This window comes from Haloarcula pellucida, from assembly GCF_014647235.1.
Taxonomy (GTDB): domain Archaea; phylum Halobacteriota; class Halobacteria; order Halobacteriales; family Haloarculaceae; genus Haloarcula; species Haloarcula pellucida.
Genome location: NZ_BMOU01000004.1, coordinates 1 through 55,671, shown reverse-complemented (window position 1 = coordinate 55,671; position 55,671 = coordinate 1). Strand labels below are relative to the sequence as shown.

59 protein-coding genes, 1 tRNA gene, 1 rRNA gene and 1 other RNA gene (1 of these 62 only partly in view) are annotated in these 55,671 nt (G+C 63.1%); 38 read left to right on the top strand and 24 right to left on the bottom strand.

Features of this window, described 5'->3' with window-relative positions; all coding sequences use genetic code 11:
* The 3 genes in view from IEY28_RS12315 to IEY28_RS12305 are tightly spaced (at most 50 nt apart) and all read left to right on the top strand, a layout consistent with a single transcriptional unit that may run on beyond the window.
* Positions 1–104, top strand: the 3' end of a protein-coding gene (locus IEY28_RS12315) for a ribonuclease P protein component 4 (protein WP_188997931.1). 184 nt of this gene lie to the left of the window's left edge; the window shows 104 of its 288 coding nt (coding positions 185–288); its start codon lies off the left edge, out of view; its stop codon occupies positions 102–104.
* Positions 105–154: 50 nt separating this feature from the next.
* The gene (locus IEY28_RS12310) at positions 155–403 is read left to right on the top strand and encodes a YhbY family RNA-binding protein (protein ID WP_188997926.1); all 249 of its coding nucleotides are present in this window, start codon (positions 155–157) and stop codon (positions 401–403) included.
* The gene (locus IEY28_RS12305; RefSeq protein ID WP_188997924.1) at positions 403–1,287 is read left to right on the top strand and encodes a mechanosensitive ion channel family protein; all 885 of its coding nucleotides are present in this window, start codon (positions 403–405) and stop codon (positions 1,285–1,287) included. Before IEY28_RS12310 ends, IEY28_RS12305 begins: the two co-directional genes overlap by 1 nt.
* Positions 1,288–1,443: 156 nt before the next feature.
* On the opposite strand, the gene ffs is transcribed toward IEY28_RS12305, so the two are convergent.
* Positions 1,444–1,760: signal recognition particle sRNA (gene ffs, locus IEY28_RS12300), an RNA gene on the bottom strand.
* 63 nt (positions 1,761–1,823) lie between these two features.
* Positions 1,824–2,237, bottom strand: coding sequence for a DUF7548 family protein (locus tag IEY28_RS12295; protein ID WP_188997921.1), 414 nt, complete (start codon positions 2,235–2,237; stop codon positions 1,824–1,826).
* Positions 2,238–2,315: 78 nt separating this feature from the next.
* Between IEY28_RS12295 and IEY28_RS12290 the strand changes: the two genes are divergently transcribed.
* A complete protein-coding gene (locus IEY28_RS12290; RefSeq protein ID WP_166971078.1) occupies positions 2,316–2,597 on the top strand; it encodes a DUF5798 family protein in 282 nt (93 codons plus the stop codon).
* 9 nt (positions 2,598–2,606) lie between these two features.
* On the opposite strand, the gene IEY28_RS12285 is transcribed toward IEY28_RS12290, so the two are convergent.
* On the bottom strand, positions 2,607–3,248 hold the full coding sequence (locus tag IEY28_RS12285; RefSeq protein ID WP_188997919.1) for an RAD55 family ATPase: 642 nt from the start codon (positions 3,246–3,248) through the stop codon (positions 2,607–2,609).
* Positions 3,249–3,445: 197 nt separating this feature from the next.
* Between IEY28_RS12285 and IEY28_RS12280 the strand changes: the two genes are divergently transcribed.
* The 9 genes from IEY28_RS12280 (at position 3,446) to IEY28_RS12240 (ending at position 9,090) form a co-directional block, all read left to right on the top strand.
* A tRNA-Arg gene (locus tag IEY28_RS12280) sits at positions 3,446–3,520 on the top strand.
* A 591-nt stretch (positions 3,521–4,111) separates the two neighbouring features.
* Complete coding sequence (locus IEY28_RS12275) at positions 4,112–4,390, top strand: DUF7692 domain-containing protein (protein ID WP_188997917.1); 279 nt, start codon at positions 4,112–4,114, stop codon at positions 4,388–4,390.
* A gap of 296 nt (positions 4,391–4,686) precedes the next feature.
* The gene (locus tag IEY28_RS12270; RefSeq protein WP_188997915.1) at positions 4,687–5,169 is read left to right on the top strand and encodes a hypothetical protein; all 483 of its coding nucleotides are present in this window, start codon (positions 4,687–4,689) and stop codon (positions 5,167–5,169) included.
* A gap of 133 nt (positions 5,170–5,302) precedes the next feature.
* Positions 5,303–5,929 (top strand): hypothetical protein, encoded by a 627-nt coding sequence (locus tag IEY28_RS12265; RefSeq protein ID WP_188997913.1) that lies wholly within the window; start codon positions 5,303–5,305, stop codon positions 5,927–5,929.
* A gap of 50 nt (positions 5,930–5,979) precedes the next feature.
* A complete protein-coding gene (locus IEY28_RS12260) occupies positions 5,980–7,221 on the top strand; it encodes a hypothetical protein (RefSeq protein ID WP_188997911.1) in 1,242 nt (413 codons plus the stop codon).
* A 42-nt stretch (positions 7,222–7,263) separates the two neighbouring features.
* Entirely contained in the window at positions 7,264–7,620 is a 357-nt protein-coding gene (locus tag IEY28_RS12255; protein WP_188997909.1) for a hypothetical protein, read from the top strand.
* Between the two features lie 150 nt (positions 7,621–7,770).
* Positions 7,771–8,082, top strand: coding sequence for a hypothetical protein (locus IEY28_RS12250; RefSeq protein WP_188997907.1), 312 nt, complete (start codon positions 7,771–7,773; stop codon positions 8,080–8,082).
* Positions 8,082–8,720, top strand: coding sequence for a DUF4238 domain-containing protein (locus IEY28_RS12245; RefSeq protein WP_188997905.1), 639 nt, complete (start codon positions 8,082–8,084; stop codon positions 8,718–8,720). Before IEY28_RS12250 ends, IEY28_RS12245 begins: the two co-directional genes overlap by 1 nt.
* Before the next feature lie 58 nt (positions 8,721–8,778).
* On the top strand, positions 8,779–9,090 hold the full coding sequence (locus tag IEY28_RS12240) for a hypothetical protein (RefSeq protein WP_188997903.1): 312 nt from the start codon (positions 8,779–8,781) through the stop codon (positions 9,088–9,090).
* Positions 9,091–9,103: 13 nt separating this feature from the next.
* Here IEY28_RS12240 and IEY28_RS12235 read toward each other — a convergent pair whose 3' ends face one another.
* Positions 9,104–9,694 carry a hypothetical protein gene (locus tag IEY28_RS12235; protein ID WP_188997900.1) on the bottom strand — a complete coding sequence of 197 codons (591 nt, stop codon included), beginning with the start codon at positions 9,692–9,694 and terminating at the stop codon, positions 9,104–9,106.
* A gap of 408 nt (positions 9,695–10,102) precedes the next feature.
* Between IEY28_RS12235 and IEY28_RS12230 the strand changes: the two genes are divergently transcribed.
* Positions 10,103–11,278, top strand: a complete 1,176-nt coding sequence (locus IEY28_RS12230; protein WP_188997898.1) for a hypothetical protein — start codon at positions 10,103–10,105, stop codon at positions 11,276–11,278.
* Between the two features lie 1,705 nt (positions 11,279–12,983).
* The gene (locus IEY28_RS12225) at positions 12,984–13,502 is read left to right on the top strand and encodes a hypothetical protein (protein ID WP_188997896.1); all 519 of its coding nucleotides are present in this window, start codon (positions 12,984–12,986) and stop codon (positions 13,500–13,502) included.
* Positions 13,503–13,615: 113 nt separating this feature from the next.
* Here IEY28_RS12225 and katG read toward each other — a convergent pair whose 3' ends face one another.
* A complete protein-coding gene (gene katG / locus IEY28_RS12220; protein ID WP_188997894.1) occupies positions 13,616–15,754 on the bottom strand; it encodes a catalase/peroxidase HPI in 2,139 nt (712 codons plus the stop codon).
* Between the two features lie 508 nt (positions 15,755–16,262).
* Here katG and IEY28_RS12215 point away from each other — a divergent pair.
* Together IEY28_RS12215 and IEY28_RS12210 are read left to right on the top strand one after the other, a co-directional pair.
* On the top strand, positions 16,263–16,967 hold the full coding sequence (locus IEY28_RS12215) for a profilin-fold protein (RefSeq protein ID WP_188999151.1): 705 nt from the start codon (positions 16,263–16,265) through the stop codon (positions 16,965–16,967).
* 90 nt (positions 16,968–17,057) lie between these two features.
* Positions 17,058–17,660 (top strand): class I SAM-dependent methyltransferase, encoded by a 603-nt coding sequence (locus tag IEY28_RS12210; protein WP_188997892.1) that lies wholly within the window; start codon positions 17,058–17,060, stop codon positions 17,658–17,660.
* Between the two features lie 36 nt (positions 17,661–17,696).
* Here the strand turns inward: IEY28_RS12210 and IEY28_RS20780 are convergent, their stop codons facing one another.
* Positions 17,697–17,825 (bottom strand): hypothetical protein, encoded by a 129-nt coding sequence (locus IEY28_RS20780; RefSeq protein WP_268239445.1) that lies wholly within the window; start codon positions 17,823–17,825, stop codon positions 17,697–17,699.
* Positions 17,818–19,341, bottom strand: coding sequence for an aldehyde dehydrogenase family protein (locus IEY28_RS12205; RefSeq protein ID WP_188997890.1), 1,524 nt, complete (start codon positions 19,339–19,341; stop codon positions 17,818–17,820). The genes IEY28_RS20780 and IEY28_RS12205 overlap by 8 nt, the downstream gene beginning before the upstream one ends.
* 162 nt (positions 19,342–19,503) lie before the next feature.
* Between IEY28_RS12205 and IEY28_RS12200 the strand changes: the two genes are divergently transcribed.
* Complete coding sequence (locus IEY28_RS12200; protein ID WP_188997888.1) at positions 19,504–20,223, top strand: helix-turn-helix domain-containing protein; 720 nt, start codon at positions 19,504–19,506, stop codon at positions 20,221–20,223.
* Here the strand turns inward: IEY28_RS12200 and IEY28_RS12195 are convergent, their stop codons facing one another.
* Positions 20,224–21,051 (bottom strand): proline dehydrogenase family protein, encoded by an 828-nt coding sequence (locus tag IEY28_RS12195; protein ID WP_188997886.1) that lies wholly within the window; start codon positions 21,049–21,051, stop codon positions 20,224–20,226. It lies immediately after the preceding gene.
* A 172-nt stretch (positions 21,052–21,223) separates the two neighbouring features.
* Between IEY28_RS12195 and IEY28_RS12190 the strand changes: the two genes are divergently transcribed.
* The 8 genes from IEY28_RS12190 (at position 21,224) to IEY28_RS12155 (ending at position 29,829) form a co-directional block, all read left to right on the top strand.
* Positions 21,224–22,552 (top strand): ABC transporter substrate-binding protein, encoded by a 1,329-nt coding sequence (locus IEY28_RS12190; protein ID WP_188997884.1) that lies wholly within the window; start codon positions 21,224–21,226, stop codon positions 22,550–22,552.
* 8 nt (positions 22,553–22,560) lie between these two features.
* On the top strand, positions 22,561–23,520 hold the full coding sequence (locus IEY28_RS12185; protein WP_188997882.1) for a branched-chain amino acid ABC transporter permease: 960 nt from the start codon (positions 22,561–22,563) through the stop codon (positions 23,518–23,520).
* A gap of 1 nt (position 23,521) precedes the next feature.
* Positions 23,522–24,700 (top strand): branched-chain amino acid ABC transporter permease, encoded by a 1,179-nt coding sequence (locus IEY28_RS12180; RefSeq protein ID WP_188997879.1) that lies wholly within the window; start codon positions 23,522–23,524, stop codon positions 24,698–24,700.
* Positions 24,693–25,523 carry an ABC transporter ATP-binding protein gene (locus IEY28_RS12175; RefSeq protein ID WP_188997877.1) on the top strand — a complete coding sequence of 277 codons (831 nt, stop codon included), beginning with the start codon at positions 24,693–24,695 and terminating at the stop codon, positions 25,521–25,523. Before IEY28_RS12180 ends, IEY28_RS12175 begins: the two co-directional genes overlap by 8 nt.
* Positions 25,520–26,233 (top strand): ABC transporter ATP-binding protein, encoded by a 714-nt coding sequence (locus IEY28_RS12170; RefSeq protein WP_188997874.1) that lies wholly within the window; start codon positions 25,520–25,522, stop codon positions 26,231–26,233. The genes IEY28_RS12175 and IEY28_RS12170 overlap by 4 nt, the downstream gene beginning before the upstream one ends.
* 549 nt (positions 26,234–26,782) lie before the next feature.
* Entirely contained in the window at positions 26,783–27,991 is a 1,209-nt protein-coding gene (locus tag IEY28_RS12165) for an orc1/cdc6 family replication initiation protein (RefSeq protein ID WP_188997871.1), read from the top strand.
* Positions 27,992–28,410: 419 nt separating this feature from the next.
* Positions 28,411–29,304, top strand: a complete 894-nt coding sequence (locus tag IEY28_RS12160) for a universal stress protein (RefSeq protein WP_188997869.1) — start codon at positions 28,411–28,413, stop codon at positions 29,302–29,304.
* Between the two features lie 75 nt (positions 29,305–29,379).
* Positions 29,380–29,829, top strand: a complete 450-nt coding sequence (locus IEY28_RS12155) for a pyridoxamine 5'-phosphate oxidase family protein (protein ID WP_166971041.1) — start codon at positions 29,380–29,382, stop codon at positions 29,827–29,829.
* Here the strand turns inward: IEY28_RS12155 and IEY28_RS12150 are convergent.
* Both IEY28_RS12150 and IEY28_RS12145 read right to left on the bottom strand, forming a co-directional pair.
* Entirely contained in the window at positions 29,826–30,407 is a 582-nt protein-coding gene (locus IEY28_RS12150) for a VIT1/CCC1 transporter family protein (protein WP_188997866.1), read from the bottom strand. The genes IEY28_RS12155 and IEY28_RS12150 overlap by 4 nt on opposite strands.
* A gap of 5 nt (positions 30,408–30,412) precedes the next feature.
* The gene (locus IEY28_RS12145; protein WP_166971037.1) at positions 30,413–30,703 is read right to left on the bottom strand and encodes a DUF211 domain-containing protein; all 291 of its coding nucleotides are present in this window, start codon (positions 30,701–30,703) and stop codon (positions 30,413–30,415) included.
* 86 nt (positions 30,704–30,789) lie between these two features.
* Between IEY28_RS12145 and IEY28_RS12140 the strand changes: the two genes are divergently transcribed.
* Both IEY28_RS12140 and IEY28_RS12135 read left to right on the top strand, forming a co-directional pair.
* Positions 30,790–33,363, top strand: coding sequence for a calcium-translocating P-type ATPase, PMCA-type (locus IEY28_RS12140; RefSeq protein ID WP_188997864.1), 2,574 nt, complete (start codon positions 30,790–30,792; stop codon positions 33,361–33,363).
* A 99-nt stretch (positions 33,364–33,462) separates the two neighbouring features.
* Entirely contained in the window at positions 33,463–34,332 is an 870-nt protein-coding gene (locus IEY28_RS12135) for a universal stress protein (RefSeq protein ID WP_188997861.1), read from the top strand.
* Positions 34,333–34,347: 15 nt separating this feature from the next.
* Here IEY28_RS12135 and IEY28_RS12130 read toward each other — a convergent pair whose 3' ends face one another.
* Positions 34,348–34,902, bottom strand: a complete 555-nt coding sequence (locus IEY28_RS12130; protein WP_188997858.1) for a VIT1/CCC1 transporter family protein — start codon at positions 34,900–34,902, stop codon at positions 34,348–34,350.
* A 119-nt stretch (positions 34,903–35,021) separates the two neighbouring features.
* Here IEY28_RS12130 and IEY28_RS12125 point away from each other — a divergent pair, with 119 nt between their 5' ends.
* On the top strand, positions 35,022–36,068 hold the full coding sequence (locus IEY28_RS12125; RefSeq protein WP_188997854.1) for a DHH family phosphoesterase: 1,047 nt from the start codon (positions 35,022–35,024) through the stop codon (positions 36,066–36,068).
* Between the two features lie 5 nt (positions 36,069–36,073).
* On the opposite strand, the gene IEY28_RS12120 is transcribed toward IEY28_RS12125, so the two are convergent.
* Positions 36,074–37,996 carry a beta-CASP ribonuclease aCPSF1 gene (locus IEY28_RS12120; protein WP_188997851.1) on the bottom strand — a complete coding sequence of 641 codons (1,923 nt, stop codon included), beginning with the start codon at positions 37,994–37,996 and terminating at the stop codon, positions 36,074–36,076.
* Between the two features lie 210 nt (positions 37,997–38,206).
* Here IEY28_RS12120 and IEY28_RS12115 point away from each other — a divergent pair, with 210 nt between their 5' ends.
* A complete protein-coding gene (locus IEY28_RS12115) occupies positions 38,207–38,380 on the top strand; it encodes a DUF5786 family protein (RefSeq protein ID WP_166971025.1) in 174 nt (57 codons plus the stop codon).
* Between the two features lie 78 nt (positions 38,381–38,458).
* Here IEY28_RS12115 and IEY28_RS12110 read toward each other — a convergent pair whose 3' ends face one another.
* The 6 genes from IEY28_RS12110 to IEY28_RS12085 form a co-directional block, all read right to left on the bottom strand.
* Positions 38,459–38,797 (bottom strand): glutaredoxin family protein, encoded by a 339-nt coding sequence (locus IEY28_RS12110; RefSeq protein WP_188997848.1) that lies wholly within the window; start codon positions 38,795–38,797, stop codon positions 38,459–38,461.
* 48 nt (positions 38,798–38,845) lie between these two features.
* Positions 38,846–39,079, bottom strand: coding sequence for a BolA/IbaG family iron-sulfur metabolism protein (locus IEY28_RS12105; protein WP_188997846.1), 234 nt, complete (start codon positions 39,077–39,079; stop codon positions 38,846–38,848).
* A gap of 80 nt (positions 39,080–39,159) precedes the next feature.
* Positions 39,160–41,343: an outer membrane protein assembly factor BamB family protein gene (locus IEY28_RS12100; RefSeq protein ID WP_188997843.1), complete on the bottom strand. Its 2,184-nt coding sequence runs from the start codon at positions 41,341–41,343 to the stop codon at positions 39,160–39,162.
* Positions 41,344–41,884: 541 nt separating this feature from the next.
* Positions 41,885–42,196, bottom strand: coding sequence for a HalOD1 output domain-containing protein (locus IEY28_RS12095; RefSeq protein ID WP_188997841.1), 312 nt, complete (start codon positions 42,194–42,196; stop codon positions 41,885–41,887).
* Positions 42,197–42,330: 134 nt separating this feature from the next.
* Positions 42,331–42,741, bottom strand: coding sequence for a CoA-binding protein (locus IEY28_RS12090; RefSeq protein WP_188997838.1), 411 nt, complete (start codon positions 42,739–42,741; stop codon positions 42,331–42,333).
* A gap of 60 nt (positions 42,742–42,801) precedes the next feature.
* Entirely contained in the window at positions 42,802–43,617 is an 816-nt protein-coding gene (locus IEY28_RS12085; RefSeq protein WP_188997835.1) for a TrmB family transcriptional regulator, read from the bottom strand.
* A 667-nt stretch (positions 43,618–44,284) separates the two neighbouring features.
* On the opposite strand from IEY28_RS12085, the gene IEY28_RS12080 reads away from it, so the two are divergent.
* Positions 44,285–44,572: a HalOD1 output domain-containing protein gene (locus IEY28_RS12080; protein ID WP_188997832.1), complete on the top strand. Its 288-nt coding sequence runs from the start codon at positions 44,285–44,287 to the stop codon at positions 44,570–44,572.
* Between the two features lie 9 nt (positions 44,573–44,581).
* Here the strand turns inward: IEY28_RS12080 and IEY28_RS12075 are convergent, their stop codons facing one another.
* A complete protein-coding gene (locus IEY28_RS12075) occupies positions 44,582–44,917 on the bottom strand; it encodes a DUF7344 domain-containing protein (RefSeq protein ID WP_188997830.1) in 336 nt (111 codons plus the stop codon).
* A gap of 227 nt (positions 44,918–45,144) precedes the next feature.
* A complete protein-coding gene (locus tag IEY28_RS12070; protein WP_188997827.1) occupies positions 45,145–46,008 on the bottom strand; it encodes an SDR family oxidoreductase in 864 nt (287 codons plus the stop codon).
* Between the two features lie 154 nt (positions 46,009–46,162).
* On the opposite strand from IEY28_RS12070, the gene IEY28_RS12065 reads away from it, so the two are divergent.
* Positions 46,163–46,348: a DUF7331 family protein gene (locus IEY28_RS12065; RefSeq protein WP_188997824.1), complete on the top strand. Its 186-nt coding sequence runs from the start codon at positions 46,163–46,165 to the stop codon at positions 46,346–46,348.
* A gap of 54 nt (positions 46,349–46,402) precedes the next feature.
* Here IEY28_RS12065 and IEY28_RS12060 read toward each other — a convergent pair whose 3' ends face one another.
* A complete protein-coding gene (locus IEY28_RS12060) occupies positions 46,403–46,777 on the bottom strand; it encodes a winged helix-turn-helix transcriptional regulator (protein ID WP_188997822.1) in 375 nt (124 codons plus the stop codon).
* Between the two features lie 377 nt (positions 46,778–47,154).
* On the opposite strand from IEY28_RS12060, the gene IEY28_RS12055 reads away from it, so the two are divergent.
* Positions 47,155–48,573, top strand: a complete 1,419-nt coding sequence (locus tag IEY28_RS12055) for an FAD-dependent oxidoreductase (RefSeq protein WP_188997820.1) — start codon at positions 47,155–47,157, stop codon at positions 48,571–48,573.
* A 3-nt stretch (positions 48,574–48,576) separates the two neighbouring features.
* Here the strand turns inward: IEY28_RS12055 and IEY28_RS12050 are convergent, their stop codons facing one another.
* From IEY28_RS12050 to IEY28_RS12040, 3 genes are all read right to left on the bottom strand, one after another.
* Positions 48,577–49,833, bottom strand: coding sequence for an MFS transporter (locus tag IEY28_RS12050; protein ID WP_220639385.1), 1,257 nt, complete (start codon positions 49,831–49,833; stop codon positions 48,577–48,579).
* A gap of 213 nt (positions 49,834–50,046) precedes the next feature.
* Positions 50,047–51,267 carry an iron-containing alcohol dehydrogenase family protein gene (locus IEY28_RS12045; protein WP_188997817.1) on the bottom strand — a complete coding sequence of 407 codons (1,221 nt, stop codon included), beginning with the start codon at positions 51,265–51,267 and terminating at the stop codon, positions 50,047–50,049.
* Between the two features lie 6 nt (positions 51,268–51,273).
* Positions 51,274–52,308 carry a ring-cleaving dioxygenase gene (locus IEY28_RS12040; RefSeq protein ID WP_188997815.1) on the bottom strand — a complete coding sequence of 345 codons (1,035 nt, stop codon included), beginning with the start codon at positions 52,306–52,308 and terminating at the stop codon, positions 51,274–51,276.
* 124 nt (positions 52,309–52,432) lie between these two features.
* Between IEY28_RS12040 and IEY28_RS12035 the strand changes: the two genes are divergently transcribed.
* The 5 genes from IEY28_RS12035 to IEY28_RS12015 form a co-directional block, all read left to right on the top strand.
* A complete protein-coding gene (locus tag IEY28_RS12035; protein ID WP_188997814.1) occupies positions 52,433–52,621 on the top strand; it encodes a hypothetical protein in 189 nt (62 codons plus the stop codon).
* Entirely contained in the window at positions 52,618–53,460 is an 843-nt protein-coding gene (locus IEY28_RS12030) for a beta-keto acid cleavage family enzyme (RefSeq protein WP_188997811.1), read from the top strand. The genes IEY28_RS12035 and IEY28_RS12030 overlap by 4 nt, the downstream gene beginning before the upstream one ends.
* Before the next feature lie 853 nt (positions 53,461–54,313).
* Positions 54,314–54,550 (top strand): UPF0058 family protein, encoded by a 237-nt coding sequence (locus tag IEY28_RS12025; protein WP_166970989.1) that lies wholly within the window; start codon positions 54,314–54,316, stop codon positions 54,548–54,550.
* A gap of 153 nt (positions 54,551–54,703) precedes the next feature.
* Positions 54,704–55,000 (top strand): translation initiation factor eIF-1A, encoded by a 297-nt coding sequence (locus IEY28_RS12020; protein ID WP_166970987.1) that lies wholly within the window; start codon positions 54,704–54,706, stop codon positions 54,998–55,000.
* A gap of 598 nt (positions 55,001–55,598) precedes the next feature.
* Positions 55,599–55,671: ribosomal RNA gene (locus IEY28_RS12015) — 16S ribosomal RNA — on the top strand; the annotation flags it as partial.

Here is a 55,671-nt window from a genome sequence, read left to right as displayed (position 1 = left end):
ATACGTTCCTCGTCCCGGGCCGAAACGCTCGCGTCCGTACCCGGTCGGGTCACGTCGTCGTGACCTGTGAGTGTGGGTCACACGCTCGCTATCCGTACGACTGACGGTTTTAGGACTGCTGGTTTTAAACGTATCGAGCCCTTTGTGCGCCCATATGTCTGATACCTCTCGAGAGCAGCGAATCCACGAACTCGACGCGACACTTCGCGTCGGGAAGAACGGTATCGAACCGGTCGTCGACGAACTGAACACCCAGCTAGAGGACCGCCAGTTCGTGAAGGTGAAGTTCCTCCGGTCGGCCCGCGGGGGCACCACCACCGAGGAACTCGCCGACGAGATGGCCGAACAGGTGAACGCGTCCGTCCCGCAGGTACGGGGCCATACGGCGGTGTTCGAGCGGTGATGCAGGTCGAACCCATCTCCAACTTCTTCCAGAATCTCGGACTGGGTTCCGGTCTCGCAGGGACAATCGCGCAGGCTCTCGTCTTCGTCCTCGTCGCTATCCTCGTCTACGTACTCGGGAAGGCTATCGTGGTCCCCATCGTCGACCGGTCGCTGAAGTCCCGTGACCTCGACGAACACGCCCGGAACCCCATAAAGAAACTCACGAGCATCGTCATCGTCTTCGTCGCCATCTCGATGGCGTTCGGGTTGGCCCAGTACGGGAACTTCCTGCAGTCGCTCGCGACCATCGCGGCCGCCGCGACGCTGGCAATCGGACTCGCGATGCAGGACGTGCTGTCGAACTTCGTCGCCGGCATCTTCATCTTCACCGACAAGCCGTTCCGCATCGGCGACTGGATCGAGTGGGACGACAACGCCGGCGTCGTCGAGGACATCAGCCTCCGCGTCACCCGCGTTCGCACGTTCGACAACGAGTTGCTGACGGTTCCGAACTCGCAACTCACCGACGGCGTCATCAAGAACCCCGTCGCGAAGGACCAACTCCGTCTGAAGTTCGTCTTCGGCATCGGCTACGACGACGACATCGACGCGGCGACCGACATCATCCTCGAAGAGGCAGAGGACCACGAGGGCATCCTCGAAGACCCCGGCCCGTCGGTCCGACTGGTCGAACTCGGCGACTCTTCTGTGGGTCTGCAGTCCCGCATCTGGATCGACAACCCCAGTCGCTCGGACTTCGTGAAGACCCGCGGTGAGTACGTACAGGCGGTCAAGGAACGGTTCGACGAGGAAGGCATCGACATCCCCTACCCGAACCGCACCATCGGCGGCGGCCTCGAACTCGCCGGGATGGACAGCGTCGTCGAACCGGCCGACGACTGACCGACTCTCGATTTTCCGTTTCGTCGCCGCCGTCGAGCGACGCCCGTACCGATCCCTCGACGCCGGCAGAGCCGCGACTACGGCCGAACCGCTCGTCGTTACGTCCCGCTGTAGCGGCGTCTCGCGGACGTAAGACTCCGGGAGTAGATACCGAATGAATGGACGGACAGCCGAGATTGCCCGGCGTTCGGGCGTGGGTAATCCCGTTTGCCTCCTCCACCCCGCGACCCCACGAGCGACGGGTGTTCGATGGTCCGCTGCTCACTTCCGTGCCTGACGGGCTGCCATCGACTAACCACGTGGGCGCATCCCTGCAGATGCGACCACGTGGACCGCCGTCCCCGTGGGACGAGGCTTCTACGTTGGCTCACGGGGTCCACGTCCGTCTGACCGGACGCCCCCGGGGTTCGGTCCCCGCTCATGACCACAGTGCGGGCGAGGAGGGGGGCCAAGCCCCCCGACCTAGTCCACTTCGATGGTCCGCCGCCGCCCCATAAGGGCCTTTCGGAACACCCGGGGACTGTGTGGCGATTCGGTCAGAAGAGTCCCAGCGCGCGAGCGAACCACGCCGACCCGACCGGCACTGGCACGCTTGCGAGGACGACGGCCCACCGGTGGTGTTCGATGAGCGTCGACTCCGACAGCCCCAACACGAGGCTGACGGGCACCGTCGCCGCCCAGAGGAGGCTCAGACCGACGATGAACAGGCCCAGAACGAGCGTCGCGCCGGCGGCGATGCTGGGGTCGGTCCGCCCCTCTCGGCCCGCCGCGAGGACGATGATGACGACGAGCGAGAGGACGGCGGGGATGACCGGTGAGATACCACCGGAGCCGTAGTAGGCGCCGACGGCGCTTGTCGTCTCGACGATGACGTACGGCACCGCGAGCGCGACCAGATAGAGGACGCAACCGGCGATACCGACGGTCGGTGCGGTCCGTAGGTCGTTCATATCGGCGCTCGGGTCGGCGGCGTCTTAACACCGACGTTCGAGCGAAACGACGAAATGGCCGCTCGAACTATCGACCGTATGGGATTTGGCTCGACGGCGAAGAAGATACAGAAAGTGGCCGACGTCGCCGACAAACTCTACACGAAAGTCAACGAACTAAAGACGCAGGTCCAGGAGCTCCGCGAGACGGTCGAGGACACGAACGGCCGGGTCGACGACGTAGAGCGCCAGGTGGCCGAACAGCGAGCGCTGCTGGAAGCCATCGCGGACGAACAGGGCGTCGACGTCGATGCGGTCCTCACCGACGACGTCGAGAGAGCGCCAGCAGACGCGGCGGAGACGGCACACGGCGAGGAGTGAAAGGGGCCGTCACAGGTCGACGGTCTGGTCGTCGAGGTTCGGAAGCCGAATCGTCGCCGTTCCGTCCTCGGTCAGTTCTATCGTCCCGTCGACCAACTGCGTGAGAGAGTTCATCGTCTCGTCGTCGTGGGCCGTCGACGTGACGGTGTAGAAGCCGACTGCGCCGGCGTTGTCGACGCGCGAGGTGAACATGTGCATGAAGCGGAACACGCCCTGAAGATTCGAGTAGACCAGCAGCGGCGACAGGGAGTCCACCAGCACGCGGGTTCGTTCGATGCCGTCTTCGGTGTAATACGACTGGACGAACTCGGAGAACTTGATACCGATACTGCTCATGTCCTTCGGTGATGACGTGTACTTCGTGTACTGGTCGTCGGTGACCGACTGGCCGAAGGTCTCCGAGACGGCGTCGACGACGCCGAGCGGCGGTGCGTCCTCGTCCCCGCCGGCAAACAGTGTCCGATAGTCAGAGCGCACCCTGTCGGCAGTGTCTCGTGTCGTCACGACGATAGCCCCCTCGCTCCGTCGCGACCCGGCCGCGAGCGCTTGCATCCCGAAGCGACGTTTCCCACAGAGTGGTGGCCCGGTTACGAGGACGTTCGTGCCGGGGTCGAGAGCGAAATCGAGGCGGTCGTGTCCGATATCGTACATCAGTATTCACTGGTCGGCTGTAGTGAGCGAGCACACCAGAGCGATATTCCCACACGTACTCGAACAGACATATAATCTTTGTCTTGTCTCTCAGACGAGAGGTGGTCGGCGTCGACTGATAGCGCGTGGGTATCTCTCACGAGCACGATACAGAACCGGATGGTTTAAACCGGAACACCGAATTACGTATTCACGTAGGGCGCTTAGCTCAGCCTGGACAGAGTGCTTGGCTTCGGACCAAACCGTCGGGGGTTCAAATCCCTCAGCGCCCGTTCCCTTATCGAACGGTTAGAATCCGACAGACGGCAGTGGGTCGTTTATATACTAGCTACCATTGACGCGCTGCATTTCGTTCGCTGAGCGAACGATTCTGAATGACAACCTTTCCGTCTGGCGGTTTTCAAAATCCAAAGACCGGATTAGCGTGATTCAGCAATCCCCCGATATTCTGCAAGAGAAGACGATCGCGTGAGAAGCGCAGACACTAAGTCCATAATGGTAGGACTTTCTAATCTCACGAAGCGCGTCATTGTCTATTTGATGATTTTGAGTGGGTATTCTGTACAACCGATGAACGTATCGACGGATATTCGTCTAAATAACACATTGTATTTGGTTGGGGCGGATTCGATTACAGCCCGACAACAGAGAACTATTTGCGACCTCGGGCGGTTGTGCGTCGACGTGAGCGCTCGAACCAAGATGAACACGAACCCCGCCATCGATGTGCTCATATTCAGCTGGTGGTCGTGGTTCGCGGGTGGTTTTCTCCCAGATGGGTGAGTGGTTCCCCGGTGTTTCGAGTGTTCTGGAGGGTTCCAGATGGGCGAAAAACTAGGATTGTCGGGGTCGTGTTCACGAGCATGGCCGAGGAGATTCCAGGGTCGATTCGGATTCAGACAGGTGACGGGAACGAATATCGGTATTACGCTGTTGAGGAGGCCAGTGAGTTTTACGGCTGCAACCGGTCGGATGCGGTGGCCTACGCGTGTGACAACGTGCCTGCGCTGGTCAAGGCGATCGAAGACGTGCTGACTCGTGGGGATCTGACCGCTGACCAGAAGCGGGAAATCGCTGAGGAATTCTCAGTTCGAGGCGTAGAGTTCGATGTCAAGGAGAGTGTGCAGATTGAGAAAGAGTGATACCTATCGGTTGGTATCGATCACGAACCCAGACACACATTCGACGGCGTCAGTGGAATGTATTAATTGCCTATCTTTTCATCGTACAGTCCAAAGCACTACCTTTCTGTGACCACCCGCAACTGGTTTCAATCCCAGTCTGGGAACCCTGCCGCGGTCGTGATGGAGGAGATACCTAAACAGTACAGAGACCGGCCTGACTGTGCGACCTGGGAAAACGGGAGACAGATAATACACCAAGTCCCTGATCCACGGAACAAGGCTGTAACAGTTTTGTTGTCTAAGACTGGATGCCGATGTACCTCGGTATCTCCAGTAACACATCTTCGATTCAGACACACACCGTGGATCAGATCATCAATCCTTCAGACGATACGGAGTACAGAGTCTGGAAGGCTGTAGTCCACACTGGAACCCACGATCCGACAACCGCCTCTAACTCTGACGGACAGTACGACGAAGGAGTCCGGAAGATCTACCTCGAGTTCTCGGGTGCAGGACAGTCCAGTGCCAACGGCGAAGTCGTATTCAACGCAAGTAACGGAATCGACAAGCTGGAATCAGACGACAAGGCAGAAGTCAACCTTGACAGCCTTGTAGCAACATCCGACCAGCCTCTCACAGCTGAGGTCGAGGTAGTAACCTTCGCTACAGGGACGGAACTGCTGCAGCTGACGGAGACGAGCAGCTTTCCGACGGTGAGAGCCCTGTTGACTCCTGCTCTTCGACGACAGTGGAGCAGGAACCAGCAAGGTTCAGGTCACAGTCTAACCGCCTAACTTAGGAGATACACTCCCCGGCATATGGCTCTGGCAGAGGGCCTCGGAACACGGACTCTGCCACCACATTTCCCCTCTCAAACTAACTTCTAACCAAAAAGCACCTATCTTGCCAAATGAATTTCTCAGTAAAATGGAGTCATCAGATGTCGTCGACGACTCATTCCGTAATCTGTTCGATAAGGTGGCCGCGATAATCCACGAGCAGGAGGATTTTGAGAAGGCTCACAAGACACTGAATAAGCATTTCCGGTATCTCGAGAAGGGAAACAGTCGGGCGGTCTACGAAGTCCCGTCAAAGGTAGCGGAGGGAGATCGGCGTCTGGTAGTGAAGTTTGCTCTTCCTGTGGTCGGAAGATCTGGAAAGGAGGGTGCTCTGTATCCGGTTGAGTATACTGAGGGTTGGATGTCGAACTGGCACGAGATCGTTCTCTCCGATTTCGAGCCTTTGGAGGATTTGCTTGTCCCGGTAATCGACCACCACGAAGATGCCTTGTGGACCGTTATGCCCTACGCTGAAACGCTACCACAGTCCTCGGAAGTGACTCAGCATCTCACGCCTTTGGCCGAACAAATCGAGGACTCAAGTGTCGTGTTCGTGAGCCACGGCCAGACTACTGGCCAACCGGAGATCTACCAGATCAAGGCGTGGGGCAATTATCAGGGCGAGTACCGGCTCAGGGACTACGGAGGGATTGTGGTCTCTGATGAGGAGTTCCTTGGGCAGCTGCCGTACCCGCTGTCTGAGCCAGATATCTGAGTTCTCAGCGAGGGCTTGATAGCCCCGTATTCCTAACCGGTTTAGTAAGAATGGCGGAGGATGAGGAAGAAGTTGAGGAACTTGATTTTGACGAGTTCATGGAAGCAATTGAGGAGCAGCGAAGAGAACGTCGAGAGCAGGTCTCCTACGAGTGGGTAGAGACGGTTCGTGAAGCCGGTGAGCTATATCGAGAATCGGAGGATACCGAGGCCGTTGCGGAGGATCTTGGCCGTTCAGAGGAACGTACCAGGGAGGCGGTTACAGTCTACCGGTTGATATTCGAGGAGCCGCCAGAGGAAGTTGCTATGAAAGCATCTATGCCTGGACGAGCGTTCTTCTCTCTCGACCAGGAAGTGGAAGAGGCGGTGGACGAGGAGGAACCGGTCGAGGACTTGCTACGGGAGTACGTCGGTGCAATCTACCTGGAGTACAACGTTGGCGAGGAACCAGTTGGAGATCCACCAGAGGAGACGACACCGCCGCCAGCAGTGGATTTCTCGGAGATTGGCGAGCAGATTGCTGAGAGCTTCACGTTCCCCACGGCGACGATCTTGGCTGCCGCCAGGATCAGTGAGCTCCAGACGAATATTCTGGAGCCTTTCGCAGCAAGCCAGGCGAGCATCCTGGCTAATATTACGGAACCCATCGCTGCTCAGCAGGCAAATATGCTGGCAAACGCTGTGGAGCCGGTGATCGCCCATCAGGAGCGAAGGGTTTCGTCAATGATAGCTGCCAGTCTCCCAGATCTGACGAAGCAGCTCCAGTTACAGCAGTCCGTGGTGAACTCCGCAATCTCTGGTGAATTGTCGAACGCGGTGGCCGATATCCAGTTCCCGGAGCCACTTCTCGCTGACCTCGCATCTATTCAGCCAGCCATCAATGCGGCCGCTGCTGCTGGAGCAGGTTCAACTCCGCCGGCTACTGGAAGGACGGTTGCTGATGAGCCCTCAACGACCACGGTGGAGGCTGAACCCTTGGAGGCGACGGCTTCTACTGTACCGCCTACAGGCCCTGCTAATGCGACTTTAGACGCGACTCTTCCGGATTCGGATGCGTTTTCGGCGGAGTTTGTCTTCGATATCCCGTCGATGATGGTGCAGGCGATGTTGAGTACAGGGCAGGCGCGGACTTGGTTCACCAACCTGGACGAGGATCACCAGATTACGGTGGTCAGGTTTTTGCTGGCGGCTGTCGCAGTCTACATTACCAAAAATCCGTTCTATGCCTCTATCGCTATTTTGCCAGAACGTTCTGTGCGTCGGGCGATTGTCGACGACGAAAGGGAGGACTGACACCCTCCGATTTTAAAAGTAGAAGTTTGTCATACTGTTTATATGGTGCGGACGAAGGTGGTTGTAAGAAGTGGTCTGAATCTACCCGTGGCCGTGATTGCCTCAAAGGTGATTGCTGTCCCGGTGACGTCGCTGGCATTCCTCTTCTACCATAATTTCCGATATGGGGCGGCGGAGACCATCGAGGTCGGTATCTTGATGCTGAGGTTGATTACGAATACGGCGACAGCAGTGACGCACTCAATTATTCCGGCGTACAGTATTCACGGCTCTGGAAACCTGTTTCATAAGGCGTCTACCTCCGGTATCTGGGCGAATGATATTGCGGTCGCAGTAGCGAGGATCAGAGGAGCCACCAGCATATTCGCCGCTATACTGCTCTTCATCCTTGATGGGTGAATGGATTGAGCCGTCCTCGAAGTGTTTTTGACTCGGTGCTGGCATCTTTCGCCTAATTGGAACCATATGGTGAACGAGCACTACGTGCAGCAGTCCTATCTACGGTTATTTGCTCCACCGGGTGAGGGTGTGGTCTCCAGGTATTCCTTGGTGGAGAAGCACGGTGGAGGTGATTACTACGACGCGAAGGAGAGGTATTCGGTGAAGAACGCTGCTTCCACGGAGGGCTATGCTGATGAGTTGTTGGAAGGCGGTGTGACTTCTAAGGCGGAGAAGGCGATGGTCAACACGTTCCGGAAACTGGATGACAACGAGATTTTGTCGAGGGAGGATATCGCCAATATCTCTCAGTTCATCTCTTTTCAGCGGGACCGGTCGCCATCAGCGAAGGTGCATCATCGGATGTTGGAGGAGTTGTTCAGGGCGGTGGGCTACGACGTTGAGGACTACTGGGATCGGTGATGCATCAGGGTGGTAACGAGCGGTACACTGGTTTCCAGCATCTGGGTTGGAAGATTGTAGAGAATCAGACCCAGCTACCGTTCTTTACCTCCGACGTACCAGTATTCATCTATCAGGATGAGTTCCCAGAAGACGATGAGAACAGTGAGGGATTTCAGTTCGATGGCAAGCAGATTTTCTGCCCGATTACACCGGACAAGCTCCTGGTTCTGCTCGACCCCGCTACGTTCAAGGTTGAGCCTCAGTACCCGGATACGGAGATTGACACGGTCGAAGTAGATGATCGGAGAGAAGTCTGGAAATACAACCTGGTTCAGGGATTGAGCGCGTTCCAAGAGGTCTTCGGACCGGTCGGACAAGGTGAGAAGTTGCAGCGGATGATTGAGCTGATGTCCCGGCATTTTTCGGACGAGGACTACATTCGAGGCAACCGGTGGAGCACTGGCAGGATTCAAAGGGCGCAGAGGCAGGGTATCTGGGAGTCGCACCAGCGTCCACGCCGGGATACAATACCGGAAGAGGACAAGCGGATCATCACCTCCTATAAGAAAGCCGGTGATGCTCGGTGGCTGTACACCCACAAGATTTCGCTCATCGACGAGTTAAGGCGTGACAATCCTATCTCAGATTATTGGTAGTACGCGACTCTTACGGTTGGCAGAGGATTTTTGATATGAGAAGGAGAAGGTCAGTATAATGAACCCGAGCCAGGGCGATGTCGTGGATGCATTCAGGACGATTGTTCTCGGCCCGTTCATGGCGTTTGCTATTGGGATTCTGTTCCTGATGGTGGCGAGGATCTACGGGCTCCTGAAACCGGCGGGGATGAGTGGGCCTTTCGCAGAGGCCTACCAATTTCTCGGAGCGTCTCTATCCATCAGCTACGGATTGTTCCAGCTCGCCTCAAGCATTGGAACCCTGGTCGCTTTCGCAGTGATTGGGTTTTTCTTCTACAACCTGTTCACTGGCTCCGGGGGTACGGGCCGTGGCGGTCTCGGCGGTCGTTGAAAATACTGGTTCGCTACTCCAGGCGGTCTCGGTACATGTAGACCAGGATTCCTGCTACAAGGGTGAGGAAGGCAACTGAGATGGAAAAAATGGTGTCGGCCTCAATGGTCGCCAGTAGTTGGAAGGAGAAACCGCAGAGAAGAATTAACAAGCCGTAAAGTCGGAGTTGGGCGGTCTGTGGTCGTTCCCTTGCGGATATTGCGTCGAACACACCTTCAACGTCGTAGAAGTCGGTTTCATCCGAGGCTCCGCTTTCCTGGTATCTGGCTTCGACGTACCGATTACCCCAGCTGAAATCTGGGTGTTGGAAGGCCTCCTCTGACTGTGTTCCGCTGAGCGAGTTTACGACGATCTCCACGTATTCTTCGCCACCATTATTTGTACCGAACTCGGCGACAGGATCGATTTCATTCAGTATCGCTTGTAGTGCTTCGAAGCCAGTGTCCCCCTGTCGAGTTCCGATCAAGGCCATTCGGTCGCGGGCTTCTTTGAGTGCTCCGGCAGGGAGTTGTGAGAATAGTGTTCGTGCGTCTGGTATGGCGATTAGACTGGCTCCGAGAATATCCAGTCCAAGTCCTATTGCTGTGACGGCGGGTTGAGGCATAGGAGAGTCCACGGATTGGCCGACTGATATAGGTACATCAAGTCGATTTCTGGTTCTCCTGTCAGTATCGATTCGACCAGTCTACGATCTGCTAGCCGAGATGGACGTGACTCGGTTGATGATCTTCTTGGTGTATTCGATGGGTTCGAAGTCTTCGTACTATTCCTCGGTCAAGACTCGCTCTTCAGGCGTTCCGGAGGAACCGCCGGAGCCACCAGTCTTCCAGTAGAAGATCTTCTTCCCGGTGAGATTGACAACGATATTATCGAACGATTACAGGAATCGAGTTTTGGAGATGTTGAACGAGATACGGTCGCACAAGCCATTTCACTAATTCTGGAAGGTAACTGTACGACTGAAGCGCAAAAGAACCTGAACCCTGATGAAGTCGAAGCGAACTGGACGGATTTGAAGGACGCGTTCCTTCACGCGGTAGACTATATTCGCCGCCGTTACAATATCCAGCGGGTTGAATTCCTTCCGTACGAGTCCCTCATCTCGATTCTCGGGTACTATATTCACGAGTCGGAGTCCGAGACTGTCGTTGCTGATCATCAAGAGCAAATTGATCGCTACTTTTGGCGGGTTGTATTTAGTGACCACTGGGCGACGCGACGCCAAGGAACAATTGGGAACGATTTAGAGATTATTGACGACATTATCGCGGGCCGGGACCCTTCGCTTGATTTCCCGATTACAATTACGCCGGACAAGCTGAAGGAAGCGAACATCAAGCGGTCGAATTCAGCGGTTCGGAACGCGTTCCTGTGTATTCTCGCTAACAATGAGCCACTGAACCCGAAGGATGGGACGGCGATTGAACTCCACGAGAATCATTACGCCGACTTCAAGCTGGAGAAACATCACATCTTCCCGAACCGCTTCCTGCTGTCCCACGATTACAATAAATCTGAGCGAAAGAGCGTGATTGACATCACCTTCCTCCCGCGCTCCGTCAACAACCAGATTAGCGATAAAGCACCATCCAACTACTTCCGGGACTGGCAGGACCGTGATGATTTTGAGGAAATTATGTACTCTCACTTCATTCCGTACGGACCAGACTCCGCGATCTGGGATGATGACTACGACTTGTTCTTAGACCAGCGTGCGTCCTTGATTATGGAGAAAGTACAAGAGCTAGTTGGAGAAACTTCGCTACTTGAGTATGAAGAGAAGAGTGCGGAGCAACGGATAGAGGACACAGAAGAGTTAGCACGGGATATTATCCACAAGCGGCTTCGTGAGAGTAACGGAGACGAATACTGGGAGATCTTACCGAGTGGTGTTGTGTCATCTGTTAAAGAGCAGTTGGATGGCGAGTTTGACGAATACGATGCGCGGGAGCGATTAGAGTTTGTGGAGCTAGCTGACTGCGCAGATATTATCAACATCCACTGGTCGGAGTTCAATGATGTGTTCCCCGATGATGACGATGTTGAGCATCACTTGAAGAATTTGGAAGTGTATCGTGATGCGTTTGGTGATGAAGACATGGATAGGTACACGCGGCTAGATGGTGACCTTGCTATTCAGTGGATTAACAGTTGTATTGAATCAACGGTTGAAGAGACTGAAGTGTAGGAACTATCTACATCCAGACCGCCTCACGCAAGACTTGCGATGTGTATTCAGCACGAGCCAGAGAGATAGTCTGAGCGCTGACAGATACCAGTATCCAATCCCTCGAATTCGGATGTCTCACGTCCAACAAGGGAATTCGTTCACCAGTCGAGCGAGCGCCCTCAGCGCCCGTGATTTTGCGAGGAACGGACGTGACGAGCAAAGAGCGGTCGCTGCGGATTTGCATCAGGGAGGAGCTTGCTCCGACCGTGGTTCAAATCCCTCAGCGCCCGTACAACGAACCGACGAGCGTAGCGAGTCGGTGACGTGAACCGGCACTACGGATTTGAACCCTGCCAGTCGCGCGCAGCAAAGCGAGCACGTCTGACTCCGGTTCAAATCCCTCAGCGCCCGTCTTGTTACATCACGCGTCGGATAGACCGTACAGCGGCCGGATTGGCCCGATTCCAACCACTCCGTTCAGACTGAGTTGAACACGCGACGTCGCGCGAGTCGATGCCGTTACGGCTTCAGCTAGAGCCGACGGAAGAACGGGAGTAAGTATTGACTCCCAATATCGTTCTGGAAGTCGAGTCATCGCCTAGAAAGCCTATTACGACCGATGGTCGATATCCACCATGTTTCAACTATCCAACTGGATTCGTTTGACTTCGTTGGCGGTGTTGCTACTTCTGGTAGCTGCTGTGATTGGATTCGGGTTTTCGATAGCCGGTGTTGAACCAGATGTCGCCACCCCGAACGCTGATAATGGGTCGACCAGTGAAGCACCCCCCACAGAACGAGAGACGCCGCACCCGGAGACGGGCACGCAGAACGATCAGATATTCTGTGACGACCCCGGAAGTGGCTTCGAGTGTGAACCCGGCATGCCCCTTCGGAACGGTTCGACGTACACCGCGCCAGACTCCAACGAGACCCAGGAGCGCAACGAGACGGACGACGCATAGCGGCGTGAGTGGAGTAAACCATTGTAGAAGTTGAACCCACTCAGAGGCGGCGGAACGACGGAGACAGCTAGGTAATCAGGTAACTATGGGAGAGACCATACCATTTTTTAGAAGAGTGGTTGGTTTCGAGCTATTCAAATCGAGAAGACTGCTTAACCGAGTGTGCGAACAGAGCGAGGGTACAGAAAACACTTACAATCTATTGTCAAATCCAACATAATGGACCATTCTCGTCGAGAGGCTATCTACGGTCTGTCAAGTGCGATGCTCGCCCTCGCAGGGTGTTCTGTTCCCGGAGCAAAATCAGCTTCACCAACCGAGACAACCGAACAGGAAACAGCGGTAGATGTGAGAGTTATCAATAACACCTCGACAGAACAATCAATCAGTATCACGGTGTCAGCAGACTCTTCGGTGATTGTACAAGAGACAGTGATAGTCCAGTCTGGCGAAGCCACGGTAGTCGAAGCGGGTATCCGCCAACAGGGGACATACGAACTGAGCGTTGAGGGCAACGGTATGAGTGATACCGGGTCGGTGACACTCGGAGAATATCATATCGAATACGGTCGAAACTTTCGTGTCGAAGTCCGCCCTGATAGTATTTCTATTGGTGTATATGAGTAAGACAGCCACTATTTCATCTGTATCGACCGTTCAGGAATGTGCTTATTGCGGGGGTGAGACTTCCCAATTATCGCAAGAATATCTTCGGTAAGTGCCTGTGAATAAAAACAGCTGAAATAGAATATTGAAATATGACTGGACGAGACTCCGCTTTTTTATCAGTTTACCTTGGCACCTTGATTCTCCTATCAGGCTGTATTGCTGGACCGATTAGTGGTCAGGGGAGTTCTGTTCCAATCGCTGTTAACAACTCTGTGAATACAACTCAGAGCTACACGTTTGAAGTCTCGGTAGTCGAATACCCAGCAAATATCAGCGTGCAACGAAGTGATGGACTTGATTCTACTGGACGTATTAGTCCTGGGTTAGCCGTATCGGAACCAGGGGATGACCGGTACTATACTGCAGTTGAATTTCCTAATTCATCTCGACTCCACAGCCGTTACACGCTTTCTCCGGGTGAAGGGAAGCAAACTGAAATTGAAGGGTTCTCAGCAGACAGCGCAGTTATTGTCGTTATTTATCGGTCGGAAAGTGAGATTGTTTCGTATGTGACCGCCAATTGTGATGGTGATTTAGCCTTTCTCGAAGTTACAATGTTCCACTATGGGGCGGGCGCGAGCTACGATTGCACAGGTGGCTGGGGCTAAAAGACGGAAGTGGGGGGGTTCTGTTACACACTTCAACTGTAGTGAGCGACGCAAGGTGTCTCAAGAAAGTCGGAGCGGCGACGGCCACCGGCCCGAAAAGCTCGAAGCTCAGTTCACTCGAGGTCGAAGCGGTCGAGAGTCATCACTTTGTGCCACGCATCCACGAAGTCGCGCACGAACTTCTCCTCTGCGTCGTCAGCTCCATACACTTCCGCAATGGCTCGAAGCCGGGCGTGTGACCCGAAGATGAGGTCTGCGCGGGTCCCTGTCCACTCGAGTTCGCCCGTGTCGCGGTCCCGCAGTTCGTACAGGTTCTCGGAGTCGTCAGCCGGTTCCCACTCCAAGTCCATGTCGAGCAGGGTCACGAAGAAGTCGTTGGTCAACGTCTCCGGCTGCTCGGTGAAGACGCCGTGGTCGGACTCGCCGTAGGTCGCGTCGAGCGCTCGCATGCCGCCGACCAGTACCGTCATCTCGGCCGGCGTCAGGTCCAGCAGGCTGGCTTTGTCCACGAGTATCTCCTCGGCCGGTCGGTCGGCCTCGTCCGAGCGGTAGTTACGGAACCCGTCCGCGTCCGGTTTGAGCGCCTCGAAGGACTCGACGTCGGTCTGTTCCTGCGAGGCGTCCGTTCGGCCCGGTTCGAACGGGACGTCCACGTCGTAGCCCGCGTCCGCCGCCGCCTGTTCGACGGCCGCGTTGCCGCCCAGAACGATGAGGTCGGCGAGCGAGACGTTGGTCCCGTCGGACCGCGAACTGTTGAACTCCTCTCGAATCTCTTCGAGCGTCTCCAGCACGGTCGCCAGTTGCTCGGGGTCGTTCGCCTCCCAGTTCTTCTGGGGTTCGAGGCGGATGCGGGCCCCGTTCGCGCCGCCGCGCTTGTCGCTGTCGCGGTACGTCGACGCCGATGCCCACGCCGTCTCGACCAGTTCGGAGACGGACAGGTCCGAATCGAGGATCTCCGCTTTGAGGTCGGCGATCTCGTCTTCGCCAATCAGGCCGTAGTCGGCGTCGGGGATGGGGTCCTGCCACAGCATCTCCTCGTCGGGGACCTCGGGACCGAGGAACCGTTCGGGCGGGCCCATGTCGCGGTGGGTCAGTTTGTACCAGGCCTTCGCGAAGTTGATGCCGAACGCCATCGGGTTGTCCTGGAAGCGCTCGATGATTTCCCGGTAGTCCGGGTCCTTCTTCAGGGCGATGTCCGTCGTGAGCATCATCGGCGTCTGCGTCTCGTCTGGGTCGTGGGCGTCCGGAACTGTGCCCTCCAACTCCTCGCTCTTCGGCGTCCACTGCCACGCGCCGCCGGGACCCTTCTCGGGTTCCCACTCGTAGTCGAGCAGGTTGTCGATGTACTCGAGGTCCCAGTCGATGGGCGATTGGGTCCACGGACCCTCGATGCCGCTGGTGATGGTGTCGGCACCCTTGCCCGACTCGTAGTCGTTCGCCCAGCCGAAGCCCTGCTCCTCTATGGGGGCCGCTTCGGGCTCGGGACCGAGGTTCTCGGGGTCGTCGGCGCCGTGGACTTTCCCGAACGTGTGGCCGCCGGCGATGAGCGCGGCCGTCTCTTCGTCGTTCATAGCCATGCGGCTGAACGTCTGGCGGATGTTCTTCGCCGACGCCTCGGGGTCGGGCTGGCCGTCGGGCCCCTCGGGGTTCACGTAGATGAGCCCCATCACGGAGGCGCCGAGTCCATCCTCGATGTCGCCCGGTTCGTCGAACCGCTCGTTCGTCTCCATCTCCGCTTCCGGGCCCCAGTCGACGGCCTCGTCGGGCGCGAAAGCGTCCTCGCGGCCGCCGGCGAAGCCGAGGGTCTTGCCGCCCATCGACTCGATGGCGACGTTTCCGGCCAGAATCAGCAGGTCGGCCCACGAGAGGTTGCGGCCGTACTTCTGCTTGACCGGTTGGAGCAGTCGGCGCGCCTTGTCGAGGTTCGCGTTGTCGGGCCAACTGTTGAGCGGCGCGAAGCGTTGTCGTCCGCCGGCCGCGCCGCCGCGCCCGTCGCTCGTGCGGTACGTCCCGGCGCTGTGCCACGCCATCCGGATGAAGAGCGGCCCGTAGTGGCCATAGTCGGCCGGCCACCAGTCTTGCGAGGTGGTCATCACCGCTTCGATGTCCGCCTTCACGGCTTCGAGGTCTAGTTGCTCGAACGCCTCGGCGTAGTCGAACTCCTCGTCCATCGGTTCGACCTGCTGGGCGTTCTGGTCGAGAATCTCTAGGCTCAACTGATTCGGCCACCAGTCTTGATTGGACCCGTTCACGCTCGGCCGCTTCTCGTGTTTGCGTGTTAAAGTTGTCTATTCGGGAACGATATCTTTGCTGTAGCTAAGTAACCTTCTGGGTTTGTGAAATTCCGTTAGTGCTTGACTCAGGCCGTGTATCCAGTACCATCGGCGGAATTTGGTCTCGACTGACGAGTTCGAGAGGTCCAATCGGACACAAACTGGCAGGCGATTGCAGCGCACACCGAGCGGACGATCTCGCCACGGCACCTGTGCGGTTCGCACTCACCGATCACAGTCGGGCGACCCCGCTCGCCTCACGTAGACGACCCGTTCGCTCGGCGAGCGCCTGCGCGTAGCGCGCCTCGGTTCGACGGTGGGGGCACACGGCCAGTCGCCCTCGACTCACGGCGCTCTCCGGGGCGAACAGTCGGAACATCTCGGCTGCGACGCCGACGGTGACGCCCGCGTCGGGCCCAGCGGCGGGACCGACCGGGCCGGTTATTGCCCTCTGGGTACTGGCACAGGTGTGACAGACTGGCCACCGATCGACCCCGCCGACGCGACGGCGGTCGCCGAACGACGTGACGAACTGGTCGCTGCGGTGCGGGACCACGCGGGCCAAATCGCCTACCAGTTAGCCCGACTGCAGGGCGGCGACTACGGACAGGCCACCGTCGAGACGGACGGCGGCGAGTGGACGGTCAAGTACGAGGGCGGCGACTTGGAGTACCTCCGGTACGACCCCGTCCGCGGGTCGGAGGTGTACGTCATCTCGACGAAACAACCCCCGGAGCCGGACGCACTGGCCGACGCGTTGCTGGACTATCAGGCCTTCGTCGAGGGGTTCGGCGACTACGTCGACTCGCTGGACGGCGTCTTAGACGACGTCTCGACGGACTTCCCCGAGGTGGCGACCACCGACGGCGTCGTCGGCGAACGGGATCGCGTCCTCGGTCGTATCCGCGAGGTGTGTGACCGCATCGCGGGCGAACTCCAGCGCTACGAGGGCGGCGACTACGGGACGTACGCGACCCGCGTCGACGGCACCCGCTGGGAGCTAAAGTGGGAGGGCGCACGGGCGTCGTACCTCCGGGTGGGCGGCACCGGCGGCCTCTACCTCCTCTCTCAGTACGAACCGCCGTCGGCGGCCGACATCAGAGAGTACGCCCCGCGGTTCCGCGGGTTCGTCGAGGCGTACAACGACCACGTCGCGGAACTGGAGTCGGACCTCGCGACCGTCGAGTTGTGAGTGGCGGAGAGTCGCCCGCCCGCGGGAACGGCCCCAGCCTCCGTGGCGAGGTGTCGGTAGACCTATACGCGCAGGCCACCCCGTTCCAACGTGGATTCTAACGACGTCCGAAGCGAGTGGGCAGAGCGGTCCGGCGAGTACTCGCCGACGTATTACGCCCACTACGGCCCGGACGAGACGAGCGAGTTGGTGCAGTCGATTCTGGAAACCGAAGTCGGACGAGAGGCGAGCGTTCTGGAGGTGGGGTGTGGCGTGGGCCGCCACCTCGCCGCGCTGGCCGACGCGGGCTTTTCGGACCTGACCGGTGTCGACGTCAACCCGGCGGCGCTGGACGTCCTCGCGGAGACGTACCCCGAACTGGCCGAGACGGGGTCGTTCCACGCCGAAGCCATCGAGGAGTACGCCACGGACGTCGCGGACGACGCCTTCGACGCCGTCTACTCCGTCGAGACGCTCCAGCACATCCATCCCGACGTGGAGTGGGTGTTCGACGACATCGCGCGTATCGCGGGGGACCTGCTAGTGACCGTCGAGAACGAGAGCGGCGAGTACGGCGAGGTCAACTACGTCGACGACGACATCCCGCTCTATTACCGGGACTGGCACCGCGTGTTCACCGACCGCGGGTTCGTCGAAGCCACGTCGTCCGAACGGAAGCGCGACACTGTCAGAGTGTTCCGGCCGTCGGAGTAATCCGGCGCAAAGACGGCCGGAGTCGCCCGACTGGCCTCAGTCCGAGCCCTGTCGCGGGACCCAGCCACAGTCGGTACACGTCACCACGCCCACCTGTCTGTGGAGGGTGCCGCCACAGGACGGGCAGACTGCGCTCGGTTCGTTCGTCGGCGTCGTCTTACTCATCGTCGCTGGTGATGATGTCCGCAGAGAGGCCCTGCGCCATCTGGATGTCCTTCGAGTTGTTGAGCGTCCACGCCGTCCGGTCGGTGACGGCCTCGATGATCTCGCGGGCCGAGGGGTAGCCGTTCCCGGAGCGCTTGACGCCGCCGAAGGGGAGTTGGACCTCCGCGCCGATGCAGGGGAGGTTCCCGTAGGCGAGGCCGAGTTCCGCGTGGTCGCGGTAGTAGTTTATCTGGCGGTAGTCCTCCGAGACGATAGCGCCGGCCAGTCCGTACGGCGTGTCGTTCTGGATGTCGACGGCGCGTTCGATGTCGCCGTCGTACTCCAACAGGGCGACGTGTGGGCCGAACACTTCCTCGTGAGTACAGCGCAGGTCGGCGTCGGGGTCCGCTTCGTAGACGAACGGACCGACCCAGTGGCCATCCTCGTGGCCGTCGGGAATCTCGTCGGCGTCGAGGTCGGTCCGGTCGACGAGGACGTTTACGCCCTCCTCGCGTGCGAGTTCGTTGTACTCCGTGACCTTCTCGCGATGTTCGGCCTCGATGAGCGGCCCCATGAACGTGTCTTCTTCGAGAGGGTTGCCGACGGCGACTTTCGACGCCACGTCGACGAACCGCTCCGTGAACTCCTCGTAGACGTCCGTGTGGACGATGAGTCGCTCCGAAGAGACACAGCGCTGGCCGGTCGTCTTGAACGAGGACATCACCGCCGAGTGGACGGCGATGTCGAGGTCCGCGTGTTCGGTAATGACGACGGCGTTCTTCCCACCCATCTCACAGGCGGCACGTTTCCCGGAGACGCCGCCGACCGAATCGGCTATCTTGTGCCCGACTTCGGCCGACCCCGTAAAGAGGATCGTCTCCACGTCGTCGGACTGGACGATGGCGTTGCCGGCGTCGCCGTAGCCCTGTACCATGTTGAACACGCCGTCGGGCAGGCCGGCCTCGGCGAACAGGCGGGCGATGACGGTCGCACACTTCGGCGTCTGTTCGGCGGGCTTGAACACGACGGTGTTGCCCTCGACCAGCGCGACGGCCATGTGCCAGTACGGGATGGCGATGGGGAAGTTCCACGGGGTGATACACCCGACGACGCCGCGGGGCTTGCGGCGCATGTAGGCGTCTTTCGCGGGAATCTCCGAGGGGACGATGTCGCCGCTCGGGTGGCGGGCGTCGCCGGCGGCCCACTCGACCATGTGTGCGGCCTCGACCACGTCGGCCCGCCCCTCGCTGATCTCCTTGCCGCACTCGCGGGTGACGATCTCGCCGTACTCGTCGACGTTCGTCTTCAGTTCGTGGTAGACGTCCCAGAGGTACTCTGCGCGGTCGATACGGGAGAGTCCGCGCCACTCCTCGTAGGCCGCGTCGGCGGCCTCGACTGCCCGTTCTACGTCCTCGGGCGTTCCACGTCGGAACTCGCCCAGCGTCTCGCCAGTCGCGGGATTCTCGCTCGTGAAGGTCTCTGTGCCCTCGCCGTCGGTCCATTCGCCGTCGATGTAGTGTTGATATGTCGCTCCCATTGCATCTGACTACGCCGAGCGAGTGCCAATAGTCCCATCCGACCATGGACGGGTGGACAATTCAGGCCGTCGGCTGATCGCGAGGGCGGGACCGACCCGACCATGGTCGGAAGGGGTTTGTGAATTGATCACGTACATCCAGGTATAGAGGCTACTGTATCCATGAGCGTCGAACAACAAGTTTCGGGGACACGGCTAACGCTTGACCTCTGGCATCCGAACTGCTGGGCCATCGAGGCCACCGAACAGACGGGTGGTGGGGTACTGGCACACGCGATCTACAACTCGCCGGCGACGAGCGGCGAGATGCCGACGTCGGTCAACGGCCTCTTTACGGCATTCGGCGACACCGAGGACGAAGTCGAGCGACTGCTAGACGCCATCTGCGAGTCGGACCGGGCCGGCGAACTACAGGAACTACAAGAGCGGTTCGGCCGCCAGCGCAACGCGCCGGGCAACGTGGTCCGGGAGTTCTTCCTGGAGTACGATCCCGACGACATGGTCTGCCCGACGCTGCTCGAACACGGGTTCGTCCACAGCGCCCCCGTCCGCATCGAGGACGGCCGCGAGGAGTGGCAGGTGTGTTTCGCCGACGAGCGCTCGAAGATCGAACCCGCACTCGACAGGGTCAGAGCGGACGCCGGGGCCGAGGTGAGCGTCGCCGCCATCACGGCCTCCGAGTCCGCGGCGTCCGAACGGGAACAGCGACTCGACTCGCTGACCTCCGCACAGCGCAAGGTCTTCGAGCACGCGCGGGACGCGGGCTACTACGAGTGGCCCCGCGAGACGTCGACCCGCGAACTGGCCGACGACATGGACGTCTCGAAGACGACGCTGTTGGAACACCTTCGGAAGGCCGAAGCGAAACTGCTGGACCCGTAGTCAGCGACCGACGACGGCCCGGAGCGCGAACAGGGCGTTTGACTTTCGCTCTCTGATGCGTCGGTAGAAGTACGAGAACCACTTCTCGCCGTAGGGGATGTACTGATAGACGGTGACCTCGTCGGCGAGGTCGAACTGCGCGCGTTCCCGGACGCCGGTGAGCATCTGGACCTCGTAGGACGTTCCGTACTCCTCGTGCAGTTCGCGAGCGTAGCTAATCATCGCCGGGTCGTGACTGCCGACGGCGATGCCGTCGTCGAAGTGCTGGAACATGAACGCTAGGTCGTCTCGGTAGGCCTCGTCGACGCGGGCCTTCTCGCGGTAGGCGATTTCGGCGGGTTCGTCGTAGGCCCCCTTGACCAACCGGACCTTTCCCGGGAGGTCAGCGAGGCGTTCGAGGTCGTCGCGGGTTCGTTTGAGGTTCGCCTGCACGCAGACGCCCACGTTCCCGCCCGTCTCGCGGGCGTGCCGCTCGAACGCGTCAAGCGTCACGTCCGTGGTCGTGTGGTCTTCCATGTCGATCCAGACCAGACAATCGGCGGCGTCTACGATGCGGGCGAGGTTCTCCTCGAACACCGCATCGCCGATGTCGAGTCCGATCTGACTCGGCTTGACGGAGATGCAAGCGTCGGTGGTTCGCTGTGCGAGCGCTCGTACGAGGTCGACGTACGCCTGCGTGTCCGCATCAGCGTCCGCGCGGTCGTCGTAGTGCTCCCCGAGTAGATTCAGGATGCCGTGTACCCCTCGCTCGTTCAGGTCGTCGACGTGGTCCATCGCCGCCGACGCCGTTTCGCCCGCGACGAAATTGCTGGCGATCGGTGGAATCATACACACAGGCACGGACTCTCCCCACCTATAACGACCCCCGACCAAAAATTCCGTTTTAACGTATCCGAATGAAACGGCGGTGATTCAGGTACTGGTACGTGATTTCCCGGAACGTCCCGTCCATGGTCGGGGTACTGTTAACGATGCTCCTTGTTCCATGGTGTATCTAGACATGGAGTCAGACGACTCGCCGAAGAAACTCGATCGTCGAACAGTGCTACGAGCGTCCGGTCTCGCGGGCCTCGCTGGCCTCGCCGGCTGTGTCAGCACCACCGACGACGGTGGCGACGGCAGTGACGGCGGTGGCGGCGATGGCGGCGATGGCGGCAGTGACGGGGAGAGTACGGACACCGAGGGCGACGGGGGTGGTGGTGACGGCGGCAGCGGTCCCTACAACATCGGCATGGTCGACGCGCTGACGGGGTCGCTGTCGGCGTTCGGCGAACGGAACCAGCGCGGGAAGGACCTCGCTCTGGAGGCCGTAAACGACATCGGTATCGACGGCCGTGAACTCTCGATCACCGTCGAGGACTCGGAGAGCGAGAGTCAGGGCGGCGTCTCGGCGGCCCAGAAACTCGTCAATCAGGACGGCGTGCCCTTCCTCATCGGGGCGGTGGGGTCCGGCGTCTCGCTGGCTATCTACGAGAGCGTCGTGCAGGGCACCGACGTCGTCCAGTTGAGCCAGAACTCCACGGGCCTGTCGCTTACTGACTTCCCGGGTCTGCTCCGGATGTCGCCGACGGGCCGGACTCAGTCGACGGCGCTCGCGAACATCATCGCCGAAGACGGCTACGACACCGTCGCGCTGACCTACGTCAACAACGACTACGGGCAGAGTCTGGCCGACGCGTTCGTCGAGTCCTACGAGGGCGAAGTGGCGTACAACAGCCCCCACGACCAAGAACAGCAGTCCTACTCCAGCGTCGTCTCGGGGATGAACAGCTCCGGCGCCGACGCGTGGCTGTTCGTCACCTATCAGGCCGAGTTCGCGACGATGGTCAACGAGGTGTACTCCAGCGGGTACGAAGCGCAGTTCTACGGCGCCGACTCCGTCTCCGGGGACAACGTCATCGAGAACACCCCCGAGGGGAGCATGGACGGCATGAAAATCGTCGTCCCCTCCGCGCCCGTAGAGGAGGAGAACTACCAGCAGTTCGCGTCGGCCTTCGAGGAGGCCTACGGCGAGCAACCGACCGCGTGGTCGGCCTACGCCTACGACTGCGTGGTGACCGCCGCGCTGTCGATTCAGGCCGCCGACGAGTTCACCGGTGCGGCGCTGCAGGAGACGGTCCGCGACGTGACCCGCCCGGAGGGCGAGCAAGTCACCTCCTTCGAAGCCGCGAGCCAGATTCTCGCCGACGGCGGTGGCCCCAGCGACGTCGACTATCAGGGCGTCAGCGGCCCCATCGACTTCGACGAGAACGGTGACCCAGTCGGCTTCCTGCAGATTCTGACCGTCCAGGACCACGATTACGTCGGCACCGGATTCATCGAATCCTGAGCCGGACCATGGTCTTCGACTATCTCGCCAGCGGGCTCGTATTCAGCAGTATCATCGTGCTCGGGAGCATCGGGCTGTCGCTCATCTACAGCATCGCGGACTTCGCGAACTTCGCCCACGGCGATACGATGACGGTCGGCGCGTACGCGGCGTTCCTCACCTTCGGGGCCGTCGGCGGCCTCGGCGGCAGCGTCCTCGGTCTCCCACTGGGCTTTTTCGTGGCACTGGTGGCCGGCATCGTCGTCGCCGCCGTCGTCGCCGTCCTCACGGAGAAGGTCGTATACGACGGGATGAACGCGGGGTCTATCGAACTGCTCATCACCTCTATCGGTATCGCGTTCGTCTACCGCGCCATCATCCAGATCGGATTCGGCGCGGACTTCACGCGTTACGAGGTCCAGACGCTCCGCCCCATCGAGGCGTTGCTTCCCTACGGGATTCGGGTCACTCAGCACGACGTGGCCATCGTCCTCTCGGCGCTGGTCCTCGTCGGGTCGCTCCACACCCTACTCCAGTACAGCGACCTCGGGCGGAAGATGCGCGCGATGGCGGACAACCCCGACCTCGCGCGGGTCAGCGGCATCCGCACCGACCGCGTGAAACTCTGGACGTGGATAATCGGCGCCGGCCTCGCGGGCTCGGGCGGCGTGTTCCTCGGCCTGTACAATCAGCTCTCGCCGCGGATGGGCTTTAACCTCCTCTTGCTCATCTTCGCCGCCGTCATCCTCGGCGGTATCGGCTCCGTCTACGGGGCCATGCTCGGGGGGTTCCTCATCGGGATGATAAACCAACTGACGCCGGTGCTGTCGGATATCGCGCTGCTGACCGACATGGGTGCCCTGTTGCCGCTGGTTCCGGACAGCTTCGGCATCACCATCGGCATCGAGTACGCCAACGCCATCGCGTTCGTCATCATGGTCGCCGTGTTGCTCGTCCGACCGAACGGCATCGCCGGGGAGGCGACCTGAGATGAGTGCTCTCTCCGACCCGAAAGGGTACTGGGCGGACCTCACGCGGTCCGAGCAGGGCGTCCTCGCGTTCATCGTCGGCTTTGCGGGTCTTCTGCTCGTGGGCCTGCTGACGGGTGCGCTCGCGCCGACGTACTTCCTCTATCTCGTCGGCCTCGCGGGGATGTACGCCCTGCTCTCGTTCGGCCTGAACTCGCAGTGGGGGTTCACCGGCCTCATCAACTTCAGCGTGGCGGCGTTCTTCGGCGTCGGCGCGTACGGGACGGCGCTGATGAGCGCCAGCAGTTCGCCCATCGCCGGCGACGTACTCCCAATCGTCGGCCTCGTCGTCGCACTCGGCGTCGCCGCCCTGCTGGCGCTCGCCATCGGGATTCCCACGCTTCGCCTGCGCGCGGACTACCTCGCCATCGCCTCGCTCGGACTGGCCGAGGTCGTCCGTCTGGTCGTCCTGAACGAGCGGCAGTTCACCAACGGGAGCGCTGGCGTCCGTGGTATCCCGCCGTTCTTCGAAGGGGTCCCCGTGCTGGCGACACTGCCGGAGACGATGCCGGGGCTGGCGGTTCGCCCGCTGCCCGGCACGACTATCGTACTGGAGACGCCGTTCTGGAGCGCCCTGTTGAACGTCGCAATCGTCCTCGGGTTCGTGGGCATCAGCTACGCCGTCTTGCGGCGCGCCCACCGCTCGCCGTGGGGGCGCGTCCTGCGGACCATCCGCTCGGACGAGGACCTCGCGCGAGCGCTGGGGAAGAACACCTACGGGTTCAAGATGCAGTCGTTCGTCCTCGGGAGCGTCATCATGGCGCTCGCGGGCGTGTTCTACGCCCACCTGAACCTGTTCGTCAGCCCCGGCGACTTAGATCCGGTGACGACGTTCTACGTCTGGGTCGCCGTCATCCTCGGCGGCAGCGGGTCCAACCGCGGCGCGCTGTTCGGCGGGTTCGTCATCGTCGCCATCCGGGAGGGGACCCGGTTCCTCAACGAGTTCGCGTGGATTCCCATCGACGTCGCGCCGCTCCGATTGCTGCTCATCGGCGTCCTCATCGTCGTCCTGATGCGGTACCGCCCGCAGGGCGTGCTGCCGCCACAGCGAGAGCTTATCTGGCCGAAGGTCGTCGACGAGGCACCGGACCGACCGGACTCCGGCGTCCGCGAGGCCAAGGCAGGTGGTGGCGATGACTGACGCCGACGCGGCGGCGGCGGACGCCGCCGAGACGGCCACGGCGGCCGACCGGTCGAAAGACGACGTCGTCCTGCGCGTCGAGGACTTACAGAAGTCCTTCGGCGCGCTGACAGCCACCGACCACGCGACCTTCGAGGTCGCACGTGGCACGATCACGGGCCTCATCGGGCCCAACGGCGCCGGGAAGTCGACGCTGTTCAACCTCGTCTCCGGGTTCTACGAACCGGATGGGGGCCGCGTCGAGGTCAACGGTACGGCGGTCACCGGGATGGAACCGTACGAAATCGCCGACCACGGGCTCATCCGCACCTTCCAGACGCCGCGGAAGCTAGAGGGGATGACCGTCCGGGAAGCGATGCTGGTCGGCCCGCGGAAACAGCCCGGCGAGTCGTTCCTGAACCTGTTCTTCAAACCCGGCGAGGTCGGGGAGCACGAGGCGGCGAATTTAGAAGAGGCCGAACGCATCCTCGAGGAGTTCGAGATAGACCACCTCGCCACGCAGCCAGCGACGAAGATATCCGGCGGGCAGATGAAACTCGTCGAACTGGCCCGCGCGATGCTGGCCGACCCGGAACTGCTCTTGCTCGACGAACCGGCCGCCGGGGTCAACCCGACGCTGCGGAACAAACTCGCAGAGCAGATACGCCGCCTCAACGAGCAGGGGACGACGTTCTTGCTCATCGAACACGACATGGACTTCGTCATGAAACTCGCCGACCCAGTCATCGTCCTCGATCAGGGCAGCGTCCTCATGGAGGGGTCGCCACGCGAGGTACAGACCGACGAGCGCGTCATCGACGCCTACCTCGGGGGGAGCCCATGAGCGACCGGACGGTACTCGAACTGTCGAACGTCGACAGCGGCTACGGGGAAGTGCAGGTCCTAGAGGACCTGTCGCTACACCTCGACGCGTCGGAAATCGTCTGCCTCATCGGTCCCAACGGCGCTGGGAAGTCGACGGTCCTCAAGACCGCCTTCGGCATGCTGACGCCGTGGGAGGGAACCGTCACCTACCACGGCGACGAGATCGGCGGGATGGCGCCCGAAGACATCGTCCGCGAGGGCATCGGCTACGTCCCGCAGACGGACAACGTGTTCGGGACGCTCACCATCGAGGAGAACCTGCGGATGGGCGGCGTCGCCCGCGAGAGCGGGCTGGACGAGGTGATCGAGGACCTCTACGAGCGGTTCCCCCTGCTCGACGACACCCGGAAGGCGAAAGCCAAGACGCTCTCTGGTGGTCAGCGACAGGTGCTCGCGTTCGCGCGAGCCCTGGTGATGGAACCCGACGTGTTGCTCATCGACGAACCGTCGGCGGGACTGGCCCCGAACACCGCCGACGAGGTGTTCGGCCACGTGCAGGCGGTCAACGACATGGACACGGCCATCCTGATGGTCGAGCAGAACGCGAAGAAAGGGCTCGGCATCTCCGACCGTGGGTACGTGCTGGATCAGGGGACGGTGCGGTTCGAGGACGCCGCCTCGGAACTGTTGGACAACGAAGACGTCTCGAAACTGTATCTGGGCGGCTGAGGCCGGCCCCCGTCACCCCACCGCGTCGAGTGTTCTCGGGGCGACGGGTGCTGGCGTGTCCGAACGGCCGCCACTATCGACCGAACCGCTGGCCGAGTGACGGCCCCCTCCCACCCCACCGTGTCGAGTGTTCTGTGTCTCACAGGGTCGGGCCGGAGTGGGCCGTCGGCGCGGTGTCGGTACGGTCGACGTGACCGACGGGGCGACCCGCGCTCGCCGGGCCGTGGCTGGACGGACGTAACCGGCGACCAGCATCTCCACGCGGGTGAGAACTACGCCCGCCGCTGTGAGGGCCCCGAGGACGTCAAAGCGGACGTCGTCGGTACGGACCAATAGGGGCGGTACTCTATGACGTCGTCGTGACTGTCGAACCACAGGTCCGCGAAACGAGAACGGACCATTCACGTAGGTCCACGCCAACCGACAGACGAGTCGTCGGTTCGCTGCCAGAACACTCGACACGGTGGGGTGGCTATTCGGGGTGAAAGACTTTCACTCGACGCAGTCGACACGGTGGTTTTATGTACTGAATGTCCATACGGTGCGGCAATGGCGAGGTTCACCCGCGACGAGGACGTGTTCCGCGACGAGGACATGCTGCGGGAGGACTACCAGCCGGATTCCATCGCCGCCCGGGACGACGAACTGGCCGCCTACGAGAACGCGCTCCAGCCAGTCATCAACGGCGCGCAGCCGCGCAACATCTTCCTCTATGGGAAAGCGGGCGTCGGCAAGACGGCGGTCACGCGGTTCCTGCTCTCTCATCTGAAACAGGACGTCGCCGAGTACGACGACGTCGACCTCTCGGTGTACTGGCTGAACTGTACGAACTTCTCCTCGTCGTATCAGGTCGCTGCGAACCTCGTGAACCTCCTGCGCCCGGCGAACCAGCAGATAAGCACGACCGGCTACCCCCAGCAGACCGTCTTCGATATGCTGTACGAGGAACTGGAGGACGTCGGCGGGACGGTCCTGCTGGTCTTAGACGAGATAGACCACATCGGCGAGGACGACGACATCCTCTATGAACTCCCGCGGGCGCGCTCGAACGGCTATCTCGATACCGTCAAGCCCGGCGTCATCGGCATCAGCAACGACTTCGGGTTCCGAGAGACGCTCTCGCCGAAGGTCAAGGACACGCTCTGTGAGGAGGAGATTCACTTCCCGCCGTATCAGGCGCCCGAACTGGAGTCGATACTGACTCAACGCGTCGACGGTGCGCTACGGGAGGATGCGTTGTCGGCGGGAGTCCTGCAACTGTGTGCCGCTATCGCCGCACAGGATACGGGGAGCGCGCGACAGGCGCTCGACTTGCTGTACAAGGCCGGCGACATCGCCCGCACGCACGGCGACCCGCCGATAGTCGAGGAACACGTCCGCGAGGCCTCACAGGAACTCGAACGCGGCCAGATTCGCCACGGGATGCGGGAGTTGACCCACCACGGTCACCTCACGCTCATCGCGACGCTCTCGCTGGCGTTCGAAGAGCAGATGCCGGCCCGCGTCCGCGAGATCTACCCAGTATATCGGACCGTCGCCGACCAGTCGGGCACCGACCCGCTCGTCCGCCGTCGGATGCACGACCACCTCGCTGACCTCGCGATGGTCGGCATCCTCCAGCGAACCGTCCGCAACGAGGGACGGGCCGGCGGGCAGTACCACGAGTACGAGTTCGACGTTCCGCTGGACCTCGTCTGTGACGTGGTCCGGGAGCTGGACGACATCGCCACGCCCAGCGTCGTCGCGCGCCACATCTAAGCGGGTGAGCGTTCGGTCCGGCCCGCTCGGCTCTGCCTGCTCGACCAGTCACCTCGTTGTGAGAACACTCGACACGGTGGGGTGAGAGGGGCGACCGCCACGTCGAGATGGGGCGGACACGTACGTTCCCGGCAGCGGGTAGTACTCACCGTCGACACGTTCCGCTCACAGGGCGACGCCCCGGCACGGGAACACTCGACACGGTGGGGTGCGGGGGTAGTGGCTGTCGGTAGAGGCCCGTCGGCGCCACGTTACCGTCGCCCGCGGTCCGGCCGTCGCTCGAACGTGAGTATCCGTCGCCCACGAGCCCCCTCCCCCGGGAACGCAGAACACTCGACACGGTGGGGTGGGCGTGTCCGTCCACCACTGCGCTCGTGACGTAGAATTATCAACTGCACGCGCGTATCGTCCCGGTACGGATGTACGACACTATCCTCGTACCAACGGACGGGAGTGACCACGCGCTCAGAGCGGCGACACACGGGGCGTACCTCGCCGACCTGTTCGACGCGTCGATCCATCTGCTCGCCGCCGTCGACGTGGACGCCGCGAGTGGCCCCTTCTCGGCCGGCGGCGTCGACGACGAGTTCATCGAGCGACTGAAAACCCAGGCGGAGTCGGCCGTCGATGCCACCGAGTCCGCGGTGGCGAACGTCGAGACGGTCCGACGAGAGGTCCTGACCGGCCGGCCGTCGGACGTGATTCTCGATTACGTGACCGCTCACGATATCGACGTCGTCACCATGGGGACTCATGGACGCGGTGGTCTCACGCGGGTCCTGACGGGTAGCGTCGCAGAACGCGTCCTGCGCCGGTCGCCCGTCCCGGTCCTCAGCGTCCGCGCGACCGAGGAGACGCAGGTCGGCGAGGGATACGACGAAGTCCTGATTCCGACCGACGGAAGCGAGCCGGCGACCGCCGCCGTCGAACACGGAGTCGCCGTCGCCCAACGGGCCGACGCCCGGGTCCACGCCGTCAGCGTGGTCAATCTCGGCGACCTCGCCACGGGGTCGGAGATGGGTGTCCCGCCGGGCGTCCTCGACCACCTCGAGGAGTCGGCCGCCGAAGCAGCCGAGTCGGTCGCCGAGACGGCACGTGCGGCCGGTCTCGACGCGGTCACGGCGACGCCGACCGGCTATCCGGGTCAGGCCCTGCTGAAGTACGTGACGGACGCCGGCGTCGACGTCGTCGCGATGGGGACCCACGGCCACACGGGCCTCGACCGGGTCGTGTTGGGAAGCACGGCCGAACGTCTCGTTCGCCGGTCGACTGCACCCGTTCTCACGGTGAGTACGCGCCAACGAGACGAGTGATGCCGTGTCGACCCCGACGAACCGGACCGACCGTCAGTCAGGACTTATAGTCCACCCAACCAAATTAGTACAGATATGGAGTCAGACCACCCCGTGTCGATGGCGGACGACGAGGTAGACGAGTTCCTCGGAAACGGCGGCACTGGCGTCCTGTCACTGTCGAGAACGGCGGTCCACTCTCCGCACTCGGTACCGGTATCGTACGGATACGACGCGAACGCTCGGACGTTCTACTTTCGCCTCGCCGTCGGCCCCGAGAGTTCGAAGACCGACCTCGACGACCGTCCCGTCTCCTTCGTCGTCCACCGGCAGGTCGACGATCGGTGGCAGAGCGTCGTCGCCACCGGCCAACTCGAGGACCTCGCGGAGTCAGACATCGCGACCGAGACGCTTTCGGGCCTCGACAGAGTCGATATTCCGCTGATCGACATCTTCGAGGAACCGACGCGAGTGGTGGATTTCGAGTTCTACCGTCTCGTCCCCGAGGCGCTGACCGGCCGCGTCGAGTCACCGGGGCGGACCTAACCGGGCAAGAGGAGGTTGACGACGGCGACGACGAGGCCGGCCAGCGCCATCCGGGCCGCCGCGACGTACCACCGCTGGTCGGAGATAGACCCCATGTACGCCCCGAAGGCACCGAGGACGCCGATGCCGAGGCCGACGGCAGCGATTGCCGCCTCGGTCATGCTCAGCACGGTGCCTTCCAGCAGAAACGGCGACAGCGGTATCAGCACGCCGACGGTCGGTCCCAGTCCGCTCATCGCCGCGTGGAGCAGTCTCGCCCCGCGGTGTTCTCGCTGGATGCGAGTGTCGTCGAGGTCCGTCAGCATCGCGCGTTCGAGGCGGCGTATCTCCGCGCGCTTCTCTGCCCGTTCTATCTCCCAGACGCTCCAGACTGCCGAGGTACCGAGACCGACGGCCGCCCCGAGTCCGATCTTTATCACGGTGAGGCCGTTCGGGACCCCCGAGAGTACCGCCCCGATGACGACGCCGATGCACGTCAGCGTCCCGTCGAACCCGTTGGAGATGAAGTACCGTCGCGAGATCGCGAGGACGTCCTCTTTCCCCAGCAATCGGCGCAGTAACTCACGCGCGGAGGCCACGGCTGTCACCCGTCCTGAAGCGTCGGTTGGTCGTCGACGACGTACTCGCCGCAAGCGACTTGATCGACGGAGTGGACGGTGCCGCCGAGACTCTCGATGGTCGACTCGATGGCCGACATGTCGAGGGCGTCGCCCTCGACGGTGACCTTGACGTTCTGTACCTCCTGATCGAGTTCGATGAGCGAGGTGGTCGCGCCGTCGACGCTGTCCGTCTCGCTGACCCGTTCGGTGAACTCCAGCAACGGCGGATCGTGTGGTTTCAGCACGTCCACGACGAGTCGGCGGACTGGGGCCATGGGGAACTCTCCGACCGGCCGATACGTAAACCCGCTGCCCGTGCCAACGCCAAACACACTTAGTGCCGGGCCGAGTCACTCCGAGTGTGGACCCGCCCGCACACGCTCAGTCCCCCGACGCCGTGTACGACGCCCTCGACAGCGGTCCCGATGGCCTCTCGGCCGAGTCGGTCCGCGATCGACGGGCCGAACACGGCCCGAACGAGGTGGCCCGCGATCAGGGACGGTCGGTGTTTCGCATCTTCGCCACACAGTTCCAGAGCGTCCTCATCTACGTGCTGGTGGTCGCGGCGGCGCTGTCCGTCTGGGCCGGCCACGCCGTCGACGCCGTCCTCATCACCGTCATCGTCGTCGCCAACGGCCTGTTCGGGTTCGTACAGGACTACCGCGCCGAGGAGAGTCTCGCCGCGTTGCGCGAACTGACCGCGCCGACGGCGACGGTTCGCCGGGCCGGAACGACGACCGACGTGGAGGCGACACGACTGGTTCCGGGCGACGTCCTTGAACTGACCGGCGGCGACGTGGTGCCGGCGGACTGCCGCCTCGTCGAGACGACGGGACTGGAAATCGACGAGGCCGCCCTGACCGGCGAGAGCGCGCCGGTCGGGAAGTCCGCGGACGCCGTCGACGCGGACACGCCGCTGGCCGAGCGGACGCCGATGGCATACAAGGGGACGAACGTCACGCGGGGCCGGGGCGTCGCCGTCGTCACCGCGACGGGAATGGGTACCGAAGTCGGCGCTATCGCGCAGGAACTGGCCGCGACGGAGACGACCGAGACGCCGCTCCAGCGGGAACTGGACTCGCTCGGGCGCAGACTCGGCCTCGGCGTGGTCGTACTCGCCGCCCTCGTCGTCCCCCTCCTGCTCTTGCAGGGCACGGACCCGTTTCAGGCCGCGCTGACGGCGGTGTCGCTCGCCGTCGCCGCCGTCCCCGAGGGCCTCCCAGCGGTCGTGACGCTGACGCTCGCGCTCGGCGTCCGCCGAATGGCCGACGAGAACGCGCTGGTCCGCCGGCTCCCGGCGGTCGAGGCACTCGGCGGCGTCGACGTGATCTGTACCGACAAGACGGGGACGCTCACGCGAGGGGAGATGGCCGTCAGCAGGGTCTGGATCAACGACAGCGTGATCGAACACGACACCGAACCCGTCGAAGACCGCGTCCACCTGCTGTTGCGAGCCGCCGCACTCTGCAGCGACGCGACGCCGGACAGTGACGCCGGCGACCCGACCGAACGAGCGCTGGTGGCCGCCGCCGAGGACGCGGGCATCGACGTGGCGGCCCTGCGGGACGACCATCCCCGGACCGACGAGATACCGTTCTCCTCCGAGCGCAAGTGGATGGGGACGGTCCACGAGGAGCGCTCGTATCTCAAGGGCGCGCCGGAAGTGGTCCTCTCGAAGGCCGACCACGTCCTCACCGACGACGGCCCGGAACCGCTCACAGACGAGGGAGCCGACCGGATTCGCGAGCAGGTCCGAACGTTCGCCGACGACGCGCTCCGGGTCCTCGCCGTAGCCTACACGGAGGGCGACCTTACCGCCGACGGGGTCGCCGAGGACGCCCTCGTCTTCGTCGGCCTCGTCGGTCTCATCGACCCGCCACGCGAGGAGGTGGCCGACGCCATCGCCGCCACGGAGCGAGCGGGCATCGACGTGAAGATGGTGACCGGAGACAACGTCCGCACCGCCGCCGCTATCGCCGAGTCGCTCGGGATGCACACCGAGGTGATGGAGGGTCGGGAACTGGCCGAGATGACCGACGAGACGCTCCGTGACCGCGTCGAGGACGTCGACGTCTTCGCGCGGACGGCCCCCGAACACAAGGTCCGAATCTTGCGGGCGCTACAGGCCAACGGCCACCGCGTCGCGATGACCGGCGACGGCGTCAACGACGCGCCTGCGCTGAAACACGCCGACATCGGCGTCGCGATGGGGATTCGCGGCACCGACGTGGCCAAGCAAGCCAGCGACATCGTCTTGCTCGACGACAACTACGCGACCATCGAACGGGCCGTCGAGCGCGGCCGGGCCATCTTCGACAACGTCTGGAAGTTCGTCGCGTACCTCCTGAGTGCGAACATCGCCGAGGTGGCTATCGTCTTCATCGCCTCGCTCTTTGGCTACCTCGTCCTGCCGGCAGTGCAGTTGCTGTGGATTAACCTGCTGACCGACGGCCTCCCGGCAGTGGCGCTCGGTGCGGACCCTTCGAGCGAGAACGTGATGGACCGCCCGCCACGGGACCCCGACCGCGGCATCGTAGACCGGGGGATGCTCGGTCTGATGGGCGGGTTGGGCACTATCTCGACGCTCCTCATGCTGGGGTTGCTGTTGCTGACTCTCGATGGCGCACCCGCCGTGACGCCCTACGCCATGACGATGGTCTTTACCGGGTTCGTCGCTATCGAGTTCGAGAAACTGTACGTCATCCGGTGGCTCAGAGAGACGCCGACGCTCTCGAATCTGTGGCTGGCCGGTGCGGTGGCCGTCTCCGCCCTGTTGCAACTGGCCGTGCTGTACACGCCGCTGCGCCGATACTTCGGTACCGTCGCGCTCACTGTGAGTGACTGGGGTCGCATCGGGACAGTGCTCGCCGTTGCGCTCCCTGCCTACCTCGCCGTCGCCGTCGCAGTCAGGCGGTGGAACCGGAGCAAGCGCTGACCGCTCTGACTCGCCCCCGCGCTTTATCCTGTCGGGTGACGAATCGGTGACTACGGGCCGCCACGACGGCGGCTACGGCGACACTTCGTAGTCCCCACTATGTACGACCACATACTCTTCCCGACGGACGGGAGCGACACGGCCGAATCGGTCCTCGACTACGTCCTCGACGTCGCAGCGGCACACGACGCGACGCTGCACGTCCTGCACGTGGCGGACACGAACCGCGACAGCGTCACGGACGTCCGCGGCGAAATCGTCGACGTCCTCGAACAGGCCGGCGAGCGAGTCGTCGGGACGGTGGTCGACCGGGCGACCGACCGCGGCGTGACCGCGGAAGGCGAGGTCATGCAGGGCGACCCGTCGCTGACAATAGCCGACTACGCAGCGGAGTACGGGATGGACCTCGTCGTGATGCCGACCCACGGCCGGCGCGGCCTCGAACGCGTGTTGCTCGGCAGCGTCACCGAACGCGTCCTCAACGCCGCTCCGGTCCCTGTCCTCGTCGTCAACCCCGACGGGGAGGCCGAGTACCGCTACCCGTGTCGGCGCGTCCTCGTGCCGACGGACGGCAGTCCGGGCGCAGAGCGCGCGCTGGCGGAGGGCGTCGACGTCGCCGCGGCGACGGGTGCGACGCTCCACGTCCTCCACGTCGTCGAGACGGGATCGCTCGGACCCGACGCACGGTCGGTCATCAGAGACAGCGAACTCGACGAGCACGCCCACGAGATTCTCGACTCGGCCGTAGAGACTGCCGAAGAATCGCTCGACTCGGTGACCGGATCCGTCGTCTACGGGACCCCACACCGCGAGATTCGGGCGTACGCCGAATCCGAGGGCGTCGACCTCCTCGTCCTCGGAACGCAGGGCCAGACGAACTTCAGTTGGTACGCGCTCGGTGGCGTCAGTTCGAAACTCGTCCGGTCCTCGCCCGCCCCGCTCTTGATGACGCGAACCGCCGAGGACTGAGTGCGGATCGGCGGGTCAGGCGAGACCGCCCAGCAGGATACCGACGGCGAAGGCGACACCCGCAGCGAGCATCCCGACGCCGAGCATCTCTGTGCCCGCCACGGGCCACTTGCGGTCGGTGACGACGCTCCGACTCGCACCGATACCGAAGAAGGCGACGGCCGTCGCCGCCACGGAGACACTGAACGTGGGGACGCCACCGAACGGGTCGGTCAGTACGAGCGCCACGACGTAGGGCAACAGCGGCATCCACCCGGCGAACACGAACGCGAGAAACGTCGTCAGCGCCGTCCACGACGGCGGTTTCACGGCCGTAGCGGTGCCGGTCTGTGCCGTCTGGTAGTCCATCGCCGAGCGCTGACTGAGGAAGTTGCTCATCCCCATCGAGAACCCGTCGGCAAAGAGGTTCGCGAAGCCGAGAATCAGGACGATGCCCGGGTCGAGTGCCGCCCCGGCGACGCCGGCGACGATAGCGAACGTCGTGATGATGCCGTCGTTGGCGCCGTAGACGACTTCCGCGATGTAGCCGCCTGCGTCCTCGACGCCGCCGTCGAGTAGCTCGGTCAACATACCACACACTGCGGGAGGCATCGTTGTCAATCCCGATGCCTGTTCGGCCCGGTGAAACCCCGAACTGACCGGCCACTCTGGTCAGTAAATGCTTGTATCGGGAGTGCCAAGTGAGGGCAATGAGCCACGCGCAGACGCTGTGGGACCTCCTCTCGGACAGTGACGAACTCACCATCGTCTGCCACAACAACCCCGACCCGGACTGTCTGGCCAGCGCCGTGGCGCTCGGCCAGATAGCCGCCAGCACCGGCATCGACGAACGGCACATCCTCTACAGCGGGGAGATATCTCACCAGCAGAACCGGGCGTTCGTCAATCTGCTGGACGTCGAACTGCGCCCTTTCGACCCCGAACTGGTCCAGAACCGACCGTCCGGGTCGCTGCTGGCGTTCGTCGACCACTCGAAACCCGGCGCGAACAACCGCGTCCCCGAGGGGACTGCCGTCGACATCGTGCTGGACCACCACCCGGCAGAGGACGTCGAAGCGACGTTCGTCGACCACCGGGAGGACGTCGGTGCGACGGCCACCATCCTCGCGGAGTACGTCCGCGAGTTACCGATGGACCCGGACGCCCGAGTCGCGACGGCGCTGTTGTTCGCCATCCGCCGGGAGACGCTTGGCTTCCTCCGAGGGGTGACGCGCAAGGAGTACGAGGCGGCGAGCTACCTCCACGACTTCGCCGAGTCGGACCTGCTCAGGCAACTCTCGTCGCCAGCGGTTAGCGGCGCGACGGTCGACGCGATCGCCGACGCCATCCACAATCGGAGCGTCAGGGGGTCGGTCCTTATCTCTCACGTCGGCCGGACCAGTGAGCGCGACGCGCTTCCGCAGGCGGCCGACTACCTCGCGACCCTCGAAGGCATCGAGACGGCCATCGTCTTCGGTATCATCGACGATACGATTCAACTGAGTGCGCGGACGACGGACTCCCGAATCCACATCGGCGAAGTGCTTGCGAGCGCCTTCGACGACGAGGGCAGCGCGGGCGGCCACCGCGAGATGGCCGGCGCGGAAGTCCCGCTGGGTATCTTCTCTGACTACACCAGCGACGACGACGTGCTGGTGGGTATCGTCGAACAGGTCATCAACAGCCGCCTGCTCGCGGCGCTCAACATCAAAGACGACGATAACTCGGGGAACAAGGGCGGCGACGACAAAGACTGACCGACTCAGACGAACCGGAACGTCTCTAGGTTCTTCGGGTTGAACGTCCGCATGTTGAACTTCTGGTACAGCGCCGAGGAGAGCTGGTTCGTCGAACTCTCGTCGCCGTGGACACAGAGCACTTTCTCTGGTCGGGGGTGCATCGTCTCGACGAACGTCTCCAGCCCCTGCCGGTCGGCGTGGCCGGAGAACCCGTCCACCGTCTCGACGCCGAGTTTCAGGCTGACGCGCTCCGCTCGGGGACCGCTCTTGTCGGACATCGATATCTCGTCCTGTCCGCGCTGAATCTGGCGTCCGAGAGTGCCTTCGGCCTGATAGCCGACGAAGACCATCGTGTTGTCCGGGTCGCCACCCAGCAGGCGGAGCCACGACATGACGGGACCGCCGGTGACCATCCCCGATGTGGTGAGGATGATGGCCGGTTCCTCGTCGACGATGTCCTGTCGCATCTCCTCGCCGCCGTCGACCTGCTGGAACTGCTCGGCGAGGAACGGGTTGTCGTCCTCGTAGAGGATGCGGTTGCGCAGGCTCTCGCGCAGGTACTCGGGATAGGCGGTGTGGATGGCCGTCGCCTCTCGAATCATCCCGTCCAGATACACCGGCATCGTCGGGATGTCGCCCTTGCTCATCGCCTCTTCTAAGACGAGCATCAGTTCCTGCGAGCGCCCGACGGCGAAAGCCGGGATGAGGATGTGGCCCTGCTTCTCGTGGGCCTCGTTGATGACGCGCTTGAGGACGCGTTCGGAGTCCGCTTGGTCGGTCTGGTAGTCGTTTTTCCCGCCGTAGGTGGATTCGAGGATGAGCGACTCCACGCGCGGGAAGTCGTTGACTGCGCCGTCTAACAGACGGGTGTCCTTGTAGTGGATGTCACCCGAGAACGCGACGTTGTACCGCCCTTCACCGATGTGGAAGTGACACACCGCCGACCCGAGGATGTGGCCGGCGTTGTGCATCGTGAGTTTGATGTCCGGCGCGATGTCGGTGACGTTGCCGAACTCAAGCGGGATGGTGTGTTTCAGGGCGTCACGGACCTGCTGGCTCTCGTAGGGCGGGGCACGGCCCTCCTTGGCTGCGACGTCGAGGTAGTCGAGTTGGAGCAGGCCCATCAGGTCCCGCGTCGGTGCGGTGGTGTAGATGGGGCCGTCGTAGCCGTACTTGAACAGGATGGGGATGAGCGCGGAGTGGTCGAGGTGGGCGTGTGTCAGGACGACGGCGTCGATGGAGTTCGGCCCGGCCGCGAGCGCTTCGGGCACTTGGAGATACGGCACCTCGCCTTCGGCACCGGGTTTGTCGCCACAGTCGATGAGGATGCGCGATTCTGGCGTCGAGAGGATGAAAGAGGCGCGACCGACCTCGCGGCAACAGCCGAGCGTCGTCAGGCGGACCCAGTCGTCGTCGGCCGTCGTCGGCCGGTTTATCTGGCGGCCGACGCGTTCGAGGATGTCCCGGCGCTCGTCGCGTTCCTGTTTCAGGAAGTTCCGGACGTTCGAGACGGTCGAAGACTCCATCGGCGGCGTACGGACGACTTCGGGCGTCCAGCCGACGCTTGCGGCTATCTGGTCCAGCGTCTCGCCGTGACGACCGATGACGCGGCCGGGTTTCTCGGCCTCGATGAACACCTCGCCCGTCGCGTCGTCGAAGTCGAGGTTCTGGACGCCGGCGTCCTCGGGGATGGTCTCCTCGATCTTCGCGCGGGCTTCCTTCTGGGGGATCAGTGCGTCCGCCGTCGGACGCACGTTGATGCGTTTTCGGAGGGTCTGTGCGAGGTTCCGGACGATACCGTCCCGGTTGGCGATCTCCTTGGCGTCGGGCGTGTAGATCACCAGTTCCGGACCTTCGAACGTCACCGACGATATGGTGATGTCGTCCGGCGTCTCTTCCTCGACCTGTGCTTTGATCTTCTCGAGCGTCTCGTCTGCGGTACTCATGTATGCGGGAAACTGCGATTGAAGACTTCGGCCGTCGAAGAACAACGGCTATCGAATGTCGTTATCTAGGGGATGTGCGACCACGGATAAGAACCTTTGCTTCCCGAGACGACGACCGAAACGACCGGTAGCCGACGTGTGTCGCGATACCGTGCGCCGACGAGCGGCCCGACCGTCCCATTTTAGTAGCCGACACGCCACCGTTCACACATGGGTTTTGGTAGCTACGACGAATCCGAGCAGAAAGACCAGGACGTAGACACAGACGACAGCGAAGGCGTCGCCGTCCACGAGAACGACCACGACGGCGAAGTCTCGTTCGACACCGAGGCGTCGACGAGCGACCTCGTCGACAAACTCGGCGACATCAAAGACAGCGAGTAGCGACCGGCGACACCGACCGCGGACGCGACTGTTCTGGACGTTTTTCGAGGCGCACGCCGACAGCCAAGGGGTCGACGGTCAGGCGTTCAGCGTCGCTTCGAGGTCGCCGTTCTCGTCTAACTGTTCGAGGATGTCGCTGCCGCCGACGAACTCGCCGTCGACGAACGTCTGGGGAATCGTCTCGCGACCGCTGTACTCCGAGAGGGCCTCGCGGTAGGCCTCCGTGGCTGTCAGGACGTTCACCGTCGCCACGTCCTCGCGGTACTGCTTGATGAGACCGATGGCCTTCCGGGAGTAGCCACACTGTGGCATCATCTCGTTGCCCTTCATGAACAGGGCCACCTCGTTGTTCTCGATGGTCTCGTCGACCTTCTCCTGAACCTCTTCGCGGGAGAGTTCCTCGGGTTCGAAGCTCATGGGCCCCCGTAACACGTCGGGAGGGAAATGACTACCGCCGTCGCCAGGTCACTCGGGCGTCGAGGTGGTCAGTTCGATGGCGTGGATGTCTCGCGTGAGATGCTCGCCGAGAGCGTCGTGGACGAGTTGGTGTTGGTCGACGAGTGACTTCCCTTCGAAGGCCGGCGACACCACGTCGACGGCGTAGTGCTTGTCGTCGTCGGGGTCCCGCGGCGTGGTGACTGTGGCCGTTGCGTCCGGAATCGCTGCCTCGATGAGTGCCTCGACTTCCTCGGCGTCCATGTCTCCGGTCAGGTCGCCAGCGAGGAAAACAGTTGGCTTCCCGCTATCCGGCGACGGCTTGGCGGCCCCACCGCGGGGCGTTACTCCGTTCGGTCGAAGGCCGTCACCGCTGCGGCCTCGGTGGTAGCGTAGACGCTCCCGTCGGTGACTGCTGGGGGCTGGACGACCCGTTCGCCGGTCCGGTAGGCGCGAATCTCGCTGCCGTCGCTCGGGTCCAGCGCACGTACGGACGGGCCGCTTCCGAGATACACCGCGTTGTCGGTAGCGCTGGGTGCCGTGATGGCGTCGAGGTTCGGGTCGGTGTACTCCCAGACTTCGGTTCCGTCCGCGGCGTCGACGGCGACGAGGCGGTCTCCGCCCGAGGCCATCACTTGGACGTAGACTCTGTCGTCGCCCGCCGCGAGGCCCTGGACGCTCCCGGCGACATCGTAGCGCCACTGGTCGTCACCCTCGGCCGAGACGGCTCTCAGGGTGCTGTCGCCGGCCGCGAACGCCTGCGAGTCGTTGGTCGCGGCGTGTTCGACCTTTCCGAGGTCGGTCCAGACGATGCTACCGGTCGCTTTCGTGAGCGCGAACAGGCGGTTGTCGGTACCGACGACGACGCGGTCGCCCAGACTGGCCGGGCCGGCGGTGACTGTCGCGAGCGGGGGACAGCCAGAACCAGTGAACGTCCAGCGCGTCTCGCCGCTCTCCGCGTCGATGGCGTACACCGCTGCAGCGTCGCCGTCGACGCCGCTCCCGACGTAGACGGTTCCTTCGACGGCTAACGGGGCCGTCGTGAGTGGTTTGAGGCTCTTGGTCCATCGCTCGGACTCCCCTTCGAAGAGGCCGTCCGTCTCGACGATGTCGTAGGCGGTGAGGTCGTCCCCGTCGACGGCGTAGACGCCGGTGTCGCCGACGCCGAGAGTCCCGTCGGAACTGGCAGCCCAGCGGTATCCGCCTTTGTCGTCCTCGATGGCCTGCAGGAGGCCCCCCTCCGAGGTTTGATGGCTGACGTAGACGCCGTACTGGCTCGCTACCGGCGGCGTCTCGGGGACGTACTCCGACTCGTCGCCGTCGCTGTCGAACGTCCGTAGCTCGTAGGACCAGCGGAACGACCGCGGGCCGTCGACGAGTTCCTGAAGCGTGTCTCCGCCGGTAAAGAAGTACAGCGACCCGTCGGCGAGGTAGACGCCGAGCGGTTCAGCGATTTCGAGTTCCGTCCGGTAGTGGCGCCATCGCTCCTCGCCGGTGGCCGTATCGAACGCGACGAGTTGTTGATAGAAGTCGGTCCCCGTGGGTACGTACAGGGTATCGTCGGCGACGGCCAGTTGGATGTAGTTGGCCTCGCCGGGTTCGGCCTCCCACAGCTCCGTGCCGTCGGCGGCGTCGATGGCGTGTACCGAGTCCGGGTACCGGCGGACGAAGACCCGCCCGTCGGCGACGACGGGCGTCGACCGGATGTCGTACTCCGCGTCCGTCCGCCACTGTTCCTCGCCCGTCGCTTGGTCGAGCGCGGCAACGTTCTCGCCCCGTACGACGTAGACGGACCCGTCACCGACGACGGGCGGGAAATCGCTCGTGGTCCCGGTCCACTGCTGTTCACCGGTCGCCGCGTCGAGGGCGTACAACCCTTGCGAGGAGGAGATGAAGACGGTTCCGTCGGCCACCGCCGGAACCCCGAACAGCTTGTACGTGTGGACGTCGCCGGGCGTCTCGAACGCCCACTCGCGGGTCCCGTCGGCGAGCGAGACGGCGTGACACCAGCCAGTGTCCGACGCGACGTAGACGGTGCCGTCGACGACTTTCGTCGAGGAACTGTCCACCGAGTCGGTCTCGTACTGCCAGCGGACGCTGCCGTCGCTCCGCGAGAGTGCGGTAACGACGCCGCCGCCGCTGACGACGAGCGTGTCGCCCGCGACGGTCGGCGCGAGGTCTTCACCGATGGGTGCGTCGGCCGCCGAGAACGGCGTCCTCCACACCGCCGAGCCCGTTTCGAGGTCGGTGGCAGTGACGCTCCCACTCGCGTAGTAGGCGACGCCGTCGGCGACGGCCGGCCGTGAATCGGTGTATATCCCGGTCCGTACCGACGACCCGACTTTCGGGAACTCGACGCCGGGACCTGACGCTACCGACCCGGTGTTCCGTGCGTCGTGCTGGAAGGTCGGCCAACCGTCGTCGTCGGTCGCGGCAGTCGTCGTACGGCTACCGACGGCGGTGAGACTGATACCACACGCAGCGAGACCGATTCCTTTCAGGAACGTACGTCTGTCGTTTCGAAACATAGGCGGCGGGTCCCCGTACTGATAGTGTCTCTATATTTATCCGGGCGGTAAGATTCCGATACCGACCGTTCGGGACCAACCGCGTTTCCGCTTCCGTGTCGGAACGATCGCCTTCGTCGTTTCGTCCCGATACGGCCAACGCCGCGGCAACTCCGATTCGCGGGCGTTATCGGGAAATTAAGCCGGGGCGAGCTGATACGTTACGATCGGTGACGCTGTCGGCCGACACGCTCGAACGGCGACGCGGGATGGCGGACCTGCCCCGTAACCGGACCGACGGACTCGTAGCGACGGTCGCGGTGACGGCGTTCGTGCTGACGCTCGGCGACGACGCCCCCGCCACCGTCTTCTGGACGTCCCGCCTTCGGGCTGGAACTCGGAGGAAAACGGTGGGTACCTCTGCTTCCGTCTGCGGCGCTACACTAGGTGTCTCACTCCGGTTCGCCCCGCTCTGAGAGCGCCCCGAGCGGTCTGCACTCGCTGGTGTCAGACGAGTTCCGTTCGGGCGCGCCCCGCGAGCAGACAGTTCTGTCGACCCCGCTCAGTTCTCGACCGGGTCGACGACGATTTCGCCGGTACCACGAACGACGACCAGCAGGCCCTCGTGCGTGAAGGAGAGTTCGATATCGCCGTCGGCAGACAGGAGCAGTCCGTCCATCGCTTCGAGGTCCGCCGTCTCGTACAGCGGCCCGATGTCGGTCGGGTGGCTGTTCATCGCGACGCCGATCGCCCGGCACACCGCCTCGCTCGGTGGGATATCGTCCCAATCGAAGTGGTGGCGCACCGGTTCTTTTCCATCTACGTTCTGCGGTATCGCTTCGACCCCGCCATCTGATCCTTCGATGCTCGTCATTTGCGATTCCACTCGTCCTTAGACTGATTCCCTAATCAAAAGTGCCTAGCGTTTTCACGGCCTGAAAGAGCCGTCGGACGACTCGGACAGACAGACGCTACAGCGGCCTGAGGGGCGCTCTGGCACCGGAATAGCTATCCGAGCAGCCGTTGGTGAGTCGGTTTCATACAGCGGCCCTGTACCACGCGGCGGCCCGCCGATTCGGCGCGCTCGACGGCGTCGTCGTCGTGGATGCCCAGTTGCAACCAGACGACCTGTACGTCCTCGCGTTCGAGGACGGCGTCGACGATGTCACTGACCTCCTCACTGGGGCGAAACACGTCGACGATGTCTATCTCGCCGGGGACGTCGGCGAGCGAATCGTAGGCCTCGCGCCCGAATATCTCGTCGGCGAACGGGTTGACCGGGACGACGTCGTATCCCTCGTCTATGAGGTACTTCGGTATCTCGTGGGCGTCCTTTCCGGGAGTGGTCGAACACCCAACGACAGCGACGCGGTTCAGGCTCAGTATCTCGCGGAGTTCGTCGTCGTCGGTGACCGGCATATCCGATCGTAGACCCTCTAGCGCTAAAAACTGGACGGCGTCTCGCGGCGGTGACGCCCATCAGGGACGTTCCGACCCCGGGTCGTCGACGGGTAACAGGCCGGTCGCCATCAACCGGCGAACGATCGTCACGAGGCCGTTGTCGAACCCACGCCCGAAGATGGCCTTCTCGTCGTCCTCCCGGCCCGAGCTAGTGCTTATCAGGATGGTGGTGCGGTCGACCAGCAGGAGGCGTTCGATGTCCGTCTGGTCGTCGGGATCCGACGACGCGAGCCACGAAAGCCCGGAGACGAACACCTCGGCGTCCGGGAGTGCCGACTGCACTGTCGTCCGTAGCTCTTCGATAGCCGCGCCGACGATTATCGTGACGCCACGCTGTTCCGCCGCTTCGAGCGCGTCCTGCAGGCTCTCGGTGAACATCGTCTCGTCGCCGAGAATCAGGACTACCTCGTCGTCGGCCTCACTGACCAGTTGCTCCGTCCGGGCCGTTATCGTGCGATTCCCCGACAGCGCCCACACTTCGTGGGTCACGTCTCGCTCCGGTTCGGTCGTGATCGGTTCGAGTGCTTTCAGCGTCTCTCTGAGTGACTCGGTCCGGTCGTGGTACTCGTCGCGCAGAATGTCGGCTGCCTCGTCTACGGAGACGGCACGGAACTGCTGGGGATTCGAATGGTGGATCTCCACCAACCCTTTCGACTCTAAGACGCGGACGGCGTCGTAGACGCGTGTCCGTGGTACCTCCGAGCGCTCACTGATGTCTTTGGCAGTGCCCGCGGATACTCGCGAGAGCGCTACGAACGACTTCGCTTCGTACTCTTTCAAGCCGAGTTGCTGGAGCAGTTCTATCGCTTGATCGTCGCCTGTAAGCTCGTTCATGTGGGTCCCAACCTACGCCACGGCTGTCCCGAGGCTACGTGGCAGTTCAGTCGCCATGGGAAAGACGCTTGGGCTCCGAAGACGGAATTTCTCGACCGATTCCGCGACGACCGAGACGAACCGTTATTGTCTGGCATCCAATAGGTTACCACAATCCGCGACGAAGCTCATTCACTCACTTAATCACAACACAAATATGTACGTCCGGGATTGATATTGAGGCGGCGCGTGGACCTAGTCGGGTCCCAACTCACTACTTCCACGCGTCGTACTGACTGAGAACGGAGCGCCGTCTAGCGCGGCGAGTGATGCCAATATGTCGCAGGAATTACCCCAGAGCCCACACACTTCGAGGCGATCAAACAGCTACGGACCCTTCGGTCTGCGTGCCTATGCAGCCCCGACGTTCGTTGCTCTCGTCGAACTGGGGGAAGGAACGGCCCAGGCGTAAGCGGCGTCGCCGATGCCCCACGGACGCGCGTCTACGCACGCTGCCGACGAGTTACAGCACAGAGGTCCGGCCGTCGTCCTCCGGATGCTGTTCGCGCGGACGCTCGACGGGAACCGCAAATGACCGTCACTCACGCTCTCACAAAACTGATTTACGCGCTGCCAATGACCGTACTCTCACTACCGAGTACTGCTGTAATCTACGAGATTCGACACCATGTACGAGGACAACCCAGATTCTGACGACAGCACAGCGCGTACAGAGTGGGACTCTGTCGCCGACTTGATCACGTCACTGCTGACGGCTGTCGCCGACGAAACCGGTACCCGGGTGAGCGATCTCCCACCCCTGAACGACTTCGTCGACCCGGACGCTATGGAGTCTCTCCTGACTAGTGACCGCTCTGAGACGATCCAGTTGTCGTTCAACTACACCGGCGTGAGAGTGCACATCGACAGCGACGGCTACCTGTTCGTCCAACAGCGAACCGGTCCCACGGAGTAAGTCCACCGCTCACTCGAACGTGTCCGCGATGAACGTCAGCAACTCCTCGACCGAGTCGATACCGTGATACGAGACCGTCCTGTGTTGCCTGTCGTATTCGAGTAGGCCCATCTCGTCCAGTTTCGGGAGGTCGACGTGATGGAGTGTGACTTCGAGGCGCTCTTTCTCTCTACTGGGCGGTGCCGTCGTGCTATCGGCCGAATTGCGGAGCGCGTCGGCGAGAGTAGCGACTTCGACTGGCCCGTCACCGTTCCCCGCGAGATAGCGGAGGGCTTGTCGTCGTCGTCCAGTCTGTACGGCTTGCAGCGCTTCCTCTACGGTAGGCGAGTGACTCTGCTGATTCATTGTGTCTCGGGCTATGCCCTGTCGGAACTATGGGCATATTTGCTTGGTAATAGACGACACACGCTGATCAGGGTGCCGTTCACCATGATACTCACAGGATATCCGCTCACCACCGGTCGGCAGATCACAGTCGGTGTTTTGTGCGTGGGTGTGTCGATACGCACACGAGCGACCGGACCCCGAGCGCGTTGAACGCGCCGCCGTCGGCCGACGCGGCACTTCCGCCGTCACTCGTACGTGTGGGTGTAGCCGCCGTCGAACAGCAGGTCGCCGCCGTTTAGGTGTTTCGCGTGGCTGGAAAACCCGAAGACGAACAGGTTGGCCACCTCCGCCGGGGCCATCATCTCTTTCGTGCGGGCCTGTCCGAGCATCACGTCCTCGATGACTTCCTGTTCGGAGATGCCCCGCTCTGTGGCCGTGTCCTCGATTTGGTCGACCATCAGCGGGGTCAGGACGTAGCCGACGCTGACCGAGAACCCACGGAGCGTCCCGTCGCCCTCGGCGGCGATGGCCCGCGTCAGCCCGGTGAGGCCGTGTTTCGCGGTGACGTAGGCGGCCTTGTCCTTCGTCGCGTAGTGGCCGTGAACCGAGGACATATTGGCGATTGCGCCGACGCCGTCGTCGGTGTCGCGGACGTGTGGCATGGCGGCCTGCGCCATCTTGAACGGCGACCGGAGCATCACGTTCGTCAGGCGGTCGTACGTCTCCATCGGGAACTCCGGGATGCTCGCGATGTGTTGCATGCCGGCGATGTTGGCGACGAAGCGGACGTCACCCTCCTCGGCGGCAGCCGCGACGACGGCTTCCACGTCGTCGTCGTTCGTGAGGTCCGTCTCGACGCCGTGGAACGTCCCGTCGACGCCACAGTCCTCGGCGATGTCGCCCGTCTCGTCCAGTCCCGCCCGGTCGATGTCTGCTCCGACCACGGTGAGGCCGTTTGCGGCCAGCGCCACCGCCGTCGCGCGGCCGATACCGGAGGCCGCGCCGGTGACGATGGCGACGGTATCCGCCTCGAAGTACGGGTCCTCGAGCACGAGGAAGTCCTCGTGGGTCAGTTCCGGCGCGCTGAGGTCGAACTCGGAGTCAGTCACGTCGTATCACTCGAACGGAACGTCGGCCCCCTGCACATTAACTCCCCACCACGGTCCGAGGCGGGACTACGGACACCCGGTAATCGCTCGGTTACCGAGCGACTTTACGTAACCAGACAATAGGTAGTAGTGTACAGTAACCCCTCCCACGACAATGGCTACGAACACCACTGACACCGACGACGCGGACGACAGATACCCCACCACAGGGCCCGATACGGAGTCGTACGACCGATACCGACACGTCACCACCGGTGACGAGGCGATAATCTACGACACCGAGACGGAGGGCGCGTGGATACAGGCCGAACTGTCGCTGGACCTCGAAGACTGGCAGTAACCCGGACTGAGTGCGCCGTTGCTTTTGCTGTATGCTGCCCGATACAGCGCTCGCTCAGCGGATGCCGCCGTCCTCGCTGTCGGGTTCTCGGAGGTGCTCTTGGCCCCACTGAGCCATCGCGGTGATGACCGGTTCGAGCGACGCGCCGCGTTCGGTCAGCGAGTAGTTGACGCGGAACGGTTGCTCGTTGACGACCTCTCGGTCGACGAGGCCCTTCTCCTGTAAGTCTTCGAGACTGTCCGAGAGCACTTTCGACGAGATGCCGTCGACGTTCTCCTTGAGTTCGTTGAACCCCGAGGGGCCGCTGTCGAGGAGACGGTGGACGATGACCGGGTGCCACTTCTTGCCGATGAGCGTCGCAGTCGTCGTGATGGGGCACCAGTCCTCGCCGGCACACCACACTTCCAATTGCTCTGTTGTATCGCTCATACGCCGTCGTTTGCGCTCCAGTGACTAATAGTTACGTGGCGTAATCGAGTTACTGCTAGTTACCAACTGTTCTCGTGTGTCGACTGCGGGTCTCGGCCCGTGGACACGGCAGCGTTTCGGACGCTCGACGGTGACCCGGTCCCGCCGTCGCCGTCACACCGACCCGCGTCGTCACGCTCGCCCTCCCGAAGACCGGCCTCACCAACCTCGGTGCCGACCTCGTCCTCGCCGACATCGGCTCGCCCGGCGGGGTGTACGAACGACTCGCTATCCCCGCCGCGTCGCCGTTCGGCGACGCGTACGCGGTGACCCTCTCGCTGTCCGCGTAACCCCTGGGTAACTGAACCATTAGGTGCCCGCCGGTCGACACCCCGTCCATGGCCGACCCGTTCGTGGTCGTCGGTGGTGACGCCGCCGGCCTCAGTGCCGCCAGTAAGTACGCGCGAGAGAATCCAGACGGCGACGTCGTCGTCTTCGAGAAGGGCCGGTGGGTCTCGTACGCCCACTGCGGGACACCCTACTACGTCAAGGGCGAGGTGGACAACCTGACGGACCTCCTCTCGCTGTCGCCCGAGGACGCCGCCGACCGGGGTATCGACCTCCGTCGGGAACACGAGGTCGTCGGCGTCGATACCGACGCCCAGACCGTGGCCGTCGTGGGCGACGGCGAGCGGTTCGAACAGCCGTACAGCGACCTCCTCGTCGCGACGGGCGCCCACGCCGTCACCGACCCGATTCCGGGGAGCGACCGCGAGATGGCCTTTACGATGCACGGACTCGACTCGGCGGCGGCGGTCCGGGCGGCACTATCGCCCGCTGGCGAAGAGTGGGTCGACACCGATATCGAGTACGTCGACGCCGACCTCGTCCAGCGGTACACGGACCGCGACCCGCCGGACCGGGTCGCCGTGGTCGGCGGCGGCTACGTCGGCGTCGAGATGGCCGAGGCGTTCCGCGCCCACGGACTGGAGACCCACGTCTTCCAGCGGTCGTCACACCTCCTGCCGCCGTTCGGCGACGCCGTCTGTGAGCGCGTGGCAGACCACCTCCGCGAACAGGGCGTGACGCTTCACCTGAACACCGCCGTCTCCGAACTAGACGGCGGCGACAGCGTCGAGGCCGTCGTCCACGAGGACGGGCGCGTGCCCGTGGACCTCGCGCTGGTCGGTATCGGCATCGCACCGAACACGCAACTCCTCTCGGACACGCCGGTCGAACTCGGCGAGTCGGATGCCGTCGCCGTCGACGACTACGGCCGGACGAATCTCGATGGTGTCTACGCCGCCGGCGACTGCGCCGAGGCCCGCCACGCCGTCACCGGCGAGTCGACGTGGGTGCCGCTCGGCCTCACCGCGAACCGGGCCGGGCGCGCCATCGGACAGACGGTCGCCGGCGACCCGGAACCGGTCGGCGACGTGGCCGGAACGGCCGTCGTCAAGGCGTTCGAATTGGAGTGTGGCCGGGTCGGCCTCGTCCACGAGGACGCGGCCAGCGACGCCGGGTTCGACCCCGTCTCGGTGTCGATCGACGCCGGCTCACGGTCGGGGTACTACCCCGGCGGGGACGAGACGACGGTGACGCTGACCGCCGACCGCGACTCCGGACGGGTCCTCGGCGGGTCCATCGTCGGCCGTGACCGGGCCGCCGTTCGCATCGACACGCTCGCCACGGCGCTGGAGTCGGACCTCACCGTGGCCGAACTCGAACGACTGGACCTCGCGTACGCGCCGCCGTTCAGCCCGGTGTGGGACCCGATTCTCGTCGCGGCGAAGGTGCTTCGGGGGCAATTCGAATAGCTCTCAGCGATTCCCGCCGGCGAGCGCGCTGGCCGCCGGGAGGGTTCTGAGCCGCCACATCGCCAGCGTGCCGACGATTGGTCCGACGACCAGCGGGAGGAACGCCCACTGCCAGCCGACGAACTCGGCTACCACCGGGAGCAACTGGATAGAGCCGATGGTGAGCAGGAACCCCACGGCCGTCTGGAGCGTCAGCGCGGTGCCGACGTAGCTCTCCTCGGCGAGTTCCGTCACGCACGCCGAGAACTGCGCGGAGTCGGCGACGATGGTGAACCCCCAGACGGCGAGGAACGGGACGAGGACGGCGAGCGGTGCGTCGAAGACGACGCCGGCCAGCACCGAGAAACTCCCGCTGACGACCATGCTCGCACCCGTGACGGTGGTCCGGCCGAGGCCGTCGGCGAGTCTGCCGGCTACGAGCGCGCCGAGGCTCCCGATACCGATGGTGCCAAAGGCGAGGAGTGCGGCCAGCGTCGGCGTCGCGTACGCGCTCTCGCGAGTGGCGAAACTCGCGGCGAGGTAGACGGGAATCCACGTCCAGACGGCGTACAGTTCCCACATGTGGCCGAAGTAGCCGAGATTCGCCAGCATGGTCGGCCGGTCGGTGAGGATGCGGCGGACGGCGCCGGGGTCGAACGGCGCGGCCGGCGACTGGTAGGGGCCGGGGCGAGCGCCGAGGACGAGCAACCCGCCGACGGCGGCCAGCCCGGCGGCGACGAGGAGGACGAACTGGGGTCGTCCGACGCCGCCGACGGCCCGAACGAGGTGTGGGAGCGCCGACCCGAGCGTGAGTGCGCCGACCAGCGTACCGATGGCGAGGCCGCGCTGTCCCCGGAACCAGCCCGCGACGAGTTTCATGCCCGGCGGGTAGACGCCCGCCAGCGAGACGCCGGTGAGAAAGCGGAGGACGATAGCCGGGCCGGCGCTGTCGACGACGATGCCGAGTGCCGCGGTCAGCGCCGCGCCGAGGAACGCCGAGGCCGCGAACAGGTAGCGGGTCGGAACGGCATCGGCGAGCGTCAGCGCCGCCGAGAGGACGGCGCCGACGACGAACCCTATCTGGACCGCGCTGGTGAGCAACGCCGACTCCGTCGGGGTGAGGTTCCACTGCGCGGTCAACTCCGGTGCGACGGCCGAGGCGCTGAACCACAGCGACATCGCCAGTAACTCCGCGACGCCGACCAGTGCCAGCATCCGCCAGCGTCCGTCGGTCCCGGGAACCGTGTCGACTGCCGCTCCGTCCGTGGTCTCCGCGGTCATCGGTCTGTCGTGTTCACGTACCGAACCCGCTCAGTTGTATCGGCTCCGGTGTCGGTCTCGGCCGCGGCGCGTGAGCGAACCGACGGCGTGCGCTCCGGTCTGGACGGGTCGCTATCGAGCATACAAGTTACTACTGGTAACTGAACGCTGTCCCGTAATCAACGTCAGCCAACGGGCGCGTAACCCGGTAACGCTACGGAAACCACAGGCGGGCTACCACGCGGCGTCGAGGACGTGCTCGATGTCCTCGTGAGACGGGTCGAGGCCGGCCGGCGCGTTCGCCATGAACGCATCCGAGAGGACGGCTTCGGCCACCTCGGGGAACGCCTCGCGGGCCGGGCCGTCCACGTCCCGGAGACGCGTCGGGAGGCCCAGTGTGGCGGCCACCTCCGACACGCTCTCGACGACGGCCGACGCCGGGTCGTCGGCGTCTGCCACGCCGAGAGCGTCGGCCAGTAGGTCCTGCCGGCCGTCGACGGCGTCGAACAGGTACTCGAGCGCGTGTGGCGCGATGACGGCGTGGGCGGCGCCCTGTTGGACATCGTACGTGCGCGTGAGGCCGTGCCCGAAGGCGTGAATCAGCGAGAGGGTCGTCACGCCCGGTCGGGAGATGCCGTACTGGACGAGCACGATGCCCTGCGCGAGTCGCTGGTACACCGCGTCGTCCTCGTTCCCCTCGCCGAACGCCAGCAGGCCGTCCTGCAACAGACCGAGGCCGCGCATCGCCGTGGCGTCGGTCACCGGCGTCGCCGTACTCGCGTACAGCGTCTCGACGCCCTTATCGAAGCCGTTCATCGCGGAGGCAGCCAGCACGCCGCGGGGCGTGGTCGCCAGTAGTTCGGGGTCGTAACACACCGCGGCGGGCATCAGTTCGGGGGCCGAGATGCCGCCGCTCGCTGCGTCCTCGACGGGGCAGGTCCCCGGGACGGCCGTGACGCCGGCCACCATCGAGAGGTCGGCGCCGGCGAGCGTCGTCGGGACGGCGACGATGGGGGGCAGTCCCGTATCGGGCACCCGTATCGTCCCCGTCTCGGCGAACTCGGAACCGACGGCTTCGGGGTCGCGGTTGGTGGCCGCGATGGCCGCGAGTACCTTCGCCACGTCGAGACTACTGCCGCCGCCGACGCTGACTACCGCGTCGGCCTCGACCTCGCGGAACCGCTCCAGCGCGTCGTAGGCGGTTCCCAGTCGTTTCGCGGGCGTCGTCTCCGCGAAGACGCCGGCCAGTCGGTCGCCCAGTCCGTCCCTGACGGGGGTCATCACCGCTTGCGTCTCGCCGACCGTCGACCCGGTGACCACCAGCGCTCGCTCGCAGTCGATAGCGGCCAGTTCCTCGGCTAGCCCGTCGACGCAGTTCGGCCCGTAGCGCAGGATCGCCGGGTCGTACTCGAACCGGAACGGCGCTGTGAGGTCGTCGGTGACGTGGTCTGACATCCTCGCTCACTCCGCGGGGACGTTCGCCCCATCGAACGGTGGGAGTCGCGCTTCGATCTCTTCGCGTTCGTCTTCCAGCCACTCGGGCAGCGTGAGCGACTCGCCGAGTTCGGACCGGGGCTCGTCGGCGGTGAACCCCGGCCCCACCGTCGATAGCTCGACGAGGACGCCGTTCGGTTCTCGGCAGTACAGCGCCGTGAAGTACGTTCGGTCGATGATCTCGCTCGGTTCGAGACCCCGCTCCTCGTAGGCCTCGCGGTAGGCCTCCAGTTCGGCGACGTCCTCGACGCGGAACGCGACGTGGTGGACCGTCCCAACGCCCATCCGGCCCACACTCTCGTCCGTCTCGACGACGTCGACGACCGACCCGAACTCGCCCGTGGTACTCCGGTAGCGGTGTCGGCCGTCCTCGGTCACCTCGTGTTCGTAGCCGAGGACGTCGGTGAGTAGCCCACCGGTCGGGTCGACCGACTCGACGGCGAGCGTCACCGAGTAGAGCCCCCGTAGCTGATGCTCTTCGGGGACCGGGCTATCTTCCCACGGGACCGCCTCCGTCTCGGCGTCGGTGGCGACGAGTTCCAGTCCGATGCCGTCCGGGTCGTCGAATTGGAGGACCGTCTCTGTTCGCGGCTTCGCCCCTTGCGTGTCCGCCGAACGCCGTTCTGTGGCACTCGCGCTTTCCGAGGCGCTTCGTTCCCCGCTCTCGAACCGTTCAGTCCGCTCGACGGCGACGTCGTGGGACTCCAGCCGGTCGGTCCAGTAGTCGACCGAGTCCTCCGGGATGAGATACGCCGTGGCCTGCGTCTGGCCCGCACCGAACTCACCCCGTCGCCCCCGGTCGGTCCACGGGAAGAAGGTGATAGTCGTCCCGGGCGTCCCCTCCTCGTCACCGAAGTAGAAGTGGTAGGTGCCGGTGTCGTCGTGGTTGACCGTCTTCTTGACGAACCTGAGTCCGAGTGTACCGACGTAGAAGTCCGCGTTCCGCTGCGGGTCGCCGGCTATCGCTGTGACGTGGTGGAGCCCGGACGTTGCTGGTGACATGGACAGTCCTACGCGGTCGGCGCTTGTGGCCCTTTCCTCACACGGATGTCACCGGGGGACACGAGGGTTACCACGTCACTGCAAGCAAGTGAACGGTTAACACGGACGCTCCGCTACGACACCTATGGTGTGTCCCCACTTGGCGTACCGCAAAACCAACGGCGACCGGTCCTTCGCCGAGGCCCGTGCCTTCTGTACCGTCGTCGACGAGTTCGTCCAGCCGATGCGGGCCGACATCTGTAACGACCGGTTCGCGCTCGATCACGCGGCCCACTGCGAGATATACCGTGGCCACGAGGAGGGCGAGGAGTGAGCTACGAGGCCTTCCTCGACGGGGACCCCGTCATCGTCACCGCGGCTCTCACCGGTGGCGTCCACGGGAAGGAAGCGAACCCGAACATCCCCGAGACGCCCGGTGAGATAGGCCGTTCGGCGGGCGAAGTCGAGGCTGCCGGCGCGTCCGTGGTCCATCTCCACGCCCGTCGACCGAACGGTGAGCGAAGCTTCGACACCGAGCGCTTTCAGGCCATAGACGACGCCGTGCGTCGGCACACCGACGACGTCGTCATCCAGCACTCGACGGGCGGGACCGGCGCGCCGGACGCCGACCGTCACTTGCCACTGCGGACCGACCCGCCGCCCGAGATGGCCTCGCTGGACATGGGGCCGCTGAACCGCTATGCCCACCTCACCAGCGAGAACACCCGCGCGCTGGTCGACTCGCTCCACGCCGAGATGGTCGACCGGGGCATCAAGCCGGAACTGGAGGTGTTCAACGACGGCCATCGCAACGAGATCTACGGATTGCTGGAGCGCCGCGACCTCGCCGACCCAGTCTACGCGACGCTCATCTTCGGACCGGGGACGCTCACCCGACCACGACCCGAGCACTTTCTCACCGCTATCGCGGACCTGCCCGACGGCGTCACGTTCAACACGCTCGGGTTCGGGCGCCACCAGTTACCTTTCGCGACGATGGGTATCCTGTTTGGCGGCCACGTTCGTGTCGGACTGGAGGATAACGTCTACTACGACCGTGGCGAACTCGCCGAGAGCAACGCGCAACTCGTCGAACGGGTCGTTCGAGTCGCCGACGAACTCGGCCGACCAGTGGCGACTACCGACGAGACACGGGAGATTCTCGGCTTGTGACTTGCCGGCCCCCCTCTGTCAGTAGACGTTACGACTGTCGAGTGAGTAGTGGTGGTATGGGGACGCTTCGCTGTCGACACTGTGGGGAACCGCTGACGACCGGTCTTCTCGCGACGCAGCGGCGTCATTGCTGTCTCAACGACACCCCTATCGCCGGGGCCTGCCCCAACCACGGTCCGATCGGGCCACACGACGCTGTCGAGGAGTAGCGCTATCGCTCGTCGGTGACGGACTCGGAAAGACGTGTTCTCAGTTTACGCGACGATGCTAGCGGCGGCGATGAACGACCATCGCGTTCCGCTCGTCGATTCGCGCTGCTTCGCTTCTGCCTGTGTCTCGTTTCGAGGGTGTTTCCAGTTCATCGTACTTCTCCATACACGCTCTATGCGTAAAAAGTATTCCATTCCTGATATGTATTTCGTGGTCGTTTATGGACAACGAACCACTCTTGAAGCGCACTCCCTCGGCCTAAAGTACACGAATGATCCAAAATTATCGGTGTGTGTGAAAGCCTTTTTGGTCGATATATCGGGTCCCACACTATTTATCGCAGGTGTATCACTACCCGGGCTACAGCGCGACACCATTACGCGCTCGCGCTCACGCACGCGTAGATAACAAAATGACGAGCGCCAGTTGACTCGAGCGTGCGCTCTTCTACAGCACCTACTCTCTCGAACACCTGTCTGCGAGCGTCACGGGGTGTTCGGTGTGCCGGCGTAAACGATTGGGTGTCAATACAATCACACGAGGTATCGCAGTAGACGACGGCTCCAGCGCCTGTCTCGGCCATATCTTGGTAACAAGTGGCAAGATAATACTATAACCCCTCGTCCATTACCCCGTACTATCCATGAAGAAGCAAGAGCTCATTCACCTACATAGTCTTCTCGCACAGGTACAGCATCACTACGAGACAGAAGCCGAAACCTCCGTTCAACACGACGAATACGCCGAACTGGGTGTCAAGCCGACATCGATTCATAAGTCCAAGACCGACCACAAAGACGCCGTCTTCGCCCTCGCCGATGGTCTCACCTCCGATATGGTCGCAGAAAGCGACGAACCGCTGACGCTCACCGCCGACTGAGTCGATCCAGCCGCCGTTCTGCAGTGACACTATCCCGTTCAGCGCCTTAGCCGTCGGTCTCTAGTCCCCAGTTGCCGGCCCGTAGTCGGTCCGTGTGGTACGCGGTATCGCAACTCTCAGTTCCTTTATACGCTGAGGGCACCTACTTGGCGTGTGAGTGAAGAAACAGGGCGACGGAACCTCCGAATGCCCAACGACGACGAACTGTTTGCGGTCGTAACAGAACACAACGGTGGCAACCACGTCAGAATCCAGTGCGAGGACGGCGAGAACCGGATGGGGCGCATCCCCGGCCGAATGAAGTACCGGACGTGGATCAACGAGGGCGACATCGTCCTCGCCGAACCGTGGGACTGGCAAGACGAGAAGGCCAACATCGAGTGGCGCTACAAGGGCCAGGACGCCGACCAGCTCCGTGCCGAGGGCCACATCGACTCCCTGACTGCCTGATTGACGTATTCTGCGGCCGCATGCTCCCTCCCTACTGAGTGTTCTTTCCGTCTGCTACCGCCGGCAGCTACAGGACTGGCGACGGTACCGGCCCCGGACTTCCCCGTTGCTGACAGACACTGTTTCGAGACGGGTCTATCCCATCCCTGCGCGCAGCTCCGGAGAGATATGACGTCTATGTAGCTCCACTCCCCGTCAGACGAAGTGTCACCGGATTCTGGAACCGTCTATCTATCTGACTACTATTCGTTATATACCGCCGCAGTCTTGCGGTTAGGTACGTGAAGCTCTCANCAGCACAGGGCGGGCTCGAGACGAGTCATTTATATGTACCCCTCCCATCGGATATGATGCGAAGGTCGCCCCGGGCCGCCCGGGTCGACACGGCCGGTCGTCGACGCGGCGACCGGTCGCTCGTAGAAGGCTGCTCGACGCGAGCACCCTTCGACCCCATGAGGATTCCACCCCTGCGGTCCGCCGTCAAGATGGAATCTGATGTGAGCCCACGGACCCATACAGTAGTCACCATCGACGTAGGAGTCGATGGGTTACGCTTCCGACGGAGTGCAACCACTTCCGCCGCTGACTTTGTCAGCACATTCCGGTTGATCCTGCCGGAGGCCATTGCTATCGGAGTCCGATTTAGCCATGCTAGTCGCACGAACTTAGAT

Bases quoted from the DNA above. Each gene is read 5' to 3' on its own strand.
- IEY28_RS12310 (WP_188997926.1), top strand. From the start codon at position 155: ATGTCTGATACCTCTCGAGAGCAGCGAATCCACGAACTCGACGCGACA.
- IEY28_RS12305 (WP_188997924.1), top strand. From the start codon at position 403: ATGCAGGTCGAACCCATCTCCAACTTCTTCCAGAATCTCGGACTGGGT.
- IEY28_RS12295 (WP_188997921.1), bottom strand. From the start codon at position 2,237: ATGAACGACCTACGGACCGCACCGACCGTCGGTATCGCCGGTTGCGTC.
- IEY28_RS12290 (WP_166971078.1), top strand. From the start codon at position 2,316: ATGGGATTTGGCTCGACGGCGAAGAAGATACAGAAAGTGGCCGACGTC.
- IEY28_RS12285 (WP_188997919.1), bottom strand. From the start codon at position 3,248: ATGTACGATATCGGACACGACCGCCTCGATTTCGCTCTCGACCCCGGC.
- IEY28_RS12275 (WP_188997917.1), top strand. From the start codon at position 4,112: ATGGCCGAGGAGATTCCAGGGTCGATTCGGATTCAGACAGGTGACGGG.
- IEY28_RS12270 (WP_188997915.1), top strand. From the start codon at position 4,687: ATGTACCTCGGTATCTCCAGTAACACATCTTCGATTCAGACACACACC.
- IEY28_RS12265 (WP_188997913.1), top strand. From the start codon at position 5,303: ATGGAGTCATCAGATGTCGTCGACGACTCATTCCGTAATCTGTTCGAT.
- IEY28_RS12260 (WP_188997911.1), top strand. From the start codon at position 5,980: ATGGCGGAGGATGAGGAAGAAGTTGAGGAACTTGATTTTGACGAGTTC.
- IEY28_RS12255 (WP_188997909.1), top strand. From the start codon at position 7,264: ATGGTGCGGACGAAGGTGGTTGTAAGAAGTGGTCTGAATCTACCCGTG.
- IEY28_RS12245 (WP_188997905.1), top strand. From the start codon at position 8,082: ATGCATCAGGGTGGTAACGAGCGGTACACTGGTTTCCAGCATCTGGGT.
- IEY28_RS12240 (WP_188997903.1), top strand. From the start codon at position 8,779: ATGAACCCGAGCCAGGGCGATGTCGTGGATGCATTCAGGACGATTGTT.
- IEY28_RS12235 (WP_188997900.1), bottom strand. From the start codon at position 9,694: ATGCCTCAACCCGCCGTCACAGCAATAGGACTTGGACTGGATATTCTC.
- IEY28_RS12225 (WP_188997896.1), top strand. From the start codon at position 12,984: ATGACTGGACGAGACTCCGCTTTTTTATCAGTTTACCTTGGCACCTTG.
- IEY28_RS20780 (WP_268239445.1), bottom strand. From the start codon at position 17,825: ATGAGTAAGACGACGCCGACGAACGAACCGAGCGCAGTCTGCCCGTCC.
- IEY28_RS12205 (WP_188997890.1), bottom strand. From the start codon at position 19,341: ATGGGAGCGACATATCAACACTACATCGACGGCGAATGGACCGACGGC.
- IEY28_RS12200 (WP_188997888.1), top strand. From the start codon at position 19,504: ATGAGCGTCGAACAACAAGTTTCGGGGACACGGCTAACGCTTGACCTC.
- IEY28_RS12195 (WP_188997886.1), bottom strand. From the start codon at position 21,051: ATGATTCCACCGATCGCCAGCAATTTCGTCGCGGGCGAAACGGCGTCG.
- IEY28_RS12190 (WP_188997884.1), top strand. From the start codon at position 21,224: ATGGAGTCAGACGACTCGCCGAAGAAACTCGATCGTCGAACAGTGCTA.
- IEY28_RS12185 (WP_188997882.1), top strand. From the start codon at position 22,561: ATGGTCTTCGACTATCTCGCCAGCGGGCTCGTATTCAGCAGTATCATC.
- IEY28_RS12180 (WP_188997879.1), top strand. From the start codon at position 23,522: ATGAGTGCTCTCTCCGACCCGAAAGGGTACTGGGCGGACCTCACGCGG.
- IEY28_RS12175 (WP_188997877.1), top strand. From the start codon at position 24,693: ATGACTGACGCCGACGCGGCGGCGGCGGACGCCGCCGAGACGGCCACG.
- IEY28_RS12170 (WP_188997874.1), top strand. From the start codon at position 25,520: ATGAGCGACCGGACGGTACTCGAACTGTCGAACGTCGACAGCGGCTAC.
- IEY28_RS12165 (WP_188997871.1), top strand. From the start codon at position 26,783: ATGGCGAGGTTCACCCGCGACGAGGACGTGTTCCGCGACGAGGACATG.
- IEY28_RS12160 (WP_188997869.1), top strand. From the start codon at position 28,411: ATGTACGACACTATCCTCGTACCAACGGACGGGAGTGACCACGCGCTC.
- IEY28_RS12155 (WP_166971041.1), top strand. From the start codon at position 29,380: ATGGAGTCAGACCACCCCGTGTCGATGGCGGACGACGAGGTAGACGAG.
- IEY28_RS12145 (WP_166971037.1), bottom strand. From the start codon at position 30,703: ATGGCCCCAGTCCGCCGACTCGTCGTGGACGTGCTGAAACCACACGAT.
- IEY28_RS12135 (WP_188997861.1), top strand. From the start codon at position 33,463: ATGTACGACCACATACTCTTCCCGACGGACGGGAGCGACACGGCCGAA.
- IEY28_RS12130 (WP_188997858.1), bottom strand. From the start codon at position 34,902: ATGTTGACCGAGCTACTCGACGGCGGCGTCGAGGACGCAGGCGGCTAC.
- IEY28_RS12125 (WP_188997854.1), top strand. From the start codon at position 35,022: ATGAGCCACGCGCAGACGCTGTGGGACCTCCTCTCGGACAGTGACGAA.
- IEY28_RS12120 (WP_188997851.1), bottom strand. From the start codon at position 37,996: ATGAGTACCGCAGACGAGACGCTCGAGAAGATCAAAGCACAGGTCGAG.
- IEY28_RS12115 (WP_166971025.1), top strand. From the start codon at position 38,207: ATGGGTTTTGGTAGCTACGACGAATCCGAGCAGAAAGACCAGGACGTA.
- IEY28_RS12110 (WP_188997848.1), bottom strand. From the start codon at position 38,797: ATGAGCTTCGAACCCGAGGAACTCTCCCGCGAAGAGGTTCAGGAGAAG.
- IEY28_RS12105 (WP_188997846.1), bottom strand. From the start codon at position 39,079: ATGGACGCCGAGGAAGTCGAGGCACTCATCGAGGCAGCGATTCCGGAC.
- IEY28_RS12100 (WP_188997843.1), bottom strand. From the start codon at position 41,343: ATGTTTCGAAACGACAGACGTACGTTCCTGAAAGGAATCGGTCTCGCT.
- IEY28_RS12095 (WP_188997841.1), bottom strand. From the start codon at position 42,196: ATGACGAGCATCGAAGGATCAGATGGCGGGGTCGAAGCGATACCGCAG.
- IEY28_RS12090 (WP_188997838.1), bottom strand. From the start codon at position 42,741: ATGCCGGTCACCGACGACGACGAACTCCGCGAGATACTGAGCCTGAAC.
- IEY28_RS12085 (WP_188997835.1), bottom strand. From the start codon at position 43,617: ATGAACGAGCTTACAGGCGACGATCAAGCGATAGAACTGCTCCAGCAA.
- IEY28_RS12080 (WP_188997832.1), top strand. From the start codon at position 44,285: ATGTACGAGGACAACCCAGATTCTGACGACAGCACAGCGCGTACAGAG.
- IEY28_RS12075 (WP_188997830.1), bottom strand. From the start codon at position 44,917: ATGAATCAGCAGAGTCACTCGCCTACCGTAGAGGAAGCGCTGCAAGCC.
- IEY28_RS12065 (WP_188997824.1), top strand. From the start codon at position 46,163: ATGGCTACGAACACCACTGACACCGACGACGCGGACGACAGATACCCC.
- IEY28_RS12060 (WP_188997822.1), bottom strand. From the start codon at position 46,777: ATGAGCGATACAACAGAGCAATTGGAAGTGTGGTGTGCCGGCGAGGAC.
- IEY28_RS12055 (WP_188997820.1), top strand. From the start codon at position 47,155: ATGGCCGACCCGTTCGTGGTCGTCGGTGGTGACGCCGCCGGCCTCAGT.
- IEY28_RS12050 (WP_220639385.1), bottom strand. From the start codon at position 49,833: ATGACCGCGGAGACCACGGACGGAGCGGCAGTCGACACGGTTCCCGGG.
- IEY28_RS12045 (WP_188997817.1), bottom strand. From the start codon at position 51,267: ATGTCAGACCACGTCACCGACGACCTCACAGCGCCGTTCCGGTTCGAG.
- IEY28_RS12040 (WP_188997815.1), bottom strand. From the start codon at position 52,308: ATGTCACCAGCAACGTCCGGGCTCCACCACGTCACAGCGATAGCCGGC.
- IEY28_RS12035 (WP_188997814.1), top strand. From the start codon at position 52,433: ATGGTGTGTCCCCACTTGGCGTACCGCAAAACCAACGGCGACCGGTCC.
- IEY28_RS12025 (WP_166970989.1), top strand. From the start codon at position 54,314: ATGAAGAAGCAAGAGCTCATTCACCTACATAGTCTTCTCGCACAGGTA.